This window comes from Thiohalobacter thiocyanaticus (genome assembly GCF_003932505.1).
Lineage (GTDB): Bacteria > Pseudomonadota > Gammaproteobacteria > Thiohalobacterales > Thiohalobacteraceae > Thiohalobacter > Thiohalobacter thiocyanaticus.
This window is the reverse complement of the sequence record NZ_QZMU01000001.1, coordinates 2365001-2421705: the sequence shown is the minus strand read 5'-3', so window position 1 is coordinate 2421705 and position 56705 is coordinate 2365001. Positions and strand designations below refer to the sequence as shown.

Annotated in this window: 52 protein-coding genes, 5 tRNA genes, 2 rRNA genes and 2 pseudogenes (2 of these 61 running past the window's edge); 13 read left to right on the top strand and 48 right to left on the bottom strand. The window is 61.4% G+C overall.

Annotated features, from left to right (window positions below):
- The 29 genes and pseudogenes from rplN to D6C00_RS11270 all read right to left on the bottom strand — a co-directional run.
- A protein-coding gene (gene rplN / locus D6C00_RS11410; RefSeq protein WP_125181826.1) for a 50S ribosomal protein L14 crosses the window boundary here: on the bottom strand, positions 1 to 298 show its 5' portion. Its footprint begins 71 nt before the window's first position; the window shows 298 of its 369 coding nt (coding positions 1–298); its start codon is at positions 296 to 298; its stop codon lies off the left edge, out of view.
- Positions 299 to 337: 39 nt separating this feature from the next.
- Positions 338 to 604, bottom strand: a complete 267-nt coding sequence (gene rpsQ / locus D6C00_RS11405) for a 30S ribosomal protein S17 (RefSeq protein WP_096367093.1) — start codon at positions 602 to 604, stop codon at positions 338 to 340.
- Positions 601 to 804 carry a 50S ribosomal protein L29 gene (gene rpmC, locus D6C00_RS11400; RefSeq protein ID WP_125181825.1) on the bottom strand — a complete coding sequence of 68 codons (204 nt, stop codon included), beginning with the start codon at positions 802 to 804 and terminating at the stop codon, positions 601 to 603. The genes rpsQ and rpmC overlap by 4 nt, the downstream gene beginning before the upstream one ends.
- Positions 804 to 1217, bottom strand: a complete 414-nt coding sequence (gene rplP, locus D6C00_RS11395) for a 50S ribosomal protein L16 (RefSeq protein WP_096367095.1) — start codon at positions 1215 to 1217, stop codon at positions 804 to 806. Before rplP ends, rpmC begins: the two co-directional genes overlap by 1 nt.
- 14 nt (positions 1218 to 1231) lie before the next feature.
- Positions 1232 to 1912: a 30S ribosomal protein S3 gene (gene rpsC, locus D6C00_RS11390; protein ID WP_125181824.1), complete on the bottom strand. Its 681-nt coding sequence runs from the start codon at positions 1910 to 1912 to the stop codon at positions 1232 to 1234.
- Positions 1913 to 1943: 31 nt separating this feature from the next.
- Complete coding sequence (gene rplV, locus D6C00_RS11385; RefSeq protein WP_125181823.1) at positions 1944 to 2273, bottom strand: 50S ribosomal protein L22; 330 nt, start codon at positions 2271 to 2273, stop codon at positions 1944 to 1946.
- Positions 2274 to 2286: 13 nt separating this feature from the next.
- Positions 2287 to 2559, bottom strand: coding sequence for a 30S ribosomal protein S19 (rpsS, locus tag D6C00_RS11380; RefSeq protein WP_125181822.1), 273 nt, complete (start codon positions 2557 to 2559; stop codon positions 2287 to 2289).
- 18 nt (positions 2560 to 2577) lie between these two features.
- On the bottom strand, positions 2578 to 3405 hold the full coding sequence (gene rplB / locus D6C00_RS11375) for a 50S ribosomal protein L2 (protein ID WP_125181821.1): 828 nt from the start codon (positions 3403 to 3405) through the stop codon (positions 2578 to 2580).
- Between the two features lie 41 nt (positions 3406 to 3446).
- Positions 3447 to 3743 carry a 50S ribosomal protein L23 gene (gene rplW / locus D6C00_RS11370; RefSeq protein WP_125181820.1) on the bottom strand — a complete coding sequence of 99 codons (297 nt, stop codon included), beginning with the start codon at positions 3741 to 3743 and terminating at the stop codon, positions 3447 to 3449.
- Complete coding sequence (gene rplD / locus D6C00_RS11365; RefSeq protein WP_125181819.1) at positions 3740 to 4342, bottom strand: 50S ribosomal protein L4; 603 nt, start codon at positions 4340 to 4342, stop codon at positions 3740 to 3742. Before rplD ends, rplW begins: the two co-directional genes overlap by 4 nt.
- A 10-nt stretch (positions 4343 to 4352) precedes the next feature.
- Entirely contained in the window at positions 4353 to 4991 is a 639-nt protein-coding gene (gene rplC / locus D6C00_RS11360; protein ID WP_125181818.1) for a 50S ribosomal protein L3, read from the bottom strand.
- Between the two features lie 49 nt (positions 4992 to 5040).
- A complete protein-coding gene (gene rpsJ / locus D6C00_RS11355) occupies positions 5041 to 5352 on the bottom strand; it encodes a 30S ribosomal protein S10 (protein WP_125181817.1) in 312 nt (103 codons plus the stop codon).
- A gap of 84 nt (positions 5353 to 5436) precedes the next feature.
- Positions 5437 to 6627: an elongation factor Tu gene (gene tuf, locus D6C00_RS11350; protein ID WP_125181816.1), complete on the bottom strand. Its 1191-nt coding sequence runs from the start codon at positions 6625 to 6627 to the stop codon at positions 5437 to 5439.
- A gap of 39 nt (positions 6628 to 6666) precedes the next feature.
- Positions 6667 to 8769, bottom strand: coding sequence for an elongation factor G (gene fusA, locus D6C00_RS11345; protein WP_125181815.1), 2103 nt, complete (start codon positions 8767 to 8769; stop codon positions 6667 to 6669).
- 54 nt (positions 8770 to 8823) lie between these two features.
- On the bottom strand, positions 8824 to 9291 hold the full coding sequence (rpsG, locus tag D6C00_RS11340; RefSeq protein WP_125181814.1) for a 30S ribosomal protein S7: 468 nt from the start codon (positions 9289 to 9291) through the stop codon (positions 8824 to 8826).
- 27 nt (positions 9292 to 9318) lie between these two features.
- Positions 9319 to 9693: a 30S ribosomal protein S12 gene (rpsL, locus tag D6C00_RS11335; protein WP_125181813.1), complete on the bottom strand. Its 375-nt coding sequence runs from the start codon at positions 9691 to 9693 to the stop codon at positions 9319 to 9321.
- Between the two features lie 167 nt (positions 9694 to 9860).
- Positions 9861 to 14072 carry a DNA-directed RNA polymerase subunit beta' gene (rpoC, locus tag D6C00_RS11330; RefSeq protein WP_125181812.1) on the bottom strand — a complete coding sequence of 1404 codons (4212 nt, stop codon included), beginning with the start codon at positions 14070 to 14072 and terminating at the stop codon, positions 9861 to 9863.
- 80 nt (positions 14073 to 14152) lie between these two features.
- Positions 14153 to 18304, bottom strand: a pseudogene (rpoB, locus tag D6C00_RS11325) (DNA-directed RNA polymerase subunit beta).
- Positions 18305 to 18477: 173 nt separating this feature from the next.
- On the bottom strand, positions 18478 to 18858 hold the full coding sequence (gene rplL, locus D6C00_RS11320; protein WP_125181811.1) for a 50S ribosomal protein L7/L12: 381 nt from the start codon (positions 18856 to 18858) through the stop codon (positions 18478 to 18480).
- Positions 18859 to 18919: 61 nt separating this feature from the next.
- Positions 18920 to 19450, bottom strand: a complete 531-nt coding sequence (rplJ, locus tag D6C00_RS11315; RefSeq protein WP_125181810.1) for a 50S ribosomal protein L10 — start codon at positions 19448 to 19450, stop codon at positions 18920 to 18922.
- A gap of 239 nt (positions 19451 to 19689) precedes the next feature.
- Positions 19690 to 20385: a 50S ribosomal protein L1 gene (gene rplA, locus D6C00_RS11310; protein WP_125181809.1), complete on the bottom strand. Its 696-nt coding sequence runs from the start codon at positions 20383 to 20385 to the stop codon at positions 19690 to 19692.
- A gap of 2 nt (positions 20386 to 20387) precedes the next feature.
- Positions 20388 to 20819 carry a 50S ribosomal protein L11 gene (gene rplK, locus D6C00_RS11305; RefSeq protein ID WP_125181808.1) on the bottom strand — a complete coding sequence of 144 codons (432 nt, stop codon included), beginning with the start codon at positions 20817 to 20819 and terminating at the stop codon, positions 20388 to 20390.
- A 105-nt stretch (positions 20820 to 20924) separates the two neighbouring features.
- The gene (gene nusG / locus D6C00_RS11300; protein WP_125181807.1) at positions 20925 to 21458 is read right to left on the bottom strand and encodes a transcription termination/antitermination protein NusG; all 534 of its coding nucleotides are present in this window, start codon (positions 21456 to 21458) and stop codon (positions 20925 to 20927) included.
- 14 nt (positions 21459 to 21472) lie between these two features.
- Positions 21473 to 21841 (bottom strand): preprotein translocase subunit SecE, encoded by a 369-nt coding sequence (gene secE / locus D6C00_RS11295; RefSeq protein WP_125181806.1) that lies wholly within the window; start codon positions 21839 to 21841, stop codon positions 21473 to 21475.
- Positions 21842 to 21919: 78 nt separating this feature from the next.
- Positions 21920 to 21995: transfer RNA gene (locus D6C00_RS11290), tRNA-Trp, on the bottom strand.
- Between the two features lie 82 nt (positions 21996 to 22077).
- A complete protein-coding gene (gene tuf, locus D6C00_RS11285; RefSeq protein ID WP_125181805.1) occupies positions 22078 to 23268 on the bottom strand; it encodes an elongation factor Tu in 1191 nt (396 codons plus the stop codon).
- A gap of 66 nt (positions 23269 to 23334) precedes the next feature.
- A tRNA-Thr gene (locus D6C00_RS11280) sits at positions 23335 to 23410 on the bottom strand.
- Between the two features lie 94 nt (positions 23411 to 23504).
- Positions 23505 to 23578, bottom strand: a tRNA-Gly gene (locus D6C00_RS11275).
- A 153-nt stretch (positions 23579 to 23731) separates the two neighbouring features.
- Positions 23732 to 23816: transfer RNA gene (locus D6C00_RS11270), tRNA-Tyr, on the bottom strand.
- Positions 23817 to 24055: 239 nt separating this feature from the next.
- On the opposite strand from D6C00_RS11270, the gene D6C00_RS11265 reads away from it, so the two are divergent.
- Positions 24056 to 25390, top strand: coding sequence for a UDP-glucose dehydrogenase family protein (locus tag D6C00_RS11265; RefSeq protein WP_125181804.1), 1335 nt, complete (start codon positions 24056 to 24058; stop codon positions 25388 to 25390).
- Positions 25391 to 25414: 24 nt separating this feature from the next.
- Here D6C00_RS11265 and D6C00_RS11260 read toward each other — a convergent pair whose 3' ends face one another.
- Positions 25415 to 25885 (bottom strand): aminoacyl-tRNA deacylase, encoded by a 471-nt coding sequence (locus D6C00_RS11260; RefSeq protein ID WP_158675399.1) that lies wholly within the window; start codon positions 25883 to 25885, stop codon positions 25415 to 25417.
- Positions 25886 to 25979: 94 nt separating this feature from the next.
- A complete protein-coding gene (locus D6C00_RS11255; RefSeq protein WP_125181802.1) occupies positions 25980 to 26549 on the bottom strand; it encodes an NUDIX hydrolase in 570 nt (189 codons plus the stop codon).
- Between the two features lie 23 nt (positions 26550 to 26572).
- On the opposite strand from D6C00_RS11255, the gene D6C00_RS11250 reads away from it, so the two are divergent.
- On the top strand, positions 26573 to 27259 hold the full coding sequence (locus D6C00_RS11250; protein WP_125181801.1) for a zinc metallopeptidase: 687 nt from the start codon (positions 26573 to 26575) through the stop codon (positions 27257 to 27259).
- Here the strand turns inward: D6C00_RS11250 and D6C00_RS11245 are convergent.
- Positions 27256 to 28251 (bottom strand): zinc-dependent alcohol dehydrogenase family protein, encoded by a 996-nt coding sequence (locus D6C00_RS11245; RefSeq protein WP_125181800.1) that lies wholly within the window; start codon positions 28249 to 28251, stop codon positions 27256 to 27258. The two genes, D6C00_RS11250 and D6C00_RS11245, sit on opposite strands and share 4 nt — an antisense overlap.
- Before the next feature lie 366 nt (positions 28252 to 28617).
- Between D6C00_RS11245 and D6C00_RS11240 the strand changes: the two genes are divergently transcribed.
- Positions 28618 to 29181, top strand: a complete 564-nt coding sequence (locus D6C00_RS11240; RefSeq protein ID WP_125181799.1) for a hypothetical protein — start codon at positions 28618 to 28620, stop codon at positions 29179 to 29181.
- 269 nt (positions 29182 to 29450) lie between these two features.
- On the opposite strand, the gene D6C00_RS11235 is transcribed toward D6C00_RS11240, so the two are convergent.
- Positions 29451 to 30362 (bottom strand): DMT family transporter, encoded by a 912-nt coding sequence (locus D6C00_RS11235; RefSeq protein WP_125181798.1) that lies wholly within the window; start codon positions 30360 to 30362, stop codon positions 29451 to 29453.
- A 211-nt stretch (positions 30363 to 30573) separates the two neighbouring features.
- A pseudogene (locus D6C00_RS11230) lies at positions 30574 to 31768 on the bottom strand (ammonium transporter).
- 346 nt (positions 31769 to 32114) lie between these two features.
- Here D6C00_RS11230 and D6C00_RS11225 point away from each other — a divergent pair.
- Positions 32115 to 32741 carry a hypothetical protein gene (locus tag D6C00_RS11225; RefSeq protein WP_125181797.1) on the top strand — a complete coding sequence of 209 codons (627 nt, stop codon included), beginning with the start codon at positions 32115 to 32117 and terminating at the stop codon, positions 32739 to 32741.
- Between the two features lie 36 nt (positions 32742 to 32777).
- Here the strand turns inward: D6C00_RS11225 and D6C00_RS11220 are convergent, their stop codons facing one another.
- Entirely contained in the window at positions 32778 to 33371 is a 594-nt protein-coding gene (locus D6C00_RS11220) for a cell division inhibitor SulA (protein WP_125181796.1), read from the bottom strand.
- A gap of 9 nt (positions 33372 to 33380) precedes the next feature.
- Positions 33381 to 33971: a transcriptional repressor LexA gene (lexA, locus tag D6C00_RS11215; protein WP_125181795.1), complete on the bottom strand. Its 591-nt coding sequence runs from the start codon at positions 33969 to 33971 to the stop codon at positions 33381 to 33383.
- Between the two features lie 177 nt (positions 33972 to 34148).
- On the opposite strand from lexA, the gene D6C00_RS11210 reads away from it, so the two are divergent.
- Together D6C00_RS11210 and D6C00_RS11205 are read left to right on the top strand one after the other, a co-directional pair.
- Positions 34149 to 34934 (top strand): outer membrane lipoprotein-sorting protein, encoded by a 786-nt coding sequence (locus D6C00_RS11210; protein ID WP_125181794.1) that lies wholly within the window; start codon positions 34149 to 34151, stop codon positions 34932 to 34934.
- A 23-nt stretch (positions 34935 to 34957) separates the two neighbouring features.
- The gene (locus D6C00_RS11205; RefSeq protein WP_125181793.1) at positions 34958 to 36544 is read left to right on the top strand and encodes an SPOR domain-containing protein; all 1587 of its coding nucleotides are present in this window, start codon (positions 34958 to 34960) and stop codon (positions 36542 to 36544) included.
- A gap of 139 nt (positions 36545 to 36683) precedes the next feature.
- On the opposite strand, the gene D6C00_RS11200 is transcribed toward D6C00_RS11205, so the two are convergent.
- Positions 36684 to 37397, bottom strand: coding sequence for a VPLPA-CTERM sorting domain-containing protein (locus D6C00_RS11200; RefSeq protein WP_125181792.1), 714 nt, complete (start codon positions 37395 to 37397; stop codon positions 36684 to 36686).
- Positions 37398 to 37624: 227 nt separating this feature from the next.
- Between D6C00_RS11200 and D6C00_RS11195 the strand changes: the two genes are divergently transcribed.
- The 6 genes from D6C00_RS11195 (at position 37625) to D6C00_RS11170 (ending at position 43548) form a co-directional block, all read left to right on the top strand.
- Positions 37625 to 37951 (top strand): hypothetical protein, encoded by a 327-nt coding sequence (locus D6C00_RS11195; RefSeq protein WP_125181791.1) that lies wholly within the window; start codon positions 37625 to 37627, stop codon positions 37949 to 37951.
- A 227-nt stretch (positions 37952 to 38178) separates the two neighbouring features.
- On the top strand, positions 38179 to 38946 hold the full coding sequence (locus D6C00_RS11190; protein ID WP_125181790.1) for a DUF1566 domain-containing protein: 768 nt from the start codon (positions 38179 to 38181) through the stop codon (positions 38944 to 38946).
- Between the two features lie 279 nt (positions 38947 to 39225).
- Positions 39226 to 40500, top strand: coding sequence for a tyrosine-type recombinase/integrase (locus D6C00_RS11185; RefSeq protein WP_125181789.1), 1275 nt, complete (start codon positions 39226 to 39228; stop codon positions 40498 to 40500).
- Entirely contained in the window at positions 40497 to 41138 is a 642-nt protein-coding gene (locus D6C00_RS11180; protein WP_125181788.1) for a hypothetical protein, read from the top strand. Before D6C00_RS11185 ends, D6C00_RS11180 begins: the two co-directional genes overlap by 4 nt.
- A gap of 137 nt (positions 41139 to 41275) precedes the next feature.
- Complete coding sequence (locus tag D6C00_RS11175) at positions 41276 to 41482, top strand: helix-turn-helix transcriptional regulator (RefSeq protein ID WP_125181787.1); 207 nt, start codon at positions 41276 to 41278, stop codon at positions 41480 to 41482.
- 275 nt (positions 41483 to 41757) lie between these two features.
- The gene (locus D6C00_RS11170) at positions 41758 to 43548 is read left to right on the top strand and encodes a DUF927 domain-containing protein (protein ID WP_125181786.1); all 1791 of its coding nucleotides are present in this window, start codon (positions 41758 to 41760) and stop codon (positions 43546 to 43548) included.
- A 367-nt stretch (positions 43549 to 43915) separates the two neighbouring features.
- On the opposite strand, the gene D6C00_RS11165 is transcribed toward D6C00_RS11170, so the two are convergent.
- The 9 genes from D6C00_RS11165 to D6C00_RS15805 form a co-directional block, all read right to left on the bottom strand.
- Complete coding sequence (locus tag D6C00_RS11165; protein ID WP_125181785.1) at positions 43916 to 45484, bottom strand: DUF6883 domain-containing protein; 1569 nt, start codon at positions 45482 to 45484, stop codon at positions 43916 to 43918.
- Positions 45485 to 47341 carry an ATP-binding protein gene (locus D6C00_RS11160; RefSeq protein WP_125181784.1) on the bottom strand — a complete coding sequence of 619 codons (1857 nt, stop codon included), beginning with the start codon at positions 47339 to 47341 and terminating at the stop codon, positions 45485 to 45487. It lies immediately after the preceding gene.
- Positions 47338 to 48375, bottom strand: a complete 1038-nt coding sequence (locus D6C00_RS11155; RefSeq protein ID WP_125181783.1) for an SIR2 family protein — start codon at positions 48373 to 48375, stop codon at positions 47338 to 47340. Before D6C00_RS11155 ends, D6C00_RS11160 begins: the two co-directional genes overlap by 4 nt.
- 317 nt (positions 48376 to 48692) lie before the next feature.
- Positions 48693 to 48769, bottom strand: a tRNA-Thr gene (locus D6C00_RS11150).
- A gap of 51 nt (positions 48770 to 48820) precedes the next feature.
- Positions 48821 to 49633: a hypothetical protein gene (locus D6C00_RS15490; RefSeq protein ID WP_158675398.1), complete on the bottom strand. Its 813-nt coding sequence runs from the start codon at positions 49631 to 49633 to the stop codon at positions 48821 to 48823.
- On the bottom strand, positions 49560 to 50420 hold the full coding sequence (locus tag D6C00_RS11140; RefSeq protein WP_125181781.1) for a type III pantothenate kinase: 861 nt from the start codon (positions 50418 to 50420) through the stop codon (positions 49560 to 49562). The genes D6C00_RS15490 and D6C00_RS11140 overlap by 74 nt, the downstream gene beginning before the upstream one ends.
- Positions 50417 to 51388, bottom strand: coding sequence for a bifunctional biotin--[acetyl-CoA-carboxylase] ligase/biotin operon repressor BirA (gene birA, locus D6C00_RS11135; RefSeq protein WP_125181780.1), 972 nt, complete (start codon positions 51386 to 51388; stop codon positions 50417 to 50419). Before birA ends, D6C00_RS11140 begins: the two co-directional genes overlap by 4 nt.
- Before the next feature lie 169 nt (positions 51389 to 51557).
- Positions 51558 to 52151 carry a CBS domain-containing protein gene (locus tag D6C00_RS11130; RefSeq protein ID WP_125181779.1) on the bottom strand — a complete coding sequence of 198 codons (594 nt, stop codon included), beginning with the start codon at positions 52149 to 52151 and terminating at the stop codon, positions 51558 to 51560.
- Between the two features lie 166 nt (positions 52152 to 52317).
- Positions 52318 to 53046 carry a DUF1194 domain-containing protein gene (locus D6C00_RS15805; protein ID WP_125181778.1) on the bottom strand — a complete coding sequence of 243 codons (729 nt, stop codon included), beginning with the start codon at positions 53044 to 53046 and terminating at the stop codon, positions 52318 to 52320.
- A 571-nt stretch (positions 53047 to 53617) separates the two neighbouring features.
- On the opposite strand from D6C00_RS15805, the gene D6C00_RS11120 reads away from it, so the two are divergent.
- Entirely contained in the window at positions 53618 to 54415 is a 798-nt protein-coding gene (locus D6C00_RS11120; protein WP_125181777.1) for a hypothetical protein, read from the top strand.
- Positions 54416 to 54805: 390 nt separating this feature from the next.
- On the opposite strand, the gene rrf is transcribed toward D6C00_RS11120, so the two are convergent.
- A 5S ribosomal RNA gene (gene rrf, locus D6C00_RS11115) occupies positions 54806 to 54921 on the bottom strand.
- A gap of 119 nt (positions 54922 to 55040) precedes the next feature.
- A 23S ribosomal RNA gene (locus D6C00_RS11110) occupies positions 55041 to 56705 on the bottom strand; it runs 1224 nt beyond the window's last position.

Below are 56705 nucleotides of genomic sequence, written 5' to 3'. Positions count from 1 at the left end.
CGAAAATACGCGTACCGATAGGCTCCAGCTTGTTGTTCAGCAGAACCGCTGCATTGGTGTCGAAACGGATCAGCGAACCGTCAGGACGCCGCACGCCCTTGCGGGTGCGCACCACGACGGCATTGTACACCTCGCCCTTCTTGACCTTGCCGCGCGGGATGGCTTCCTTCACGCTGACCTTGATCACGTCGCCGATCCCGGCATAGCGACGATGCGAGCCGCCCAGCACCTTGATGCACTGGACTTCGCGGGCACCGCTGTTGTCGGCGACATTCAGCATGGTTTGCATCTGAATCATGACGGCTTCCTAAAAACTGTATGAACTCGGCGACTGTCTTCAGACCGCCTCGGCACGCTCGACCACGGACACCAGACGAAAGGTCTTGGTCTTCGACAGCGGGCGGCACTCCTGGATCGTCACCAGATCCCCTTCCTGGCACTCGTTGTTCTCGTCGTGCACATGGTACTTTGTGGACCGGCGGATATACTTACCGTACAGGGGGTGACGCACACGACGCTCGATCATCACGGTCGCGGTCTTATCCATCCTGTTGCTGATCACGCGCCCGGTCAGGGTGCGCTCGACTTTCTGTTCTTCACTCATGCTGCATCACCCGACTTCGCCATTTCATTCAGCACGGTCTTGATACGTGCAATATCCTTGCGCACACGCTTGAACTGGTGCGGGCGCGACAGCTGCCCCGTGGCATTCTGCATGCGCAGATTGAACTGCTCGCGCAGCAGACCCGTAAGTTCCTCGCGCAACTCGGTAGTGGACTTGTTTCGCAATTCGTTCGCTTTCATCACATCACCGTCCGGTTGACAAAGGTGATGCCGACCGGCAGCTTGGCTGCGGCGAGGCGAAAGGCTTCCCGCGCCATCTCCTCGGAGACACCCTCGATTTCATACAGCACGCGGCCGGGCTGGATCTTTGCGACCCAGTACTCGACGTTGCCCTTGCCCTTGCCCATGCGAACCTCGATGGGTTTCTTGGTAACGGGTACATCCGGAAACACGCGGATCCACAGCTTGCCGCCACGCTTGACGTGACGGGTGATGGCGCGGCGCGCGGCCTCGATCTGGCGCGCGGTCACCTGGCCACGGGTCGTGGCCTTGATCGCATATTCACCGAAGCTGACACGGTTGCCCGAGGTGGAGAGCCCGCGGTTACGGCCCTTCTGTTGTTTGCGAAATTTGGTGCGTTTCGGTTGCAGCATGATCCAAAACTCCGTTAGCCTGCCGCTGCCTTCTTACCGGCATCGGTTTCTGCGGACTGCTCGGTCTTGCCGAACACCTCGCCTTTGAATATCCAGACCTTGACGCCAATGATGCCGTAAGTGGTGCGGGCCTCGGCAAAGCCGTAATCGATGTCGGCGCGCAGCGTGTGCAACGGCACCCGGCCCTCGCGATACCACTCGGTACGTGCGATCTCGGCGCCGTTCAGGCGGCCGGCCACGTTGATGCGGATACCCTGGGCACCCAGACGCATCGAGTTGCCCACGGCGCGCTTCATGGCGCGGCGGAACATGATGCGACGCTCGAGCTGCTGGGCCACACTCTCGGCCACCAGCTGGGCGTCGAGTTCGGGCTTGCGCACTTCCTCGATATTGATGTGCACCGGAATGCCCATCATGCGGGAGACGTCCTTGCGCAGGGCCTCGATGTCCTCACCCTTCTTGCCGATCACGATACCCGGACGCGCCGTGTAGATCGTGATCATGGCGTTCTTGGCCGGGCGCTCGATCCTGATCCGGCTCACCGAGGCATGCGACAGGCGCTGCTTGAGATAATCGCGCACCTTGATGTCGTTGTTCAGATACTCGGCGAACTGCCGGGAATCCGCATACCACTTCGAGGTCCAGTCCTTGACTATGCCCAGGCGAATGCCGTTTGGATTGACTTTTTGACCCATTCCGAACTCTCTTTATGCTGTATCCGCAGCGTTAATCGGCGACCGTCACGGTAATGTGGCTGGTCTGCTTTAAAATACGGTTGGCACGCCCCTTGGCGCGTGCACGAAAGCGCTTCAGCGTCGGACCCTCGTTGACCATAATGGTCGAGATCTTCAGCTCGTCGATGTCGGCGCCCTCATTGTGCTCGGCATTGGCAATGGCCGATTCCAGCACCTTGCGCATGATGCCCGCAGCCTTCTTCTGACTGAACATCAGGGTCTGCAGCGCCCGTTCGACCGGCATACCGCGCACCTGATCGGCCACCAGGCGGCACTTCTGGGGCGAGATTCGCGCAAAACGCAATTTGGCACTGACCTGCATGTGACTCACTCCCTTACCTGGACTTCTTGTCGGCCGCGTGCCCCTTGAAGGTGCGCGTGGCGGCAAATTCACCGAGCTTGTGACCGATCATGTGCTCGTTGATCAGCACCGGCACATGCTGACGGCCATTGTGCACGGCGATGGTGAGCCCAACCATGTCCGGCAGGACCATGGAGCGACGCGACCAGGTCTTGATCGGCTTGCGGCTGTTGGCCGCAACGGCTGCGTCGACCTTCTTGCTCAGGTGCTCATCGACAAATGGCCCCTTACGAACTGAACGTGGCACGTTTAGATCCCCTTAAACTTATCTGCTCTTGCGACGGCGCACGATCATGTGATCGGTACGCTTGTTCTTGCGTGTCTTGTAGCCCTTGGTCGGAACACCCCAGGGGGTGACCGGATGCCGGCCGCCCGAGGTACGGCCCTCGCCGCCGCCATGCGGATGATCCACCGGGTTCATGGCCACACCGCGCACGGTCGGGCGTACACCGCGCCAGCGCTTGGCGCCGGCCTTGCCCAGCGAGCGCAGACTGTGCTCGGAGTTGCCGACCTCGCCGATGGTCGCGCGGCAGTCGGCGTGCACCTTGCGCATCTCGCCCGAGCGCAGACGCAGCGTGGCGTATTCACCCTCGCGCGCCACCAGCTGCACACCGGTACCGGCGCTGCGCGCCATCTGCCCGCCCTTGCCCGGCTTCATCTCGATGTTGTGCACCAGGGTACCGACCGGGATGTTACGCAGCGGCATGGCACTGCCCGGTTTGATCGGCGCATGACTGCCGGACTGCACAGGCATGCCCACTCCCAGGCCCTTGGGCGCCAGGATGTAGCGGCGCTCGCCGTCGGCATACAGCACCAGGGCGATGTTGGCGGTACGGTTCGGATCGTACTCGATGCGCTCGACACGACCGGCGATGCCGTCCTTGTTGCGCTTGAAGTCGATCACACGGTAACGCTGCTTGTGACCGCCGCCGCGATGCCGGGTGGTGATACGCCCCAGGTTGTTGCGCCCGCCGTTCTTGCTCTTCTTCTCGACCAGCGGCCCATGGGGCTCGCCCCGGTACAGGTCGCTCGTCGAGAGCTTCACCACAAAGCGGCGGCCCGGAGATGTGGGCTTGGTTTTGACAATAGCCATGACTGAACCTTGCGCTCTTAACTTCCGTCCTCAGGTGCGGATTATTCCGCCCCCATGAAATCGATATCCTGGCCTTCCGCCAGGGTGACATAGGCCTTCTTCCAGTCCGAGCGCCTGCCCAGCGTCTGGCCGAAGCGCTTGGCCTTGCCCTTGACCCTGGACACCTGCACGTTGGTCACCTTGACCTCGAACAGCTTCTCCACGGCCTGGCGGATTTCGGGCTTGCTGGCATCGGGCAGCACCTTGAATGCGTACTGCCGGCTGGTATCTGCCAGCCGCGCGGTCTTTTCCGACACCAGCGGTGCCAGCAGAACCTTCATCAGGCGTTCCTGACTCATGCCAGTCTCTCCTCAAACTTCTTCAGGGTGTCGAGCGTCATCAACACCTTTTCGAATCCGATCAGGCTGACCGGATCAGCGGTTTCGGAATCACACACCCCGACGTTGTAGAGGTTGCGCGCGGCGAGATACAGGTTCTCGTCCGCATCGTCGTTGACGATCAGCACGTCCCGCAGATCCATGTCCCTGAGCTTGCCTACCAGGTCCCTGGTCCTGGGTGCGGCAAGCGTGAAGTCGTCCACGATGACCAGGCGATCCTGACGCAGCAGTTCCGACAGAATCGAGGCCATGGCCCCGCGGTACATCTTCTTGTTCACCTTCTGCGAGTAGTCGCGCGGCCTGGCGGCGAAGGTCTTGCCGCCGCCGGCCCACAGCGGGCTGCGGATTGTACCAGAACGCGCCCGGCCTGTCCCCTTCTGGCGCCAGGGTTTGGCGCCGCCGCCACGCACATCGGAACGGCTCTTCTGCGCCTTGGTGCCGGCGCGGCCACCTGCCATGAAGGCGGTGACGACCTGGTGGATCAACGCCTCGTTGAAATCACGCCCGAAGGCCTTGTCCGAGACGCTGACAGATGCACCACCCTGAACCTGAATATCCATCATTGCCTCCTCAAGCCTTCACTGCCGGCCGCACGATCACGTCGCCGCCCTTGGAACCGGGGACCGCGCCCTTGATCAGGAGCAGATTGCGCTCGGCATCCACGCGCACCACTTCCAGGCTCTGGGTGGTGCGGCGCTTACTGCCCATATGTCCGGCCATCTTCTTGCCCTTGAACACGCGGCCCGGGGTCTGGTTCTGGCCGATCGAACCCGGCGCGCGGTGCGACAGCGAGTTGCCGTGAGTGGCGTCCTGGGTGCGGAAATGGTGACGCTTCACGCCGCCCTGGAACCCCTTGCCGATGCTGGTGCCGCTGACATCGACCTTCTGGCCGGACTCGAAGATGTCGACCTTGATCTCGGCGCCGACCTCGATGCCCTCGCCTTCCTCGCCATCCAGACGGAATTCCCACAGCCCGCGGCCCGCCTCAACCCCGGCCCTGGCGTAATGCCCGGCCAGCGGCTTGGTCACGCGCGATGCGCGCCGGCTGCCGGTGGTCACCTGCAGCGCACGATAACCATCGGTCTCCTGCGACTTCAGCTGAGTCACCCGGTTCGGTTCGACCTCGATTACGGTCACCGGAACAGCCGCCCCGTCTTCGGTGAAGACGCGGGTCATTCCGATCTTGCGGCCTACTACTCCGATCGCCATTGCTCTAACCCTAAAGATCCAGTGTGCCGGCCCAACGCCGGCAGCATCATCAATTCAGTTTAATCTGCACATCCACACCGGCGGCGAGGTCCAGCTTCATCAGCGCGTCGACCGTCTTGTCGGTAGGGTCGACGATATCCATCAGCCGCTTGTGGGTACGGATCTCGTACTGGTCCCGCGCATCCTTGTTGACATGCGGCGAGATCAGAATCGTAAAACTTTCCTTTTTCGTGGGCAGCGGAATCGGCCCGCGCACCTGGGCACCGGTACGCTTGGCTGTCTCCACGATCTCCCGCGCCGACTGATCGATCAGACGATGATCAAAGGCCTTGAGGCGGATACGAATACGTTGATTGGTCATTACAAAACCTCAGTGTTTGGGTGAGGAGTAAAGAGGCAGGAGCGAGGAGAAAACCTCCCCTCCTCACGCCTCACGCCTTACGCCTCACTCAATAATCTTCGACACCACGCCGGCGCCCACGGTACGCCCGCCCTCGCGGATGGCGAAGCGCAGACCCTCTTCCATCGCGATCGGCGCAATCAGCGACACCGTCATCTTCACGTTGTCGCCCGGCATCACCATCTCCACGCCTTCCGGCAGGTCGCACGCACCGGTCACGTCCGTCGTGCGGAAGTAGAACTGCGGACGATAGCCGTTGAAGAACGGCGTGTGACGACCACCCTCGTCCTTGCCCAGCACGTACACCTCGCACTCGAACTTGGTGTGCGGCGTGATCGACTTCGGCACGCACAGCACCTGGCCGCGCTCAACATCGTCACGCTTGGTCCCGCGCAGCAGCACGCCCACGTTGTCGCCCGCCTCGCCCGAATCCAGCAGCTTGCGGAACATCTCCACGCCGGTCACGGTGGTCTTGACCGTGTCGCGAATGCCCACGATCTCGACCTCGTCGCCCACCGTCACCTTGCCGCGCTCGATACGACCGGTCACCACCGTGCCGCGACCCGAAATCGAGAACACGTCCTCGATCGGCATCAGAAACGGCTGGTCCACCGGGCGCTCCGGCACCGGAATATAGGAGTCCAGCGCTTCGAGCAGCTTCTCGATCGACGGCACACCGATGTCCGAGGTGTCACCCTCCAGCGCCTTCAACGCCGAACCGGTGATGATCGGGGTGTCGTCGCCGGGGAAATCGTAGGAGGACAGCAGATCCCGGATCTCCATCTCCACCAGCTCCAGCAGCTCCGGATCGTCGACCTGGTCGGCCTTGTTCATGTACACCACGATCGAGGGCACGCCCACCTGACGCGCCAGCAGGATGTGCTCGCGCGTCTGCGGCATCGGGCCGTCGGCCGCGCTCACCACCAGGATCGCGCCGTCCATCTGCGCCGCACCCGTGATCATGTTCTTCACATAGTCGGCATGCCCGGGGCAGTCCACGTGCGCGTAGTGGCGCGCGTCCGTCTCGTACTCCACGTGGGCGGTGGCAATCGTGATCCCGCGCGCACGCTCTTCCGGGGCATTGTCGATCTGATCATAGGCCCGGAACTCGCCGCCCATCTTCTCGGCACCCACCTTCGTCAGCGCCGCCGTCAGCGTCGTCTTACCATGGTCCACGTGACCTATCGTTCCCACATTCACGTGCGGCTTCGTTCGCTCAAATTTTTCCTTGGACACGACTGCTACCTCGTTACAGTTCTGTTGGTCTCTAGAGAATTACGATGCTTTCTTGATGATCGCGTCGGCAACGTTGGACGGCGCCTCGGCATACTTCTCGAATTGCATGCTGTAAGCGGCGCGGCCCTGGGTGGCGCTGCGCAGATCGGTCGCATAACCGAACATCTCCGACAGCGGCACTTCCGCACGCACCTGCTTGCCGGAGGGGCTGTCGTCCATCTCCTTGATCATGCCGCGGCGACGGTTCAGGTCACCCACAACATCACCCATGTATTCTTCCGGCGTAACCACCTCGACACTCATGATGGGCTCGAGCAGCACCGGGCTTGCCTTCATGGCGCCTTCCTTGAAGCCCATGGAACCGGCGATCTTGAATGCCATTTCCGAGGAGTCCACATCGTGGTAGGAGCCATCGAACAGGGTGACCTTGACGTCCACCATCGGGAAGCCGCCCAGCACGCCATTTTCCATCTGTTCCTTGATACCCTTGTCCACGGCCGGGATGTAATCCTTGGGCACGACGCCGCCGACGATGGCGTTGACGAATTCGTAGCCGGTGCCCGGCTCCTGCGGCTCGAGCTTGAGTACCACATGGCCGTACTGACCGCGGCCGCCGGACTGGCGCACGAACTTGCCTTCGACCTTCTCGACCATCTTGCGGATGGTCTCGCGGTAGGCCACCTGGGGCGCACCCACGTTGGCCTCGACCTTGAATTCACGCTTCATGCGGTCGACGATGATGTCCAGGTGCAGTTCGCCCATACCGGAGATGATAGTCTGGCCGGACTCCTCGTCGGTATGCACGCGGAAGGAGGGATCCTCCTGGGCCAGCTTCTGCAGGGCGATACCCATCTTCTCCTGGTCGGCCTTGGTCTTGGGCTCCACCGCGACCGAGATGACCGGCTCAGGGAATTCCATCCGCTCCAGGATGACGGGCTTACCCATATCGCACAGGGTGTCACCGGTGGTGACGTCCTTCAGGCCCACGGCGGCGGCGATGTCGCCGGCGCGCACTTCCTTGATCTCCTCGCGCGAATTGGAATGCATCTGCAGGATACGGCCGACGCGCTCCTTCTTGCCCTTGACCGAGTTGTAGACGGTGTCGCCGGAATTCAGCACACCGGAATAGACCCGGAAGAAGGTCAGCGAGCCCACATAGGGATCGGTGGCGATCTTGAATGCCAGGGCGGCGAAGGGCTCGTCGTCGGAGGACTTGCGCAGCACCTCGGTCTCGCTCTCGTCGTCCAGCACGCCCTTGATGGCGAGCACGTCGACCGGCGAGGGCATGAAATTGATGACGGCGTCGAGCATGGCCTGCACGCCCTTGTTCTTGAAGGCGGAGCCGCACATCATCGGAATGATCTCCACCGACAGGGTGCGCATGCGCAGCCCCTTGATGATCTCCTCGTGGGACAGATCGCCCTCGTTGAGATACTTATCCATCAGCTCTTCGGTGGCCTCGGCGGCGGCTTCCAGCATGTGCTCGCGCCATTCCTGGCACTGCTCGAGCATGTCCTCGGGGATGTCCCTGGCCTCGTAGGTCATCCCCATGTCCTGCTCGTTCCAGTAGATGGCCTGCATCCGGATCAGGTCGACCACGCCCTTGAAGTTGTCCTCAGCCCCGATCGGCAACTGCACCGGAACCGGGAAGGCGCCCAGCCGGGTCTTGACCTGCTCGACCACGCGCAGGAAGTTCGCGCCGGCGCGGTCCATCTTGTTCACGAAGCCCATGCGCGGGACGTGATACTTGTTGGCCTGGCGCCATACCGTCTCGGACTGGGGCTCGACACCGCCGACAGCGCAGAATACGGCACAGGCGCCATCGAGCACACGCAGGGAACGCTCCACCTCGATGGTGAAGTCCACGTGGCCGGGCGTATCAATGATATTGATGCGATGCTCCGGGAACTGCTGGTCCATGCCGCTCCAGAAACAGGTGGTGGCAGCGGAGGTGATGGTGATACCGCGCTCCTGCTCCTGTTCCATCCAGTCCATGGTCGCGGCGCCATCATGCACCTCGCCGATCTTGTGCGACACGCCGGTATAGAACAGAACGCGTTCGGTGGTCGTCGTCTTGCCGGCGTCAATGTGCGCCATGATGCCGACATTGCGATAACGTTCAATTGGAGTTTTGCGTGCCACGGACTGAATTCCTATCTAATGTTGCTTGAATATTGCCTGGATATATCTGGACGCTTACCAGCGGTAGTGCGCGAAGGCCTTGTTGGCCTCGGCCATGCGGTGCGTATCCTCGCGCTTCTTCACGGCGGCGCCGCGACTCTCGGCTGCATCCAGGATTTCGCCGGCAAGGCGCTGGGCCATGGTCTTCTCGCTGCGTTTGCTGGCGGCGTCGATCACCCAGCGCATGGCCAGGGTCTGGCGGCGCACCGGACGCACCTCGATGGGCACCTGGTAGGTCGCACCGCCGACGCGCCGGGACTTGACCTCAACCATCGGGCTGACGTTGTCCAGGGCCTGGTCCATGACCTCCATCGGATCGCCGCTCTTCTGGCCGATATGATCCAGGGCGCCATAGACAATGCGCTCGGCGACCGATTTCTTGCCGCTTTTCATGACCATATTCATGAACTTGGCCAGTTTCTCACTGCCGAACTTGGGGTCCGGAAGGATCTGACGACGCTCTGCTGACTTTCTTCTCGACATGAATGTTTTCCTGCAACCGGATTGCGTTTAGGACTTGGGCCGCTTGGCGCCGTACTTCGACCGCCCCTGACGGCGCGCCTGCACCCCGGAGGTGTCCAGACTGCCGCGCACGGTGTGGTAGCGCACGCCCGGCAGGTCCTTGACACGGCCGCCGCGAATCAGCACCACCGAGTGTTCCTGCAGGTTATGGCCCTCACCGCCGATGTAGCTGCTGACCTCATAACCGTTGGTTAGACGAACGCGTGCGACCTTGCGCAGCGCCGAGTTCGGCTTCTTCGGCGTAGTGGTGTAGACACGGGTGCACACACCGCGCTTCTGCGGCGAGGCCTCGAGCGCAGGGACATTACTCTTCTCGACCCTGCGCTTACGCGGTTTGCGTACTAACTGATTGATTGTAGACATGAAAAACTCACTCTAATCCGTCTAGCTGCCAGCATGGGGGCGACCGGAAAATAAACGACAGGCCGGCATGGTTGCCCGGCCTGTCGGGAAAGACGCGCAATTTTAGAGAGCTGCCCCCACCCTGTCAAGCACTTGTGGCGCCTGATCCGGGGACGGAGGCAGTAGGGTCAGGAATCCGACTCGCTGGGGGTCTCGGCGGCGGATTCCGCCTCGGTCGAGTCGACGAAGGCGGCCGCGGCGGCCTCTCCGGCCAGGTCGGCGTGACGCAGGCGGCGACGCTCCTCGTGGTGCGCCAGCCCGGTCCCGGCCGGGATCAGCCGGCCCACGATCACGTTCTCCTTCAGCCCGCGCAGCTCGTCGCGCCCGCCACGGGTGGCGGCCTCGGTCAGCACCCGGGTGGTCTCCTGGAAGGAGGCCGCCGAGATGAAGGATTCGGTCGCCAGCGAGGCCTTGGTGATCCCCAGCAGGAGGATGATGTAGGACGCCGGGACCTTGTCCTCGGCCAGCATCTTCTCATTCTCCTCCAGCAGTACGGCCTTCTCGACCTGCTCGCCCTTGAGGAAGCGGGTGTCGCCGGGCTCGATGATCTCGACCTTGCGCATCATCTGGCGGATGATGACCTCGATGTGCTTGTCGTTGATCTTCACGCCCTGCAGCCGATAGACGTCCTGGATCTCCTTGACCACGTAGTTGGCCATCTCCGTCACGCCCAGCAGGCGCAGGATGTCATGCGGATTGGGCTCGCCGTCGACAATGGTCTCGCCCTTCTCCACGTGCTCACCTTCGAACACGGTGACGTGGCGCCACTTGGGAATCAGTTCCTCGTGCGGATCGCCGTCGGCCGGCGTGATGACCAGACGCTGCTTGCCCTTGGTCTCCTTGCCGAAGGTGGCGGTACCGGAGATCTCGGCCAAGATGGCCGGCTCCTTGGGCTTGCGGGCCTCGAACAGGTCGGCCACGCGCGGCAGACCGCCGGTGATGTCGCGGGTCTTGGAGGACTCCTGCGGGATGCGTGCCACCACGTCGCCGACCTCCACCGGGGAGCCGTCCTCCAGCCCCACGATCGCGCCGGCGGGCAGGAAGTAGTGGGCCGGCATGTCGGTACCGGCGATCTTGAGCTCGTCGCCCTTCTCGTCGACCAGCTTGACCATCGGCCGCAGGTCCTTACCGGCCGAGCCACGCTGCTTGGGATCGGAGACGATCAGACTGGACAGGCCGGTGATCTCGTCGGTCTCGCGGTTGACCGTCACGCCCTCGATGAAGTCCGAGAAGCGCACCCGGCCGGCCACCTCGGTGACGATCGGGTGGGTGTGCGGATCCCAGTTGGCCACGATCTGACCGGCCTCGACGGCATCACCGTCATTGACCGACAGCACCGCGCCGTAAGGCAACTTGTAGCGCTCGCGCTCGCGCCCGTTGGCATCGACCACGCCGATCTCGCCGGAGCGGGAGACCGCGACCAGGTTGCTTTCCTTGTTGGTAACCGTCTTGATGTTGTGCAGACGGATGGTACCGGCGGCCTTCACATCGACGTTGTTCACGGTCGCCGAGCGGCTGGCCGCACCGCCGATGTGGAAGGTACGCATGGTCAGCTGGGTGCCCGGCTCGCCGATGGACTGGGCGGCGATCACGCCGACTGCCTCGCCGCTGTTCACGCGGTGACCGCGCGCCAGGTCGCGCCCGTAGCACTGCGAGCACACGCCGTAACGGGATTCGCAGGTGATGGCGGAGCGGACCTTGACCTGGTCCACGCCCATGGCCTCGAGCTTCTCGACCCAGTGCTCGTCGATCAGGGTGCCGGCGGCGATGGCCAGCTCGTCCCTGCCCGGCAGGTAGGCATCCTCGGACACCACCCGGCCCAGCACGCGCTCGCCCAGGGACTCGACCACGTCGCCGCCCTCGACGATCGGCGACATGAGCAGACCGTTGTCGGTCCCGCAGTCGTCCTCGACCACCACCAGATCCTGCGAGACGTCCACCAGACGCCGGGTCAGATAACCGGAGTTGGCGGTCTTGAGCGCGGTATCGGCCAGACCCTTGCGCGCGCCGTGGGTGGAGATGAAGTACTGGATGACGTTCAGACCCTCACGGAAATTGGCCGTGATCGGGGTCTCGATGATGGAACCGTCCGGCTTGGCCATCAGGCCGCGCATGCCTGCCAGCTGGCGGATCTGGGCGGCCGAACCACGGGCGCCGGAATCGGCCATCATGTAGACTGAATTGAACGAGTCCTGGGTCGCCGGGTTGCCGTCGGGGTCGGTGACCGTCTCCTTGCCCAGCTTGCCCATCATGGCCTTGGCGACCTGGTCGTTGGTACGCGACCAGATATCCACCACCTTGTTGTAGCGCTCGCCGTTGGTCACCAGACCCGAGGTGTACTGGGCCTCGATCTCCTTGACCTCTTCCTCGGCCCGGCCAAGGATGTCGTACTTCTCTTCCGGGATGACCATGTCGTCGGCCCCGAAGGACACGCCGGAACGGGTGGCGTAGCGGAAGCCGAGGTACATCAGCTGGTCGGCGAAGATCACCGTCTCCTTCAGACCCACCCGGCGATAGCAGGAGTTGATCAGCTTGGAGATGATCTTCTTGGTCATGTTCTGGTCGACCAGTTCGAACGGCAGACTGCGCGGCACGATCTCGTAGATCAGGGCGCGGCCGACAACGGTGTCGACACGCTTCATCTCGGTCACGATCTCGCCGGCGTCATTGATCCAGCTGTCCTCGATGCGGACCTGGACCCGCGCATGCAGGTCAACCGCGCCGTTGTCATAGGCACGGCGCAGCTCATTGAGATCCGAGAAGGCCATGCCGCGGCCCTTCGCATCCATGCGCTCGCGCGACATGTAGTACAGGCCCAGCACCACGTCCTGCGAGGGCACGATGATGGGTTCGCCGTTGGCCGGCGAGAGGATGTTGTTGGTGGACATCATCAGGGTGCGCGCTTCCAGCTGCGCCTCCAGCGACAGCGGCACGTGCACCGCCATCTGGTCGCCGTCGAAGTCGGCGTTGAAGGCGGCGCAGACCAGCGGATGCAACTGGATCGCCTTGCCCTCGATCAGCACCGGCTCGAAGGCCTGGATGCCCAGGCGGTGCAGGGTCGGGGCGCGGTTGAGCATCACCGGATGTTCGCGGATAACCTCTTCCAGGATGTCCCAGACCTCGGAGCTCTCGCGCTCGACCAGCTTCTTGGCCGCCTTGATGGTGGTGGCCACGCCCTGACGGATCAGCTTGGAGAAGATGAAGGGCTTGAACAGCTCCAGCGCCATGCGCTTGGGCAGGCCGCACTGGTGCAGGCGCAGGGTCGGACCGACCACGATCACGGAACGCCCGGAGTAGTCCACGCGCTTGCCCAGCAGGTTCTGACGGAAGCGGCCCTGCTTGCCCTTGATCATGTCGGCCAGGGATTTCAGCGGGCGCTTGTTGGTGCCGGTGATGGCACGGCCGCGGCGGCCGTTGTCCAGCAGCGCGTCGACCGATTCCTGCAGCATGCGCTTCTCGTTGCGCACGATGATGTCCGGCGCATTGAGCTCCAGCAGCCGGCGCAGGCGGTTGTTGCGGTTGATCACCCGGCGATACAGGTCGTTCAGGTCCGAGGTGGCGAAGCGGCCGCCGTCCAGCGGCACCAGCGGACGCAGCTCCGGCGGCAACACCGGCAGCACCTCCATGACCATCCATTCCTGCTTGTTGCCGGAATCCAGGAATGACTCGATCAGCTTCAGCCGTTTGGCCAGGCGCTTGAGCTTGGTCTCGGAGTTGGTGGCGGCGATCTCATCGCGCAGCCTGGCGGCCTCGGCCTGCATGTCGATGGATTTGAGCAGCTCAAAGACGGCCTCGGCACCCATGCGGGCGTCGAACTCGTCGCCGAATTCCTCGATGGTATCCAGGTAGGCCTCGTCGGACAGCAGCTGGCCGCGTTCCAGCGTGGTCATGCCGGGATCGATCACCACGAAGGCTTCGAAGTACAGCACCCGCTCGATGTCGCGCAGGGTCATGTCCAGCAGCAGGCCGATGCGCGAGGGCAGCGACTTGAGGAACCAGATGTGGGCCACAGGGCTGGCCAGCTCGATATGGCCCATGCGCTCGCGGCGCACCTTGGCCAGGGTGACCTCCACCCCGCACTTCTCGCACACCACACCGCGGTGCTTGAGGCGCTTGTACTTGCCGCACAGGCACTCGTAGTCCTTGACCGGGCCGAAGATCTTGGCGCAGAACAGGCCGTCGCGCTCCGGCTTGAAGGTGCGGTAGTTGATGGTCTCGGGCTTTTTGACCTCACCGTAGGACCAGGACCGGATCATGTCCGGCGACGCCAGGCCGATGCGGATGGCATCAAAGTCGTCCAGATGTCCCTGCGGTTTAACCAGATTCAGTAAGTCTTTCATGGTCTGTTTTGCCTCGTGTCCGGGAACGGCGCCTGCCGTCTCCCAAATAACTTGAGTCCGTTATGCGATCGCGCTTGCGCTCAGTCCTGCTCCAGCTCGAGGTTGATGCCCAGCGAGCGGATCTCCTTGACCAGCACGTTGAAGGATTCGGGCATGCCCGCCTCCATGTGGTGATCGCCGTCCACGATGCTCTTGTACATCTTGGTGCGGCCGTTGACGTCGTCGGACTTGACGGTCAGCATCTCCTGCAGGGTGTAGGCGGCACCGTAGGCCTCCAGGGCCCACACCTCCATCTCGCCGAAGCGCTGGCCGCCGAACTGGGCCTTACGCCCAGCGGCTGCTGGGTTGACCAGGCGTAGGGACCGGGTGGAACGGGCATGCATCTTGTCATCCACCAGGTGGTTGAGCTTGAGCATGTACATATAACCCACGGTCACCGGCCGGTCGAAGGCCTCGCCGGTGCGGCCGTCGTAGGGGGAAGGTCTGACCCGATTCCGGCAGCTCCGCCAGCTTCAGCATGCCCTTGATCTCCTCCTCGTTGGCACGCCTTCGCAACTACGGGGTGGCACATGGGCACGCCGCCGCGCAGGTTGTTGCCGAGCGCGCGACGATCTCGTCGTCGCTGAACTCGTCCAGGTTCTCCTGCTTGCCGCTGGTGTTGTAGATCTTGTCCAGGAAACCGCGCAGCTCCGTGGGCTTGGCCTGCTCATCGAGCATGCTGCCGATCTTCATGCCGAGCCCCTTGGCGGCCCAGCCAAGATGGGTCTCCAAGCACCTGCCCGACGTTCATGCGCGAGGGCACGCCCAGCGGGTTCAGCACGACATCGACCGGGGTGCCGTCGGCGGAATAGGGCATATCCTCCATCGGCACGATGGTGGAGATGACACCCTTGTTACCGTGGCGCCCGGCGACCTTGTCGCCCGGCTGGATGCGGCGCTTGACGGCCAGGTAGACCTTGACCATCTTGAGCACGCCCGGGGCCAGGTCGTCACCGGCCTTGATCTTCATGCGCTTCTCTTCGAGCTTCTGATCGAATTCCTCGCGGATCTGCTTCAGACGCTCGGCAGCCTTCTCCAGCTGCTCGTTGGCCTCGTCGTTCTTGAGCCGGACCTCGAACCACCTGGACTTATCCAGTTCCTCGAGATAGGACTTGGTGATCTTGGTGCCGGGGCTTGAGCTTGTTCGGTCCGCCCTCGGCGGTCTTGCCGACCAGCAGGGCCTCGACCCGGCGGTAGACGTCCTCGTCCATGATGCGCATCTGGTCGGCCAGGTCCTTCTTGACCTGGGCCAGCTGGTCATCCTCGATCTCCAGCGCGCGCTTGTCCTTCTCCACGCCGTCGCGGGTGAAGACCTGCACATCGACCACGGTGCCGTCCATGCCGGAGGGCACGCGCAGCGAGGTATCCTTCACATCGGAGGCCTTCTCGCCGAAGATGGCGCGCAGCAGCTTCTCCTCCGGGGTCAGCTGGGTCTCACCCTTGGGCGTGACCTTGCCGACCAGGATGTCGCCCGGCTTGACCTCGGCGCCGATGTAGACGATGCCGGACTCGTCCAGCTTGGACAGCGCCCCCTCGCCGACATTGGGGATGTCGCCGGAGATCTCCTCCGGCCCCAGCTTGGTGTCGCGGGCGACACAATTGAGTTCCTCGATATGGATGGTGGTGAAGCGGTCTTCCTGCACCACCCGCTCGGAGATGAGGATGGAATCCTCGAAGTTGTAGCCGTTCCAGGGCATGAAGGCGACCAGCAGGTTCTGGCCCAGCGCCAGTTCGCCCATGTCGGTGCTTGGGCCGTCGGCCAGCACGTCGCCTTTCGCGATCACGTCACCCGGATTGACCAGCGGACGCTGGTTGATGCAGGTGTTCTGGTTGGAACGGGTGTACTTGGTCAGGTTGTAGATGTCCACGCCCGGTTCGCCGGCGACGGTCTCGTCGTCGTTGACGCGCACCACCACGCGGGCGGCGTCGACCGAATCGACCACGCCGCCGCGACGGGCGGTCACGGCCACGCCGGAGTCGATGGCCACGGTGCGCTCGATGCCGGTGCCGACCAGCGGCTTCTCGCTGCGCAGGGTCGGAACGGCCTGGCGCTGCATGTTCGATCCCATCAGCGCGCGGTTGGCGTCGTCATGCTCCAGGAACGGCAGCAGGGCGGCGGCAACCGAGACGATCTGGCGCGGCGAGACGTCGATGTAGTCGACCTTGTCCGGGGTGGACAGGGTGAACTCGTTCTGGTGCCGGCAGGAGATCAGGTCGTCGGTGAGCATGCCCTTGTCGTCCATGGCCGCATTGGCCTGGGCGATGACGTACTGCCCTTCCTCGATCGCCGACAGGTATTCGACGTCGTCGGTGACGCGGCCGTCGACCACCTTGCGGTAGGGGGTTTCCAGGAAGCCGTACTTGTTGGTACGGGCGAACACGGCCAGTGAGTTGATCAGGCCGATGTTCGGACCTTCCGGGGTCTCGATCGGGCAGACGCGGCCGTAGTGGGTCGGGTGCACGTCGCGCACCTCGAAGCCGGCACGCTCGCGGGTCAGACCGCCCGGGCCGAGTGCGGACACGCGGCGCTTGTGAGTGACCTCGGACAGCGGGTTGTTCTGGTCCATGAACTGGGACAGCTGGCTGGAACCGAAGAACTCCTTGATCGCGGCGGCCACCGGCTTGGCGTTGATCAGCTCCTGCGGCATCAGGCCCTCGCTCTCGGCCAGCGACAGGCGCTCCTTGACCGCGCGCTCGACCCGCACCAGACCGATGCGGAAGACGTTCTCGGCCATCTCGCCCACGCAGCGGATGCGGCGGTTGCCCAGGTGGTCGATGTCATCGACGAAGCCGTTGCCGTTGCGGATGTCGACCAGGGCCCGCATCACGGCAATGATGTCGGAACTGTCGCCGTGCTGCTCGGCCAGCTTCTTGGACGCCTCATCGGTACGGGTCTTGAAGTAGACGCCGTCGTAGAGCACGCCCGGGCCCTCGACCTCGTCGCGGCCGACCCGGCGGTTGAACTTCATGCGGCCCACCGCGGACAGGTCGTAGCGGTCCTCGGTGAAGAACAGGTTGTTGAACAGGTTCTGGGCCGCTTCCTTGGTCGGCGGCTCGCCCGGACGCATCATGCGGTAGATCTCGACCTGGGCCTCCAGCTCACTGCTGGTCGGGTCGATACGCAGGGTCTCGGAGATGTAGGGACCGCGGTCCAGGTCATTGGTGTACAGGGTCTTGACCTGCTTGATGCCGGCCTCGCGCAGCTTCGCGACCAGCTCCTCGGTGAGCTCGTCGTTGGCATTGGCGATGATCTCGCCGCTGGCCTTGTCCACCACATTGTGTGACAGCACCTTGCCGACCAGGTAGGACTCGGGCACCACCAGGCTCTTCACCCCGGCCTTGTCCAGCTCGCGGATGTGGCGGGCCGTGATGCGGCGCCCTTCCTCGACCAGCACCTCGTTGCCGATCCTGATGTCGAAGATGGCGGTTTCGCCGCGCAGGCGCTCCGGCACCAGATCCAGCTTGATCTCGTTCTTGCCGATGTGGAAGGTGTTGGTATCGAAGAAGATATCCAGGATCTGCTCGACCTCGTAGCCCAGGGCGCGCAGCAGGATGGTCGCCGGCAGCTTGCGGCGGCGGTCGATGCGCACGAACAGGCAGTCCTTGGGGTCGAACTCGAAGTCCAGCCAGGAGCCGCGGTAGGGAATGACCCGCGCGGAATACAGCAGCTTGCCCGAGGAATGGGTCTTGCCCTTGTCGTGATCGAAGAACACGCCCGGCGAGCGGTGCAGCTGGGAGACGATGACGCGCTCGGTGCCGTTGATGACGAAGGTGCCGTTCTCGGTCATCAGGGGCATTTCGCCGAAATAGACTTCCTGCTCCTTGATGTCCTTGATCGGCTTGTTCTCGGCCGAGGACTCCTTGTCATAGATGATCAGGCGCACCAGCGCGCGCAGGGGCGCGGCGTAGGTCATGCCGCGCAGCTGGCACTCCTTGACGTCGAAGGTCGGGGTGCCGAGACGGTAACTGACGTACTCGAGCGCCGCGTTACCGGAGTAGCTCTGGATCGGAAACACCGAGGAGAAGGCCGCGTGCAGACCGCAGTCCTCACGCTGTTCCGAGCCCTGACCGGTCTGCAGAAAGCGGTCGTAGGACTCGATCTGGGTCGCCAGCAGGTACGGAACCTGAAGAATACTGGGTCGCTTGCCGAAATCCTTGCGAATACGTTTCTTATCGGTGAAGCTGTAGCCCATCGGTGTTCCTCTCAATTGCGAAACCGGGTTGCCGGGGCGGGACGCTGCTCAGTCGCGCGGCCGGACAACAGGAAAAGGCCGGCGGCTCGGTGCCACCAGCCCGATTGAATCTTTAACTTCCCTCAGGGCGCGGACCGCACCCTGAGGGTTGTTGTGCCGAACTGCTCGAAATCTTACTTGACCTCGACGCTTGCACCAGCCTCTTCAAGCTGCTTCTTGATGTCTTCAGCCTCATCCTTGGAAGCGCCTTCCTTGATGGTGGAGGGCACGCCCTCGACCATGTCCTTGGCTTCCTTCAGGCCCAGACCGGTGATGCCGCGCACGACCTTGATCACGCCCACCTTGTTGGAACCGAAGCTGCTCATCACCACGTCGAACTCGGTCTGCTCCTCGGCGGCGGCGGCTTCACCCCCACCGGCGGCAGCCGGAGCGGCAGCCACGGCGGCGGCGGCGGAAACACCGAATTTCTCTTCCATCGCCTCGACGAGTTCAACGACTTCCATCACGCTCATGCTGGCGATGGTTTCCAGGATATCTTCTTTCGAAACTGCCATGGTAATCACTCCTGATACTTGTCCACAAGCCCACTGAGGGGCGTCAAAATTTTGAACCGGGTTAGGCCGCCTGTTCCTTCTGATCGCGGATGGCCGCCACCGTACGCACCAGCTTGCCCGGCACCTCGTTGAGGGTGCGGGCCAGCTTCTCGGCCGGGGCCTTCATCAGCATCATCAGGATGGACAGGGCTTCATCGCGAGTCGGCAGCTTGGCCAGACGTTCCAGATCATTGGCCGGCAGCAGCTCGCCGCTGACCGAAACGAACCTGACCTGGAGCTGGTCGTGCTCCTTGGCGAAGTCCTTGATCACGCGGGCGGCAGAGCCGGGATCCTCCTGGGAGAAGGCCAGCATCAGCGGGCCGACCAGGCTGTCTGAGATGCATTCGAACTCGGTGCCCTGAACGGCACGGCGGGCCAGGGTGTTCTTCACGACCCGGACATAGACGCCGCTTTCCCGCGCCTTGCGGCGCAGAGCGGTCATCTGGTCCACGGTCAGGCCGCGGTATTCCGCCGCCACGGCGGAATAGGCGCTTGCGGCCACTTCAGACACCTCGGCAACCACAGTCTTCTTCTGTTCAAGACTCAGTGCCATCAGTTACCTCCTGCGATACAGAGCGAATCTGTATCCGGTTTTGCCAACAGAACAACCCCCTTGGGGGCGTTCCCCGTTACGGTGGCCGAGGACAAGTTCACGAAAAACCGTCTTGGCGACACCGTCTGCGCAGGCTTTCAGAGATTAAGCTCGGGGCTGACCCCTCGCGCCTGCGGTCTTTGACGACAGACCGTTGCCGGACGGGCCAACGGCGTGCCACAAAGTCTGTACCACCCCGCTCAGGATGCGAGCGAGGCCTGATCGACAGCGATGCCCGGGCCCATGGTGGTGGACACGGTCACCTTCTTCATATAAATACCCTTGGCCGCGGCGGGCTTGACCTTGCGCAGGTCGGCCAGCAGTGCCTCCAGGTTGCCCTTCAGGGCGTCGACATCGAAATCCACCTTGCCGATAGTGCAATGGATGATGCCCGCCTTGTCGGTGCGGTAGCGCACCTGTCCGGCCTTGGCGTTCCTGACCGCGGCGGCCACGTCGGTGGCAACGGTGCCGACCTTCGGGTTGGGCATCAGGCCGCGCGGACCCAGGATCTGGCCCAGCTGGCCGACCACACGCATGGCGTCCGGCGTGGCGATGACCACATCGAAATCCAGGTTGCCGCCCTTGATGCTCTCGGCCAGGTCCTCGAAACCGACCACGTCGGCACCGGCTTCCTTCGCGGCATCGACATTGGCGCCCTGGGCGAACACGGCCACGCGCACGCTCTGGCCGGTGCCGTTGGGCAGCACGGTCGAGCCGCGCACCACCTGATCGGACTTGCGCGGGTCGACGCCGAGATTGACCGCGACGTCGACGGATTCCTTGAATTTGGCCCCGGTCAGATCCTTCAGCAGGCCGAAGGCGTCATCGATCGGGTACAGCTTGCCCGGTTCGACCTTCTCACGGATGGCCTTCATACGTTTGGATAGTTTCGCCATGATCAAGCCTCCTCGACGTCCAGACCCATGCTGCGCGCACTGCCGGCGATGATGCGCACGGCAGCGTCCATGTCGGCGGCATTGAGATCCGCCATCTTGGTCTGGGCGATCTCCTCGAGCTGCGCCCGGGTCACCGTGCCCACCTTCTGGGTGTTCGGGGTGGGACTGCCCTTGCCGATACCGGCAGCCTTCTTCAGCAGGATCGCGGCCGGCGGGGTCTTCATGACGAAGGTGAAGCTGCGATCGTTGTAGACGGTGATCACCACCGGGATCGGCAGCCCTTTCTCGACATCCTGGGTCTGGGCGTTGAAGGCCTTGCAGAATTCCATGATGTTCACGCCGTGCTGGCCCAGCGCGGGACCGACCGGCGGCGACGGATTCGCCTCCTGGGCTGCAACCTGCAGCTTGATGTAGGCTTCGACTTTCTTTGCCATTTCGCTTCTCCTGTGGGTGCAAGCGCCTCGTTACGATCGGGACTGTCCCGATATCTCCGGAGGCTCCCCGTTAACCTCGGGCGCCGGAAAACCCGGCGTCCGTACTCAAGCCTTTTCGACCTGGCTGAACTCCAGTTCGACCGGCGTGGAACGGCCGAAGATGAGCACGGCCACACGCAGCCGGCTCTTCTCGTAGTTGACCTCTTCGACCACGCCATTGAAATCGTTGAAGGGGCCGTCGGTGACACGTACCACTTCGCCCACCTCGAACAGCACCTTGGGCCGCGGCTTCTCCACGCCCTCCTGGATCCGGTTCAGGATCTGGTCGGCCTCGCGGTCCGAGATCGGGGCCGGGCGGTCGCTGGTGCCACCGATGAAACCCATCACCTTGGGCACGTCCTTGACCAGGTGCCAGGTCTCGTCGTCCATTTCCATCTGCACCAGCACGTAGCCGGGGAAGAACTTGCGCTCGCTCTTGCGCTTCTGGCCCTCGCGCATCTCCACGACCTCCTCGGTCGGGACCAGGATCTCGCCGAACCTGTCCTGCATGCCGCTACGGGCAACGCGCTCCTGAAGAGAACGCTTGACCTGGTTCTCGAACCCCGAATAGGCGTGTACGACGTACCAACGCTTAGCCATCCTTAAACCGCCCTTTATCCGGTTACCTGACCGATCGCCCAGAACAGGAACTTGTCCAGCAGCCACAGGATCAGGCCCACGATGATGACCATCGCGAACACGATCAGCGCCGTCTGTATGGTCTCCTGCCGGCTCGGCCAGACCACCTTGCGCACTTCCATACGGGCACTGCCGATGAAACCGATCGCCTGGGCGCCTTTGGCGGTCTGCGCGAAAATGAACAGCACCACGCCCACTACCGCCAGCAGTCCCAGCACTCGGAACAGCAGGTTGTAGTCGGCAAAATGGTAAAAGCCGACCACGCCCCCCATCAGGAGTGCGACGGCCAGCCCCATTTTCACGGTATCCAGTTTCGAGCCTTCGGTGTCTACCTTAGCATTCATACCCAGCGGCCAGGTGTACCTGTTTGGGAGCCCGGCATTGTTGCCCGGCCTGAACGGCCGGCGCCTGCCCCAGTTAAGTGGCAGGGCAGGAGGGAATCGAACCCCCAACCTGCGGTTTTGGAGACCGCCGCTCTGCCAATTGAGCTACTGCCCTATAAAAATCAGTTGCCAGGTTCCGGGTGCCAGGTTCCAGGAAGGTCTCTTCCTCGGCCCTGGCACCTCGGCACTGGTCCCTATCATTCAATAACCTTCGACACCACGCCGGCGCCCACGGTACGCCCGCCCTCGCGGATGGCGAAGCGCAGACCCTCTTCCATCGCGATCGGCGCAATCAGCGACACCGTCATCTTCACGTTGTCGCCCGGCATCACCATCTCCACGCCTTCCGGCAGGTCGCACGCACCGGTCACGTCCGTCGTGCGGAAGTAGAACTGCGGACGATAGCCGTTGAAGAACGGCGTGTGACGACCACCCTCGTCCTTGCCCAGCACGTACACCTCGCACTCGAACTTGGTGTGCGGCGTGATCGACTTCGGCACGCACAGCACCTGGCCGCGCTCAACATCGTCACGCTTGGTCCCGCGCAGCAGCACGCCCACGTTGTCGCCCGCCTCGCCCGAATCCAGCAGCTTGCGGAACATCTCCACGCCGGTCACGGTGGTCTTGACCGTGTCGCGAATGCCCACGATCTCGACCTCGTCGCCCACCGTCACCTTGCCGCGCTCGATACGACCGGTCACCACCGTGCCGCGACCCGAAATCGAGAACACGTCCTCGATCGGCATCAGAAACGGCTGGTCCACCGGGCGCTCCGGCACCGGAATATAGGAGTCCAGCGCTTCGAGCAGCTTCTCGATCGACGGCACACCGATGTCCGAGGTGTCACCCTCCAGCGCCTTCAACGCCGAACCGGTGATGATCGGGGTGTCGTCGCCGGGGAAATCGTAGGAGGACAGCAGATCCCGGATCTCCATCTCCACCAGCTCCAGCAGCTCCGGATCGTCGACCTGGTCGGCCTTGTTCATGTACACCACGATCGAGGGCACGCCCACCTGACGCGCCAGCAGGATGTGCTCGCGCGTCTGCGGCATCGGGCCGTCGGCCGCGCTCACCACCAGGATCGCGCCGTCCATCTGCGCCGCACCCGTGATCATGTTCTTCACATAGTCGGCATGCCCGGGGCAGTCCACGTGCGCGTAGTGGCGCGCGTCCGTCTCGTACTCCACGTGGGCGGTGGCAATCGTGATCCCGCGCGCACGCTCTTCCGGGGCATTGTCGATCTGATCATAGGCCCGGAACTCGCCGCCCATCTTCTCGGCACCCACCTTCGTCAGCGCCGCCGTCAGCGTCGTCTTACCATGGTCCACGTGACCTATCGTTCCCACATTCACGTGCGGCTTCGTTCGCTCAAATTTTTCCTTGGACATGGAAGATCTCCCACTTGTTTTCTGCTCGACAAGACGGCCAGGCGTCTACGGGTTACTAATTTAATATGGAGCCCATAACCAGATTTGAACTGGTGACCTCTTCCTTACCAAGGAAGTGCTCTACCGACTGAGCTATATGGGCGTAAAACCAGGCTCTAGTCACTAGGTTCTAGGGCCGAGGCAGGGCGACACCAGTCACCTCTTGCCCGCATCGAAAATCTCTACCGCTACCAACTTGGAGCGGGTGATGGGAATCGAACCCACGTCATCAGCTTGGAAGGCTGAGGTTCTACCGTTGAACTACACCCGCCGAACAAGGGCCGAGGGGCCAGGTTCTAGGGACGAGGCGAGCCCCTGTAAAGCTTTCCCTCCGACCACTGATACGCGGGCGATGCTGTGCGCCTGCGACCGGGGACAGACCAAAAATCTCTCAACCTCGGCCCTAGAGCCTAGCCCCTGCATCTGGTGGAGGGGGGAGGATTCGAACCTCCGAAGGCTGAGCCAGCAGATTTACAGTCTGCCCCCTTTGGCCGCTCGGGAACCCCTCCAAAACGAAGCAGCGTATTTTGGTTAAGTCCCCCGCCAGTGTCAACTCCCGTGCACAATCAAGCGAATAATTTGCCCGGAAAAATCCGTGACCGGCGTCCGGGGCTTTGCTAGCATGCCGCACGCGGCCCGGCGACAGCCGTGCCCCAGCGCGGCCCAGCGCCGGGCGCCCCTGACAAGCGGGGCCGATTTTCCATAAAAATCAAACGCATATTAATCAACACACCAATCTGGGGACAGCATGAAGGTCACGATTTACGGTTCCGGCTATGTCGGCCTGGTCACCGGCGCCTGTCTGGCGGAAGTGGGCAACGAGGTTCTGTGCGTCGATATCGACCCGGGCAAGATCGAACGGCTGCAACGGGGCGAGATCCCCATCTACGAGCCCGGCCTGGACCGGATGGTGACGGAAAACAGCAAGGCCGGGCGGCTGCGCTTCACCCTGGACCCGGCCGAGGGCGTCGCCCACGGCCTGTTCCAGTTCATCGCCGTCGGCACCCCGCCCGACGAGGACGGCTCCGCCGATCTGCAGCACGTGCTGGCGGTGGCCGGGGCCATCGGCGAGCAGCTGCAGGAATACCGCATCGTGATCAACAAGTCGACGGTGCCGGTCGGCACCGCCGACCGGGTGCGCGAGCGCATCGAGCAGGCACTGGCCGAACGGGCGGCCCAGATCGAATTCGACGTGGTCTCCAATCCGGAATTTCTCAAGGAAGGCGCGGCGATCAGCGATTTCATGCGCCCGGACCGGATCGTGGTCGGCACCGACAATCCGCGCACCGCGGAACTGCTGCGGGCCCTCTACGCCCCCTTCAACCGCAACCATGACCGGTTGCTGGCCATGGACATCCGCTCCGCCGAGCTGACCAAATACGCCGCTAACGCCATTCTGGCCACCAAGATCAGTTTCATGAACGAGCTGTCCAACCTGGCCGAGCGGCTGGGAGCGGACATCGAGCAGGTGCGCGTGGGCATCGGCTCGGATCCCCGCATCGGCTATCAGTTCATCTACCCCGGCGCCGGCTATGGCGGCTCCTGTTTTCCCAAGGATGTCAAGGCACTGGAGCGCACGGCGCGCGACTGCGGCTACCAGGCCGAGCTGCTCACCGCGGTGGAGAATGTCAACGAGCGTCAGAAGGCGATCCCGCTCCGCAAGCTCGAACAGCACTTCGGCGAGCTGAAGGGACGCACCATTGCCCTCTGGGGGCTGGCCTTCAAGCCCAACACCGACGACATGCGCGAGGCCTCCAGCCGGGTGCTGATGGAGGCCCTGTGGGCGGCCGGGGCCAGGGTCCGGGCCTACGACCCGGTGGCCATGGAGGAATGCAACCGCATCTACGGCAAGCGCGGGGACCTGATCCTGTGTGAATCGGCCATGGAGGCCGTGCAGGGCGCCGACGCCCTGGTGGTGATCACCGAATGGAAGGAATTCCGCAGCCCGGATTTCTTCGAGATCCGCGAAACCCTGCGCCAGCCGGTGATCGTCGACGGGCGCAACATCTACGACCCGGCCCAGATGGCCGCCCTGGGCTACACCTACTACTCCATCGGCCGGGGGCCGCGCCAGCCGGGCTGAAACTGCCCACGGGTACACCCGCCGTCACATGTGATGGCTGAACTCCCCGAGCTCGATGCCGTCCATCTGCTCGAACAGGGCCTCGCCATCAACGTGCACCAGGCATTCGTGGTCGCCGGCATCGAAGTAGATGTCCGGCTGCTCGGCCAGGTGACTGTCGACCAGGGTACGCAATCCGTAGGCCGGCCCCAGCGCCGGCATGGCGCCCAGTTCGCAGTCCTCGAACAGCGCGGCCAGCTCCGGCTCCTCCGCCATTTCCACGTGGCTGTGCAGATGCGAATCCAGCGCCTGCAGGTCCAGCCGGTGGGTGGCGGGGATGAGCGCCATGATATAGCCCTGATCGTCCTGCAGGATCACCGGCTTGGCCAGACAGTCCCCGGGGATGTGAGCGCTGGCGGCCGTCTCCAGGCTGCTCATGGTGGGCGGATGGGTAAGCACCTCGTAGGGGATCTCGTGCTCGGTCAGGTAACGGCTGACGTGCTGGGCCATGGCCATGGGATGTATCCTCCCTGCAGATCGCTTCCACCTGTAATTATAGTCCGTCGGAGCGCAGGGGGTCGGCCCGCGAGTGAGGCACGATAAGCCCGGCTTATAGATATCGGGTGCGGTAGCGCAGCGGCTCCCGGGACAGACGTTCGATGTCACCCACATACAGCCCATAGCGTCCGCCGGGCTGCTCGCCGAAATACAGCTTCAGCGTCTCGGCCACCACCTGAAAGGCCAATGCGTCCCAGGGCACGCTGTCCCGGTCGAACAGCGCCACCTCCAGGCTTTCCTCCCCGGCACTGAAATCCGGACCCAGCAGCCGGCCGCGGAACAGCATGTAGACCTGGTTGATGTGCGGCAGATTGAACACGGCATAGAGGGCGTCGAGCTCGACCCGGGCCCTGGCCTCCTCCAGGGTCTCGCGCGTGGCCGCCTGCTGGGTGGTCTCGCCCAGCTCCATGAAGCCGGCCGGCAGGGTCCACAGGCCGTGGCGCGGCTCGATGGCGCGCCGACACAGCAGGATGCGGCCCTCCCACTCGGCAATGCAGCCGGCAACGATGTTCGGGTTCTGGTAATGTATGGTGCAGCAGCTGTCGCACACATACCGCGGCCGGTCGTCGCCCTCCGGCACCCGCAGGCTGACCGGGCCGGCGCATTCGCTGCAGAATTTCATTCAGGCCCCCGTGTCAACACATCATGCATCTCGTCATCCTGCTCATCATTGTGCTTGCACTGCTGTTCGGCCCGCAGCTCTGGGTCCAGTGGGTGATGCGCCGCCACAGCGCCGAACGCGACGACTTCCCCGGCACCGGCGGCGAGTTCGCCCAACACCTGCTGCAGCGACTGCAGCTGGATGATGTCGAGGTCGAGTCCACTGAGCGCGGTGATCACTATGATCCGACCAGCCGCACCGTGCGTCTGAGCCCGGACAACTTCAACGGCCGCTCGCTGACCGCCGTGGTGGTCGCCGCGCACGAGGTCGGCCATGCCATCCAGCACGCCGGCAACTATCGCTGGCTCAACCTGCGCCACCGGCTGGTGCCGCTGGCCAACTCCGCCCAGCAGCTGGGCAATGTGCTGTTCCTCGGCATCCCGGTCATCGCGGTGCTGACCCGCGCGCCCACCAGCGGCCTGCTGCTTCTCCTCGGCGCCCTGCTCAGCTTCGGCGCCGCAGCCCTGGTGCACCTGGTTACCCTGCCGGTGGAGTTCGATGCCAGCTTCAACCGTGCCCTGCCACTGCTCAAGGCCGGGCGCTACATCCCCGAGCCCGACCAGCGGGCCGCGCACAACATCCTGCGGGCGGCGGCCATGACCTATGTCGCCGCCTCCTTCGCCAGCCTGCTCAACCTGTGGCGCTGGCTGCGGGTTCTCAGACGCGCCTAGGCCCAGTCCGCCACCAGGCTGATCTTGCCCATGGCCCGCCCCGATTCCAGCAGGGCATGGGCCTGCGCGACCTCGGAGAAGCCGAAACGCTGTTCATGGATCAGCGGCCTGAGTGTACCGGCATCGATCAGTCCGCCGACTTCGCGCAGGATGTTGCCGTGAGCGGCCTTGTCGTAATCGTGCAGCATGTTGATCAGCATGAACACAGTGTGCAGGCTCAGGCTCTTCTGGAAGGCCGGCTTGATGTCCAGAGTGGAGCGCCCGGCGATGGTCACCACCCGGCCCTTCAATGCGGCGGCCTCGATGGACTGGTCCAGCGCCGGCTGGCCCACGGTGTCGAACACCAGGTCGAAGCCGCGTCCGCCGGTGCAGCGCTGGACATACTGACTCACAGTCTCCTGGCGGTAATCGATCACGCACTCCGCGCCCAGCTGCTGCGCCTGTTCGCGCTTGGCCGCCTCGCTGGCGGTGGCCGCCACCCCGCCCCCGCGCCAGCGCGCCAGCTGCACGGCCATATGGCCGACGCCGCCGGTGCCGCCATGCACCAGCACGGCCTCATCCGCCTGCGCCCGCCCCTTCTCGATGATGGCCTCCCAGGCCGTGATGGCTACCAGCGGCACCACCGCGGCCTCCTCCAGCGACAGGCTGGCCGGCTTCGGTGCCAGCAGCTCGGCATCGGCCAGCATGTATTCGGCCAGCGCCCCGGGCCGGCCCTGCAGGCCGCCGGCGCAACCGTAGACCTCGGCCCCGGGGCGGAAGGCGGTCACGCCCGCGCCGACCGCCTCCACCACGCCGGCGACATCGCCGTGCAGCACGGCCGGAAACTCCGGCCCGACCGGCACGTCGCCGCGGCGGATCTTGCAGTCGACCGGATTCACACTGCTCGCCGCCACCCGGATCAGCACCTGACCCGGGCCGGGTTCGGGGCGCGGCAGGTCGGCAGCTTCGAACACCTCGGGACCGCCGAAACGGTTGATGACATAGGCGCGCATCCTCACCTCCATTGTTGCCGCTTAGTAATCGGAATCCAATGCACTAAGCTTAGGGCCTGTTAACACTAATCCAATCGTCTCTGCTGGGGCTGATTTTTCGTCCAGCAAGGCAGAATGAGCGATGTGTAGTTATTCTACATGAGCGAATGATAACGCCGCTGGGCGGAAAATCAGCCCCAGCCCGGCGGGTTGTGCCTGAAAAAGCGCCACTCGTCGTTGCTCGTCGCTTATTTGGAATAACCAAACTACGCTCCTCGCGCCTCGATTGGCGCTTTTTCAGGCACAACAGAGACGATTGGATTAGTGTTAACAGGCCCTAGCCTATAAACCCCGTCAAGCCACCGCTGCAAGCCTGAGGAGGTCATTATGATCGGCAGGAAGAACATCATTTTCGGTTTTCTCTACCTGGTCCTGACCGCCGCCCTGGGCCCCTACATGGTCAGCGAGGTCATCCCCGACGTGGGCGAGGCGGGCGCGACCAAGCAGCAGAGCATGTCCGAGCTGCAACTGATGGCCAGCAGCGGCTTCGAGCAGGATCTGGAACCCATGGACGCCGCTGCCATCGCCCGCAGCAACACCCAGGCGCTGCTGGACCTGAACCGGATGCTGCAGAGCGAGGCGCGGCTCGACGAGATCAAGGGCGGCCCGCACACCCACGGCAACCTCGAGTCCGTGCTCAATATCCTGGCCGGCCTGACCCTGCTGTTTCTCACCGTGCCGGCCTGGTGGAAGCAGGCCATCAGCTGGGCCTTCATCCTGGGCGCGCTGCTGCACTCGGGCATGCTCTACCTGGGCGTGATCTTCGGCCAGGGCTGGGCCCTGCAGGTGCTGAATACCGGCGTCGGCCCGCTGCTGGTGCTGCTCGGACTGCTGCTGGCCGGCGTGGCCGCCGCGGTCGGCCTGCGTCCCGAACCGATCCGCGACGACTGAGGCCCTAGTGGTCCATGCGGGAAGTTCGGTAACGCTCAGAGTCTCGCAAATGGGCCAGGACAAGGCGCACTTCGCAGGGAATGGCGCGCCCTTTCCAAGAAGTGCAACGCTGGATTGGCCCATTTGCGAGGCTCCCTTCGGGCCGGCCCACAAGCCGGTTTGGCTGTGTTGCGCTCACTTGAATTGGCTACGGCCAGTCCTGCGCTCGCGCGCCTTGCCAAACCGGCTTGTGGGCCGGCTGAGCATTACCGAACTTCCCGCATGGACCACTAGAGACCGCTGGCCTCGTCCTCGGCCAGCGCCTGCCGGCGGACCGGACGCAGGCGGTCGCCCCACTGGTAGGCCATCAGCCCGGCCAGGACCACGGCTACGCCCAGCAGCATGCGCGGCTGCAGCGTCTCGCCGTTGAACAGGGCCCCGAGCAGCAGGGCCAGCACCGGTGTGATCAGCGGGATCAGGGCCAGCCGGGTCGCCGGCAGGTGCTTGAGCGCATAGTAGTAGAGCATGAAGCCGAGCACCGAGCCCATCAGCGCCAGATAGCCGATCGACATCAGGGCACGCTCACTCACCCCCATCGGCAGGCCGCCGTCGGCCAGCCCCCAGGTCAGGGCATACAGCGGCGCGGCCACCAGCAGCCCGCCGCCGGTCTGGGACAGGGGATGCAGGCCGGCATCGATGCGCTTGACCCAGACGGCGCTGGCCGAATGCAGCACCACGGCCAGGGTCACGCCGGCGATGCCGTAGACGGCCTGATCGCCGAGGCTGCCGCCGACCTCGAAGATGACTGCCAGTCCGCTCACGCCCAGCAGCATGCCCAGTACCCGCCCGGGGGTGAAGGCACTCTCCTCCAGCCACAGTGCGGCCATCAGCCCGGTGACGATGGGCGCCAGCCCGAACACCACCGAGATCAGGCCCGAGGGGATGAACTGCGCCGCCCAGTACACCGACAGCATGGCGGCATAGATCCCGACTCCGGCGGCCAGGTAGGCAGTCCAGGCCCGGCGGTGGCGCGGCAGGGGGATGCTGAGCGCACCCATCAGCGCCAGGCACAGCAGCGCGCCCAGCAGCATGCGCGCGGTCACGCCGAACAGGAAACCACCGCCCTCGCCGCTCCACTGGATGGCGAGCGGCGTGGTCGACCAGATCAGTATCACCCCGAGATAGGCCGCGGGCACGGACATTTTTCTTCTCCCCAAACGAAAAAGGCCACAGTGTGAGCTGTGGCCTTCGGAACAGTGTTGCTGATATTCAGTACAGATCTAGTACCGGTTCCTCCAGCCAATAGACGCCATGCAGCGCAGCCAGACCGCGTTGCCATGGGCGTTCAGCAGGAAGAAGCGATTCAAAGTCATGCTGGGAAGTCTGCCAGCATTACTGCGCTGGCGTCAACGTTCATTCGTATGGCGGGGTGGCACTGATGCGATGGATGCTGAGATCCGCGCCGGCGTATTCCTCCTCCTGGGTCAGACGCAGCCCGAACATCATGCGAATCAGGCCATAGACCAGAAAGCCGCCGACCAGGGCGATGCCCACGCCTGCCAGGGTGCCGAGCACCTGCACCGCCAGGCTGACCCCGCCCAGACCACCCAGGGCGGTGCTGCCGAAGATGCCGGCGGCGATGCCGCCCCAGGCGCCGCACAGGCCGTGCAGCGGCCAGACCCCGAGCACGTCATCGATCTTCCAGCGGTTCTGGGTCAGGGTGAAGGTCCAGACGAACAGGCCGCCGGCCACCGCACCGGTGGCAAGCGCACCCAGCGGATGCATCAGGTCGGAGCCGGCGCAGATCGCCACCAGCCCGGCCAGCGGCCCGTTATGCACGAAGCCCGGGTCGTTGCGGCCCACGAACAGGGCCGCCAGCACGCCGCCGACCATGGCCATGAGCGAGTTCACCGCCACCAGACCGCTGACCGCTTCGACCGTCTGGGCCGACATCACGTTGAAGCCGAACCAGCCCACCGGTCAGGATCCAGGCCCCCAGGGCCAGGAAGGGGATGCTGGACGGCGGGTGGGCATAGATCTGGCCGTCCCTGCCGTAGCGACCGTGGCGCGGCCCCAGCAGCAGCACCGCGGTCAGCGCCAGCCAGCCCCCCATGGCATGTACCACCACCGAGCCGGCGAAGTCGTGGAAGGTGACGCCGAAGGTCTGCTCCAGCCGGGCCTGCAGGCCGAAGTTGCCGTTCCAGACCATGCCCTCGAACAAGGGATAGATCAACGCCACCAGGGCGAAGGTCGCCGCGAGCTGCGGATAGAAACGGGCCCGCTCGGCGATGCCGCCGGAGATGATGGCGGGAATGGCCGCGGCGAAGGTGAGCAGGAAAAAGAACTTGACCAACTCATAGCCGTTATTGAAGGTCAGCGCCTCGGCGGGATCGAAGAAGCCCATGCCGTAGGCAATGCCGTAACCGAGGAAGAAGTAGGCAATGGTCGACATTGCGAAGTCACTGATGATCTTGACCAGGGCGTTGACCTGGTTCTTCTCCCGCACCGTGCCGACCTCGAGAAAGGCAAAGCCCGCGTGCATGGCCAGCACCATGATGGCGCCCAGCAGAATGAAAAGTACGTCGGTTCCGGCCTGAGATGCTTCCATTGTGTCCTCGCGTGCACTGTCGTTGTTCGAATTGCGCCACAAGGAAGCAGTAATCGTGCCCGTGGAAAAACATCATTGAAAACAGTCTGATGAAAAACACAGAGTGAATGGAGCAGCCATAAATGCACATACCTGGTGCATAATCGCCCCGAATCGCACCTGAATGAGGCGGATTCACAGGGCGGTTGCATACCCACTCAGGGTCGACAAACCCCGCGAAGACCCGGAGACGAACAAACAGGGCAGAGTACGTCCCATTGCGGTGCAGGCTGCGGGCCCTGGGATCTGACAGTAGAATGCCGGGAACAGAACGTACAACACACCGCCGGGCGGAGAAACGCGCCTGATGTCATTCCCCGATCTGCTGTTCCAGCCCCGTCTGCTGCTGGCCCTGCTGGTCTTCGTCCTGGTCAGCACTCTGTTCGCGCTGGCCCAGCTGCGGCTGGAACCCCATTACCGCCAGCACCCGGCCACGGCCTGGATCGCCGGCCATATCTTCATTCCACTGGCCGAGGTGCTGGCGCTGCTGATATTCCTGCTCGTTGCCTACCCCGTGCCCTACGGCCTGGTCGAAGCACCGGGCGTTCTCGAACTCCTGAGCGTGGATGGCCGCACCGCCGACCTGATCAATCTGCTGTTTCTGCTCAGTCTGCTGCTGCCGCTGCTGCCGGGGCTGGGCCGGCTGCCGGGCCTGGTGCTGCTGGGCCAGGCCCTGGCGGCCACGACGCTGCTGTTTCACTGGCTGGCGCAGCGGCTGCAGGTCGAGGTGAGCCTCGTGCCGGGCTGGCTGGCGCTGGCGTTGATCCTGGTGTGGGCCTGGGTCGGTCAGCGGCTGGTACGTCGGCTGGTACCGATAACCGGGGAGGATCTCATCTCGGGCAGGATACTGCACTGGCACCTGACCGGTGCAGTGCAGCTGCCGGCGATCCTGATCTATGGCCAGTCGCTGGGACGGCAACTGGGTTGGGAATAATGGCCCTCGTCCCTGAGGGTAAGGGGAACAGGTTGGCTACTGACGCAGCAGCACCGACGCCACCTGACCGCGCCCGGCGCGGGGCGACAGCCGCTCGATACTCAGGCCTTCAGGATGGCTGCGCACCCGCAGGCTGAGATCGACATCGGCGGGGACCTGCTCGTCGCGCAGGGTGCTGAACAGGAAGGCCTGGCACTGGCCGCGCTGGGCAGCGGCGCGTAGCCGCTGCATCAGGTCGGTCTCCTGGGCCAGCGGCCAGGCGAACACCGAGACAAAATTGCCCAGTGCCAGGGCGCGCTCCAGCACCTCCAGACCGTTCTGGTGGCTGCGCGGGCGGATCAGCAGCAGATGGTCTGCCGCCACCCCGGCACGCTCCAGCGCCGGCAGGTAGGGCGCGAAGGGCGGTGACAGCCAGGCCTGCCAGCGCGAGGCCTGGCTGAGCCGGGCCATGTGCGGCAACAGCAGCGGCAGCATCCCTGCGCCGGCATCCTCCACCCGCAGTTCGATCAGTCCAACCCGGGGCCAGCCGCCGTGCGGCAGGCAGGCATCCAGGGCGGGAATGCCGCTGGTGACGACGCGCCCGTCATCGCTCGCGGGCGCGGGGTTCAATTGATGGATAGTGGATTTCATGTGCGCTCCTCAATCCCGGCGGATGACACCCACGCCCAGGCCCTCGATGGTCAGCTCCTGTTCGCGCAGGTTCACTTCAATGGGTTTGAAATCGGGGTTTTCCGGCAGCAGGGTGACCCGGTTGCCGCGCCGGTGGAAGCGCTTGACCGTGACATCGCCCTCGATGCGCGCGACCACGATCTGCTGGTTGCGCACCTGGTCGGTGCGGTGCACCGCCAGAAGATCGCCGTCCAGGATGCCGGCGTCGCGCATGCTGTCGCCGACCACGCGCAGCAGGTAATCCGCGCGCGGGTAGAAGAACTCGGGGTCGAGGCGCACATGCTCCTCGACATGCTCCGCGGCCAGCAGCGGCGAGCCGGCCGCCACCTCGCCGACCAGCGGCAGGCCGTCCTCGATCAGGCGGATGCCGCGCGAATAGCCCGGCATCAGCTCGATCACACCCTTGCGCGCCAACGCCTTGAGGTGCTCCTCGGCAGCGTTGGCGGAGCGGAAGCCGAAGGCCTCGGCGATCTCGGCCCGGGTGGGCGGGGCGCCGTACTCGGCCACGCACTCGCGGATATAGTCGAGGATCTCGGTCTGGCGATCGGTCAATGCGGTCATGGCGCTGCCTACTGATGATTTGTACAGGTATCTGGGATTATATACAGGCCTGCGCGAATGGCAAGAGGACGGCGTGACGGCCGCCGTTTCACCGCGCCGGCGCGGGCGGTATAGTAGATGGCGGCGACAGACCCGGCTCGGGGGTCCGTTGCCCTCATTCCGAATGGAGTTAAGTTTATGATTTCACGCTGGATGCTTCTCATCCTGCTGGCAGTGACGGGGCTCCCGGCCCAGGCCCAGCAGAGCCCGGAGGAACGCGGCCTGGCGATCGCGCAGGAGATGGACCGCCGCGACAGCGGCTGGGGCGACTACACCGCCGGGATGCGCATGATCCTGCGCAACCGCCAGGGCGAGGAGAGCATCCGCGAGCTGCGTACCCGGTTTCTGGAGGTGCAGGACGACGGCGACAAGAGTCTGATCATCTTCGACCAGCCGCGCGACGTGCAGGGCACCGCCCTGCTCAGTCACACCCATGCCCTGCAGCCGGACGACCAGTGGCTGTACCTGCCCGCGCTCAGGCGGGTGAAGCGCATCGCCTCCAACAACAAGTCCGGCCCCTTCATGGGCAGCGAATTCGCCTACGAGGACCTCACCTCGCAGGAAGTGGAAAAATACAGCTACAAATTCCTGCGCGAAGAGGAGCACAACGGCCGGCCGGTGTTCGTGATCGAGCGCTATCCGGAATATGAACACTCCGGCTATACTCGGCAGGTGGTCTGGATCGACCAGCAGATCCACCAGCCGCTGCAGACGGTCTACCACGACCGCAGGGACGCCAAACTGAAAACCCTGACCCTGCACGGCTACCAGCAGTATGCAGATCAGTACTGGCGCCCGGACGAGATGTATATGGAGAACCACCAGACCGGCAAAACCACCCGCCTGGTGTGGAGCGACTATCAATTCGGCACCGGACTGACCGATAGAGACTTTGACAAGAACAGCCTGAAGCGCGCCCGCTGAGACAACCAATAAGAGCAAAGGACATGCAGATTCCGCCACGCACCCGCACCCTGCCCGGCCTGATACTGGCCGCCTGCCTGGCCGGCGTCGCACTGCCCGCGACGGCAGCCGATTACGGGGTGCAGGTCGCCGCCTTCATCAATCCGGACAACGCCGAGCGGCTGCGCATCCGGCTGCTGAACCAGGGCTATGAACCGGTGCAGGTATTGCCGCTGATTTCCGGCAACCGCGACTACAGCGCCGTGGTGGTCGGCCGCCTGCCCAACCAGTCCGAGGCCGCCGGCCTGCTCAACCGCCTGCGCGGCAGCTTCCAGAGCGGCTTCATCCGTCCGCTGCCCGAGCCGGAAGCACCGGTGACCACCGCCCCGACCGCGCCCGCGACCGAAGAACCCGCCGCCGATAGCCCGGCCGTGATCGCCCCGGCCCCGTCACGGCCCGCCGCACCCGCGCCGGAAAATACGGCCGAGTCCGGCGTCTATCAGGACTGGAGCGGCTACATCGCCCTGGAGACCCGCCTTTTCCCCCGCGACGGCCGCCACCCGGATCAGCACGACGGTCCGAACTTCTCGCTCGCCTTCGAGCCCGAGTACTACCGGGAATGGGACAACGGCGACCAGAGCTTCGTGTTCAAGCCCTTCCTGCGCCTGGACCAGCAGGATGACGAGCGCACCCATTTCGATATCCGCGAACTGGCCTGGACCCGGGCCGCCCGCGACTGGGAACTGCGTGTCGGCGTGCGCCGCGTCTTCTGGGGCGTGACCGAGACGGTGCACCTGGTGGACATCATCAACCAGGTGGACCTGGTCGAAAACACCGACACCGAGGACCGGCTCGGCCAGCCCATGATCAACCTGGCCCTGATCCGCGACTGGGGCACCCTGGACCTGTTCGTGCTGCCGGGCTTCCGCCCGCGCACCTTCCCCGGCCCCGACGGCCGCCTGCGCACCCAGCCCTACGTGGACACCGAACAGGTGGAATACGAATCCGGTGCCCGCCACCTGCACACGGATGCCGCCGTGCGCTGGTCGCACTACTTCGGCCCCATCGATATCGGCCTGGCGCACTTCCGGGGCACCAGCCGCGACCCCGATCTGCTGCCCGGCACCGACGGCGCCGGCAATCCGGTGCTGACCCCCTTCTACCCCATCATCAACCAGACCAGCCTGGACCTGCAGGCCACCCTGGGCGGCTGGCTGTGGAAACTGGAATGGCTGACCCGCGGCGGCCAGGATGAACGTTTCACCGCCGCCGCCGGCGGCTTCGAGTACACCCTCTACGGCATCCTCGACAGCCGCGCCGACCTGGGCCTGCTGGCTGAATACCTCTACGACTCCCGCGACGACACCGCCCCCACCCTGTTCCAGGACGACCTGATGCTGGGCCTGCGCTGGACTCCCAACGACGTGCACTCCACCGAACTGCTGTTCGGCGTGGTATTCGACGAGGACGGCAGCCAGCGCTTCTATAACCTGGAAGCCAGCCGCCGCTTCGGCAGCCAGTGGAAGCTCAGCCTGGAAGCGCGCGCGACCTCGAACCTGGAGGCTGGGGATACGTTCGGGAGTATTCGGGATGATGATTATCTGCAGGTGGAGTTTGCGTATTACTACTGAAACCAGCACACCTGAAAATTAGTAATGCCTCAGACAGCTTCAGGAAATCCACTCAGTAGCGTGACTGAATCTCCCATATCACTGCATGCAAAGAGGCCGCAACAAACGCGGCCTCTTATTCATTCGTGCAGCTATCTGGTTATAGAACTGCCGTGCGGCGCCTGGCCACGGCCACCAACCCGACAACGCCGGAACCAAAAAGCCACAATGCAGCGGGGATAGGCACAGGCTTCACGAGATTAAAGTTGGCGCTGAAGCCCACGAAGGGGCCATCGACCATGCCGGCACCATTGATGCCGTCGCCATCCCAGTCGGTCGACATCAGGCTCCAGACAGTGGCATCATCGCCGGAATAGCTGTCGGTGGTGGTCTGGGTACCGGTGAACATCGGCGATGGCCCGAACTGGCCAGACTCCCAGACATTGATTACATCGATATTCGTATTGCCTGACCAATCAAAAAGCAGATGTCCCATGATCTGCCCCTGATTAACCGTGACTGTATACGAGGCGCCTGAGCCGCAACTGGGTTGACCACTCGGACAATCGGTGTAGATGGTATAGACGCCCGGACCATATAGCATGACATCATGGGCATCCCAATGAGCACCAAAGAAAGGCTGATCTGAGCTGATAGTAACATTGGAAGTTGCAGAAGACACATCGGTATTCAGGCTTCCATCCCAGGTGAATTCGACGTCATTGGTTCCACCAACAATCGCCCCCGTTCCGTCTAGCATGGTGAAATTGTTGCCCGTTGTTGTCGGTACCGGGTTTACAGTATGCGCACTCGCAATACCTGCATTCACACCAAAAGCAAGTACAGCGAAATAAGAAAGGATTTCCTTGTTCATGATTAACAGCTCCTATCATCATTCTTGATTCCAGGCCAAAATACCGAATTGTTTTTATGGACTGGAGCGGACTTCATTTTGACGCTTTCAGAAAAATGCAAATCATATGCCAGTAAATCAGACGAGCCGCCTGCTTGACTAAGCATTGGATCTATACACTGGCCGAGGTTTTCACCGAATTCAAACAGGTGCGCAAGACCCCAAGCCGCGCACTCCTATGACTATGAGTGTTTTCTGGAACGTGGTTCCCCGACTGGACGCACAAACCCATCACCGAGATCACCAAGGATATGGTCGCACGCCAGCAGACCAAGCTGACCGAGACCTCCGGGCCGGCCAATGCCAACCTCGCCCTGCGATTCCTGCAGGCCCTGTTGAACTGCGCCATTGCCCAATATGAAAAGACCAAAGGCGAACATCTGATCGCCGAGAACCCGATCCATCGCCTGAGCCGCACCCGGGTCTGGAACCGGGACGAACGCCGTCGCACGGTCATCAAGCGCCATCAGTTGTCCGCTTGGTATGTCATCCGTGCAACGTCTCAGGGAACATGACCAATCCACCTACGACGACGGCAAGCGCCTGCCCGGCCACTCAACCTCAACCTGCCTGGCGCCGTGGAAAACCGTGTGACTCTGTGTCGGCAATGTTTACGGTTTGGCTCTCCCTTGAAAACTGAGAAACCAAACAAGTCAATGTTATCTCTATTATTTTGTTATGTGGCCTTGATTTTGCTAGAGTTTGGCTGATATATAATTCACTACTCAATACAGGGGTCCAAATGACAAAACCGCACACAACCATGACCTTTTGCGTCGGACTGCTGACACTCCTCGCTCTCTCAAGCGCTCAGGGCGCACTGGTATCACGCCTGGGCGGCCAAGCCTATTACGATACGGATCTGAACATCACCTGGTTAGCAGACGCCAACTACGCTTATACGTCCGGCTACGTTGATACCATCAGCACGACACACGGGGACGGGCGCATGAATTGGCAGCAGGCCTACGACTGGGCTTCCAAACTGGAGTTCGGTGGCTCCACGGACTGGCGTCTGCCGCAGGCTCTTCCGGTCAATGATGTCGAATATATTCGAGATCTCAGTTTCGATGGTTCCACCGACGTGGGTTACAACATCACCAGCCCCAATAACGAGTTATCGTATATGTTCCTGGCGAATCTGCAAAATAGCAGTTTCTACGACACGGACGGCAATATCCGCAATGAAGGCGATTATGGGCTGCAGAACATAGGCGTGTTTACCAATCTTTACGAGTACTATTACTGGACGAACAATACTGTGCCCGACTTGGCCTATTACAGTTGGGGATTCAGCAATATTGTGGGCGGCCAGCGCATGTATTACGAGCCCAGCGAACACTATGCCTGGGCAGTAATGGACGGCGATATCGCAACAGTACCTGTGCCTGCTGGTATTTACCTTATAGTTTCGGGAGGACTGGGCTTGCTTGCTATTGGTCGAGGAGTAAGTTCCCCCTTTCGTCGTCGCCCCAATCTAGCTACACCAGTCAAAGCGAAGACTGCGTAAAACACGCGATCCGTAGAAGGCAGATACCTCTAACCTGCATTGTGGTCCGGCAAATGCCGGTTTTGCCCCCCAGCCAGGTGGCGGGGTTCTTCTCTTGCTTTTTTTTGGTGCCGGCAGAGAGACTCGAACTCCCAACCTACTGATTACAAAGCGACGCACCAGGCGCATGCAGGAACTTGAAGAAGCCTTATTTTCCCATCATAGACAGCAAGTTATATTGACGCCTGTTTGAAGGCCGGGTAGGCTCTGCGCAGTGACTTGAAGCTAGGTGTCTACACTGTGTCTACAAATAAGCCCAATCAGTCGGTCGGCAAACGCCTCACCAAACGCATCGTCGACAGCCTCCCCGCCCCGGAAACCGGTCAGGTCTTCGTCCGCGATACCGAACTCAAAGGTTTCGCCATCCGGCTCACCCCCGGCGGCACCAAAACATTTGTCGTGGAGAAGCGCGTCAACGGCAAGGTGCGGCGGATCAAGGTCGCGCGCTATCCCGAAATGACCGTGGAGCAGGCCCGTCGGGCGGCGCAGACCCTCTTAGGAGAAATTGCCGGCGGCGATGACCCCATTAAGAAGAAGCGCCAAGCCCAATTCGACGGCATTACCCTGCATGAGGCGTTCAAGGCCTTTCGACAGGCCCGCTCCCATCTCAAACCCAAAACCCTGTATGACTATCAAAGGGTCATGGAAATCGCCTTCTCAGACTGGCAGAGCCGCCCCATTCGTGTCATCTCCAAGGACATGGTCGCCAAACGCTTTCAACAGCTCACGGAGAACAATGGGCCCGGCTACGCCAATTTGGCCATGCGCACCCTGCGCGCGGTGCTCAACTTCGCCCGGGACAATTATGAGGACGACGACGGTCAGCCCATTTTGGCCGATAATCCGGTCAACCGATTGACCCGCACCCGCGTCTGGCACCCTTCCAAGCGGCGCCAGACGATCATCCGACCCCACCAGCTGGCGGCTTGGTATCAGGCTGTGCAACGGCTGAAAAACGAACAGCACACCCGCCAGGGTGACACCGTGGCCGATTATCTCATGACCATCCTTTTCACCGGTCTGCGGCGCAGCGAAGCAGCCAACCTACGCTGGTCCGATGTGGACCTTGAGCACCGGACCCTGACCATCCGCGACACCAAGAACCGCCACCCGCTCACCCTGCCGCTTACCAACCAGCTGCACGAGCTTCTGAGTGACCGCAAGGCTGAGGCACAAACGGACTATGTCTTTCCCGGCCAGGGTCACCCTGGGGCCATCGTGGAGCCGCGCGTCGGGGTGCGCTGGGTCGCTCAGGAATCTGGGGTACAATTCACCCTCCATGACCTGCGGCGCACCTTCATCACCTGCGCGACAGGGCTCGGCATCCATATTTATCTCATTAAACGGCTGGTTAATCACAAGCTAAGCAACGATGTCACTGAGGGCTATACCATTCATGACACGGAGCATCTACGGGAACCCGCCCAAACGATTGCCGATTATCTTGCAAAGGCCTGCGGCATGCTCCCGTCAGCCGAGATCATTCCCCTGGACGCAAAAGAGATCGCCCAATGACCAAATATGATCCTTCGGAAGCCCTCCAACAGCTCCAGGAAAAATTGGTGCAACAGCAGGCCGCTCATGAACGTAACCCGAACTTCCGCTGCCAGGGCCCCCAGTATGCAAACCGTTGCGAAACCTGGGCCCGACGCGATCTCTGGACCCTCCTGGAAGCAGCCAACTTGCTGTGCGGAACTGACCCGGAGCGGCCCGTTAACCCTAATGGCGAGGAACACCAAGCACTCAATCGGCGCATCCAGGAGGTGCGAATCCTCCTGGAGCGGGCGGATATCCCAAAACAGGGGATGCTGAAAAAGCAGCTTCCGGCCAAAACGGTGATGCACTGGGCAAAGAAGAAAGGCCTGGACCTCCCGTCTGACCTGCTTAGCGCCATGGGCCACAAACCTGTCGAAGATAAACCGGTGCATGGCAACGCTCTCAAGAACGCCGAGAAACGCCAGGCTGTCCTCGGCGCGGCGGTCGCCGCCCTGGTCAAGTACCCGGCGCAGTGCAAGGATCGCGGGGGGAAACCCACCGGCCGGCAGATCGCCACCGTCTTGGAGCAGCACCAGGCCAACCTTTTCCCAGAGGGCCTTGCCCCTTTCAGCGTCCGTACCATGGCTGACTTGATCAACACCTACCTCCCCAAGTAATCCCGCCGCCCGGCAACCCTCACTGACCTGAAAATTACTCCGCACGGAGTAATTATTTGCTTGCGCCTACCCGTGCGGGCTTTATCAGACCCTTGTCCCTGTCTTCCAACATCAACCGACAAAGACAGGAGCACACCATGAACCACAAACTGTTAACCACCGAGCAAGCCGCCACCTATCTGGGTGTCTCAAAGGCCTTCCTGGAGCGGGACCGTTGGGCCGGTGCCCGTATCCCCTTCATCAAGGTGGGCACACGTGCCGTCCGGTATCGGCTGGCCGACCTGGAGGGCTATCTCACTGCACGGCTGCGCCACTCCACCAGCGAAGGGGGAAAGGGAGCATGAAGCAGCCAACGTTCAGATACAAAGAACACCCTGGCCGGGGCCACGTCCTGCCGGTATGCCTGTCTGGCGAGCCTCACAGCCTGGGCAGGTCTGAAGGGTTGTCTGGCCGAGCCTGCGTTAACGGGTAATCCGCTCCCCTGCCCCATTAACGGGGCACCGGCGCACCGGGATTGCCCACTCCCCGTTAACGGGGTTCCGAAACCTCGAATTCCCGTTAATGAAATTCCGAGCCACCAATGTGAGCTGGATTTCCGGCTCCAGGGAGGGCGCACCGCATGAGCATGCAAAATCCGCTACCCGATAGAATCGAGCATACGGAAGGACACCCGCACCTCACTACCGTCTTGCCACCCTGGGCCGGGCTCGCAGTGCCAGACGGTTTCACCTTAACCGAGACTGGCGTCTATCAAAGTACGACCAAAGGGGACTATCTGATTTCCGGGCCTATCTGGGTCGACGCCCTCACCCGTGATAATCACAATGGCAGCTGGGGTCTCTCGATCCGCTGGTGGGATTGTGACAAGCAAATGCACTGCCGCGCGATTTCGAGACCGCGTTTACATGAACCCGGCTCCGCCCTGGCCCAGGAACTAGCCTGCGAAGGTCTGCATATCGTGCCGGGGAAGGAGCGGGAGCTGAACCGGTACCTCTCCGCCTTCGTACCCGAGGCCCGCTTACGCTCTGTCACCCGGCTGGGCTGGGTCGATCACCCCGAGGATGCCCTGGTTTACCTCCTGCCCGGGGACGTCGTGACCGTACAGGGCAAGGAAACCCTCGTGTATCAGCCGGAGCGGCATAGCCCCTCAACCCATACCCTGCACCCGAAAGGGAGCCTGGAGGCCTGGCAAGACCAGGTGGCGGCACCCTGCGAGGGGAATCCCTTGCTCACCTTCGCCATCACGGTGGCCCTGGCCGCTCCACTGCTGAAGGCGGCCCACCAGGATGGCGGCGGGTTCCACCTTTATGGCGGGAGCAGCCGCGGCAAGACGACGGCCCTCCAGGTGGCCGCCAGCGTGTGGGGCTGCGGGGCGGATCCGGCCGAGGCGGCCAGCCAAACGTCCATCCACCGCTGGAACGCAACCCGTAACGGTCTGGAAGGACTTGCAGCCGCCCATAACGACGGGCTTCTCGCACTGGATGAATTGGGCTCACTGGATGCCGAGGACTTTGGTCGGGTCATCTACGACTTGGCCGGTGGACAAGGCAAGGCGGCCATGAACGCCAACCGCACGCTCAAGGAACAACATACCTGGCGCAACCTGATCCTCTCCACCGGTGAGATATCCGGCCAACAGAAGATCCAGGAAAACCGCCGCCAGACAAAGGCAGGTCAACAGCTTCGCTTCATGGATATCCCTATCACAGGCGGAATTATCGAAGAGACCCGGGGCCTGGAGCCAGCGGAGTTCGCCAACCGGCTGAAGCGGGCCTGTGGGCAATATTACGGCACTGCCGGCCCTGCCTTTCTGCATGCAATCGTCCAACGGTTCCACACCTCCGCCCACCTTCAGCAGGCAATTACCGAGCAGGTCGATCGGGAAACCGGGCGCCTCGCGGAAGGCGTTTCTGCCCCCGAACACCGGCGCGCGATTCACAAGCTGGCGCTGGTACTGGACGCGGGTGAAATGGCCCAAAAATATGGTGTCCTGCCACACTTACTCGATATCAGGCAGTCCATAGAGACCGTCCGGGACGCCTGGCTGGCCGACTCCAATAATCGCCCCTCTACCATTCTCGGGGCTCGTGCCGTGAAGGGGTTTATCCAGAAGCACAGAGAGCGCTTCAGGGACGCCCTCACATACGGGGGACCCCCGAGCCCTCACCGCGACATCTGCGGGTACTACAACGGCCAGGCGGACCTCTACATCTTCACCGATGAGGGATTCGCCGAGGCATGCGGGGGCCACAATGCCCAGGTCGTGGCGAGTGAATTGTCATCCAGGGGCCTGCTGCATATGAACGATGGTCGGTATAAGAGCAAGCACGTTATAATGCAAGATGGCCAGAAACGCCGGTCACGCTACTATGCCGTTAAGGGCCACATATATGATGAGGAGTTTGACTGAAGCGATGGCGCAAGTGCTGGGGATTGCGGGACAGTGGGACATTACCTGCGACGGCAGCTCCTTAGCACAACCATCATGCGCCATATCCAGGGACCCGCCGGGGCGAAAGCCCCAGGCTGCCCTAATCGGACATAATGCTGCGACCGATTAACCCCTTGAATGTACCTGATTTGCCCCCCTGTCCCGCTCGCCCCACTCAAACTGCCCGAACCGTAGACGGTCATTTCCCCGTGGAGGGAAGCGGCCCTTCCTGGACCCGGACTCGAATTCGTAACGGACCTGGTAGTCGCGGAAACGGGGCCGGCCCATCAACCACCATAAAAGCCCCATCAATTTGATAGGAGAAGACAATTATTCGTTAAATTATCTACGTAAGGTGCGTCTCGGCATAACACTCAATACCGTTTCGGCGAAGCACCCTAACGAACGCGTCTGCGTATGCCTTTGCACTTCCTGCAGACTGCCCATTTCTTGGAGCCGAGATTGACCAGCCCGAAGGCCAATGTCTATCACCATAATTCATCTTCTTCAGCCAACGCACAAAAGAACGTCGCCCGTCTTTAATGACGATGAATGCCAATCCGCATTCACCATCCATATATACATTACCTTCGACAATCATAGGGCGGGGAACACACACTGCAATCGCGCGTCGCCCTGCCTCATCAGCCAGATCATATATGGCCTGCCACCTTGCTTCCCCTTGTATCTCGCTTGGAACTATATATAGTTCTGTTAATTGCGATTCTACAATATCTCTCCTTTTCCCCGGAAAGGCTGTAACAAGCGATGCACGCTCGCGGGAACGCACGATCCAAGCGGTTTTGATCGTAGCACACACGTCGTTTAGGCCCTTCACAGATAATTCTGCAGAAAAGCGTATACCGTACTGCGACAACCTGATCTCCTCGTACGCGACATGTGCGAGACCATCAACGAGCTGGGCATGCAGAAATCTCCAATTATCACGAGTGATGCCAAGCTCAACTTCGAAAAATCGGGCCTTACTATTGCCATTTTCGTGCTCGGGATTGAGCAAATATTCGGTGAGCTTGCGCGCCTGCACGTTCACCTCCTCGGGCGCGTCTGGAAGTTGGCTAAGGTCCCATTCAAAGGGTACCGAAATCTGCCTCAGGGTGACGCCCCGTTTCATAGCTGACAAGAGTTTCTGGTGGGTACTCAACGCCATGCGGGTTCTCAGCCGCATATCAGTGACGAGACCGCGTGCGCTTAGCGCATCCGGGAAGCGAGGAGCAGGAGCACTATTCTCGAAATGCTCGTATGGTAGGACTACCTCGCCTCCTGGTGAAAAAGCATCGGCCCCAAAGAATGAGCCATTATATTCACCATCAAAATCCGCACGCACGAAGACGCGGCCATCACGGATGAACGCGTCCTTAAACATCGACTCAACAAACAAGTCGAGATGCAATGGATTACCCAGGTCTGGCTCGACCGCTCCGATATAGCGCGGGTGTTTGCGCAGCAAGCCGTCGATAGACATCGCAACCTGCTCGGAAATCGAAGACACAACTGTGGCGTCAAGGGAATTATATGCAACCTGCTCCCAGAAACGCGGGGCGTCGATGGTATTCCATTGCTCAAGACATGTTTCAACAAAGTCACCGACGAGAATAGCATAGAGGTCTTTATCAGCCACCTCCGTTGTGCCTATCTGCAAATATCCCGGGTTAGCGGATTTTTTCTGAGTACGTTGCTTAGCCGTAATCACCTCAGGCTTATAGGCGAGGCGGGCTAGGAGGATACCACCGCGATAAACACGAGTTTCCGTGAGCCCTTGGGGATCCGCAACCTTTAGTGCCGAGAGAAACGCCTCATCGAGAGTTGGTACAACGCTGTCGCCATCCGCCTTTTCCATAAAAATAAACGCGCAAGGCGGCGATTCAACAGAATTATTGCCAGGCTGCTTTAGCATTTAAATAGCTTCGGGTGCCGGTGGCACTATGTCTCCAAATTTCCTGGTGGCGCTTCTTGGTTGCGCATTCTCCGCAAGCGGCTTCACATTAATCTTAAGCGGAACCTGGGAAGCCACACCGCTGAATACGCAAGTTCCGGTCGGCAACGTAGGGATCGATTCTTCGGTAACGCGATCGATATAGGAAACTGCGCTTGCAATCGTACGCAAATCCCGCTCATTAATCAGCCGATGAATGAAGTAATTATGCGCCTGCGATGTAATCGTTGGCGATATGTCGTTAGGTCTCTGGCTCGCAATCGTTATGAATACGCCAAACTTCCGACCTTCTTTGATTATCTCTTCAAATGTCTCAAGCCGGTAGTCCTTCCAGTTCTCCGCTTCGCGGAAGGATTCTGTCGAGAGAATATTGTGCGCCTCGTCGATGATGATGTTGAGAGACTGGTTCGGGCCTTTGTTTTTATGCTCAGAATACAGCTTCTTGGATAGAAGCAGCGGTAGCGTCTTCTTCATATCCAGGTTGACATCACTGAGATTTAACACTACAAAATTGCTTTGCCAGAAATTATCGTCTCCGAGGTTGAAGATCTTATCAATATCGTGCCTCTTGCTTTTGAGGCGATTTATGACTGGCACGATATGTTCATTCTGCGCGCGATTAACAATGACATCGTATATAAGTTGCAGGTATAGAAAAATAATCAGCTGCGAGAGGAGGCTGTCTGGCAGATCGAAATTATCGACATGGTTATAGAGGCGAGTCGAATCGATCTGGTCGGCGTGTTGCCGCAAGTAAATATTCGTAGCCTTGATATAAAATTCCTGTGATTGATTGTGCCAATCAAGGTCTCCGACGAGATCAACCGGCTCACCGGCGGTATCCTCGGATGGCAAAATCTCGCGGAAATAATCAATGAGCAAGAAGGCACGGAGCTTGTCGCTCATTTGCAGGGCATCAGACACACGCTTCCGGATAATAGCTTTCAAGTAGCCTTCAGGATTATCCACGTCCTCGCTGTGAACACGGTTAAAAAACCTTAGCATGCGCCTGAGAAACGGCTTTTGAGTCTTATCCGTCGCATCGGCTAGGATGGAGAGCGCCTCAATATCAAGCAACCCATCAGCGGGCATCGGCAGCCTGTCACCGTCGTTATTCCGGGTTGATAGATTGTAGACAGTCTTATTGTCAGCAATACACGCGGCATTCGTGTACTCACCATTAAAATCAAATAGCACAAAGCGAGCGTTGCTTTCGAATGCCCTCTCATTCCGAGCCGAGAGCACGCGCACAAGCTCTTGGTAGAGACGGGCCACCGTATTAGATTTGCCACTGCCTGTGTTGCCGAAAATTGCAATATGCGAGTTAAATAGACCGTCCACAGGAAAGTCGATATCGAAATCTTCGCCAAATATAGTGGCTATGTTCACGGAGGGTGAGCCGGGGCGCACAAGATTGTGCACAAGATGTATCTTATCGCGCGTAACGATGTATGCTTCGTTGCCAATAAGAGGAAGCTCTCTCGTACCACCAATGAAGACGCCAGTTTCGTCAATATAACCCGATAAAGAAACGGTGAGTATCCGCTTGTCACGGTATACAGTCTCGCGGTCTGGGCCGGCAACTTTGCGGGATTCCTCTTGAATCATTTCGCCTTCGACCCGCCCAATTATGCTTAAAAAGCCCTTCCGAATCTCAATGTAACTATTAACAGAAATATTCTTAAGGATATCACCATCCAGAAACATGTCGGAGAGGTTCTTATTCTTGTCGACCATGACATAAATGCGACGCCCATCAACGCCGCTGACTTCCCCAACCCGCAAAACCGCATCACGCGTGAGCTTATGAACACTCATATGGCGGCCCCGCCATGAGGGAGTAGGTTGCGCAACATTGTGTTGAACTGTGAAAACTCTATGTTATCTCCATCGGTAGGCGCGATGACATCAACATTGTTATGCCCTGCAAATATTTCTGCGAATGCGTCCTTATCGGCTTCGCTGTAGGCGAAGGCGATAAGGCGAAGCGTAGGGTTCTTAAGAGCCCTGCGCGTAATGTCCCGGATATGTTCGTCGCCGAAGGAAAACCCGAATGTCACGAGCAGGGTATTTTCACGGTCAAGTTCGTTCGCATATATGCGCAGCAACTCATAATATGTTCGGTCCATCAATGTGGTCCTGAACTTTGCAGTTTGCGGTAGCACCACTGCAAACGTTTCGATAAATTCAGCTATTTCGTCAGCTGTTTTACTTTCGGGAAGCAGGTCTTTTGCTGCGACGTTGAACACGATCTCATCGCCGTCCTTCTGCCAAGATAAGGAACCATGGAGTTTAATAAGATTGATGCAAGGAATCTCGACCTTGTAGTTGTAGAGATTTCCGGTGTTATAGGTTGTATTGAAAAAATTTCGCGAAGAATATTCAATGCGGTTATCGAGTCTCGGCACCCGCGTAAACCCATCATTGAGCTTGATGGCTGGACAGCCGATAGAGGCTTTTTCAATCAGCAGATCGTAATTCGTGGTAAAGATAGTGGCCTGTTTGGGCAGCAACGTAGTACGCCGCTCTGAGAGGATAGTCTCTATCAGAGTAATACATTCGGTATACTGGGCGAGGGTTGCAGCAATCTGATCATTTTCATCTTCATTGATCAGCGCATTCATGGGTTCCTGAATTCCAGCTAAGAACTCGTACATGCGCAAACGAGCTGTTTCTTCATTGCCCGCCCCAAAAAGGGTAGCGATCTCTTGTTCGACCGGCCCAGCAGCTGGGATTGCCGGCATTGACGCCCCAGATCCGATCAAAAAATTGATATTGCCGGACTGAAAGGACCGCCCAAGTGCTTTTTGAATATCTTCAGTGACTTCTCCAAGTGATAGAACTTGCGCCATAATTAAATATCGCTTCCTGGCTATCCGCTAGAGTATATATTGCAAAGCTGACGTAGGAGGACGGTATCCACCGTCCGAGCGCTTACTTCATGTAGGCGTACTTGCCTTGGTTGGTGATCGATCTTTGCCGTCAAGAAAATCGCGTCTATTTGATGATAGGTTGTGGACGCGCGCCGATCTTTGTTTGCCCCGCGTTGCCTACATGGCAACCACAGCTCGGCAGGATTTGAGTCTGCTTAAAAACAATTATATCTGTCTACATTACGCCTACATTTGGAATACTTATATTCTGAATCCTATTTAAGTTATTGATTTTATGGTGCCGGCAGAGAGACTCGAACTCCCAACCTACTGATTACAAATCAGTTGCACTACCAATTGTGCTATGCCCGGCAGGATATTGATTTGACGTGGCTATTCTAGGGGATGGCGGTTGCCCGGGCAATCAGGGACAGGGTTTCACCTCGCGCCGCACGTCCGGGTACTGGCTGAGCCAGTCGTTCCACTGGGCCTCGGTGGGTAGGTCGGGTTCAGGGGCCTTGAGGTCGAGCCAGTACAGGCTGGTGGTACGGAAGCGCTGCTCCAGCTCGGGGGTGTAGCCATAGGCCTCGATTTGCTCGCGTCGGCGCTCGGCGGTTGCGCGGTCGGAGAAGACACCGAGCGAGATGATGTTCTGCCTGCCGACGAAATAATCCTCCACCCCTCTGGCGGACAGTTCCTCGACAATGGCATTGGCGCGGGCGCGCGGCATGGCGGGCAGGTAGACCCAGTAGCCCGCGGGTACCCGGGCCTGGACGCTGCGGATACCGGTTTCGATGTTCCCGGTGGACAGGCGGCGCTCGCCGAGATCCTGCGCGGCTGACTGCTCCGAAAAGGGGCCGACGCTCAGGCAGGCAATGACCGGTTCGGGCTCAGGCTCAGGCTCAGGCTCAGGCTCAGGCTCGGGTTCGGGTTGTGGCGCCGGTTCGGGCGGGGCCTGAACCAGGTCCGGCAGAAGCTCCCGTGGTGCGGGCTCAGACGGAGCAGCGGTGGCCGGCCTGTCTTTCCCGGGCACGGGTTCGCTGCGCTGTTCCGGTGCCGGCGCGGCAGGAATCTCCGCCGACTGGTTCGTCGCACGCTCCGAGAGCAGCACCAGGGGTTCGGTGCCGCGCGGCAACGGCGGCGGGGCCGGGGCCCCGGGCCCCTCACCCGTGGGCGGATACCACCAGGCGAGCAACAGCAGGTTGGCCAGGATCAGCAGATAGATACTCCATTTCATGCCCGTCTTTTTCCCTGCCCCGGGCGGCGGGCTGGGCCGCGCCGCTCTGGCGGGCGATCACGGCCATGCCGGTGAAGATCAGATCGGGACAGTGCTCGGCCTTCACGCTGAGCAGGGGCAGTATCTGTTCGGCGTCACCGCCGGTGACCAGGCACTGGACGGGCTCCTTCCACTCCAGGCTCAGATCGCCCACCACGCGCTCGATCAGGGCCACCAGGCTGTAGAGGCTGCCCGCGATGATGGCGTTGCCGGTGTCGGTGGCGAGCAGGCCGGTGCGGGCCTCGGGGTTGAGACTGATGGCATCGATGCCGCTGGCGCGCTCCTTCAGGCTGTCCCGCATGAGGGCGAGGCCGGGCACGATCAGGCCGCCCTCGTGGCTGCCGTCGCCGCGCAGGGCATCCAGGGTGACGGCGGTGCCGCAATCGACGATGCACACAGGGCCGTCCCAGGCGTCATGGGCACCGATCAGCGCCAGCCAGCGGTCCGCCCCCAGGCGTTCGGGCTCGCGGTAGGCGTTGGTCACCCCGAAGCCTTTGGCGCGGGTGGCGAGAAACTCGGGCTCCCGCTTCCATTTGCGCTTGATCCAGTTGGCCAGGGTCTTGTCGAACTTCTCCCCGGCCACGCTGGTGACGAAGACGGCCTCGGGGGCCTCGAGTGCATCCCAGGCCGAGGCGAAGTCCCGGGTGGGGGCCGCACTGCGGGCGACGGCGCCGCCGGGCTGGAGTTTCTTGACTTGCAGGCAGGCCCACTTGAGTCGCGAGTTGCCCGCGTCGATCAGTAATATCATTCTGTATTCAACCGTAAACTGATTTCGCCGGAACTGAACCGGCGTTCACGGCCCTCGATCTCCACGATCAGGGCCCCGGATTCGTCAATGCCCCGGGCCTGACCGGCCACTTCCCCCTGAGGAAGGTGCACGGTCACGGCCCGGTTGTGCGCCAGGTCATGGCGCTGCCAGGCCGGCTGGAAGCCGGCCAGGCCTGTCTGTTCGTATTCCCGCACGGCCGTAACCAGGTGATTGAGCACCCCGGCGGCGAGCCGGTTGCGGGAGACGGTTTCATCGAGCTGGGTGCGCAGGTCGGTCCAGGCCTGCCCGATCCCGCTGCCGGCATCCGCCGGCATAGCCACGTTGATGCCCACGCCGATCACCGCGGCGGTGGGCCCGCCCGCCTCGCCGGACATGTCGATCAGGATGCCGGCGAGCTTGCTGCCATCAACCAGGATGTCATTGGGCCACTTGAGCCCTGCGCCCTGCAGCCCGATCTGTTCCAGGGCGGCGATCAGGGCGGTGCCGACCGCCAGGCTCAGCCCCTGCATGGCGGCCGGACCGCAGGGAAAGCGCCATAGTAGCGATAAATAGAGGTTGCGCCCAAACGGCGAACGCCATTCCCGCCCGCGCCGGCCCCGGCCCCGGTGCTGGTACTCGGCCAGGCAGACCGCGCCCTGGGCGGCGGGATCCGCCAGGCGGGCGGCGAGAAAGTCGTTGGTGGAGTCGATCTGCGCCAGGATGTGCAGTGGGCCAAGCCGGTCGGCGACCTGCGGCTCCAGCGCTTCGGTGATGGCCTGGCTTGAGAGCAGCTCCAGCGGCTGGCTGAGGCGGTAACCGCGCCCGCGCACCGACTGGACCTGCAGGCCGAGTTCGGCGAGACGGCGGGTCTGTTTCCAGATCGCAGTACGACTCACGCCCAGGGTTTCGGCCAGTCGCTGGCCTGAATGGAAGCGGCCGTCGGCCAGCAGGGCCGCAAGCTCAAGCACCGGACACGCTCACGCGGGTTACGGAAAGGAATGGCCGGCGGGTCCCGTTCGGAGCGGGACAGGGGGACAGAGGGAAGGGCAAGCGGAAAGCGTCAGTCATTATCCAGGCTGCAGCCGGTTCGTTTCCGTCATTTTAACACACGGAACGGCACCGGATGGGCTGCGCCCACTAGTGATTCAGGGCCACCTCGAGTTCGGCGAAGCTGCCTGCCTGATGGGTCGGCTGGATCTGCCAGCCAAGCTGACGGCTGATGGTGGTGGTGGAGAAGATCCCCCGGATGGCCTCCTGGCCAGTGGGCAGGGCATCCGTCACCAGGGCATGGTGGCGGCCGCTCTGGCGCAGCGTGCTCACCACCTGCCCCACGGTGGCGTTGAGCACGTCCTGGACAGGGATGACATCCAGCAGCTCCAGCGGCGTCATCACGTCCCGCACCCGGATCTCGGCATACCTCACCCCCAGTTCATGCTCCAGGCGCAGCGGTTTCTCGCCCTGGATATCGTGGGACGTGATCAGTCCCAGAATCTGGTTGTCGGCATTGATCACCAGCAGCAGCCTGACCCCGGCATCGATCATTCTGCCCAGCGCCCACTCGATCGAGACCTGGGGTTCGATGGTCAGGGCCGGCACCACCCGCAGATCGGTCATGCAGAAGATGGCCGGGCTCTCCAGACTGACCTCCTCCGGCAAGGCCTGACTGGGTGTGAAGAAGGTGACGGGACCGCTCAGCCGCCGCGCTTCAAGGGGTGGATAAGGTGTCTGCATGGGGCCCTCCTGCAGGAATATTGCCCTTACCCGTGTCTATAGCCCATCACCACCCGGATAACAATCCGCCGGCGGTGCCGCCTGATCGAATTTCCTGATGACCGGCCATAAAAAAAAGCGGCGGCCCGAAGGCCGCCGCTTCTGCGCGAAGCAGGTACCTGAATGATCAGGCCTTGCGACGCCGGGTGGTAGCACCGATACCGGCCAGGGCGATGCCCATCAGGGCCAGGGTCATCGGCTCCGGCACGCCGGTGATTTCGCGGCGCAGCTTACGCTCCAGGGCGCTCTGCACATCGGCGAAGGTATCGGCGATCACGGAGAAGGCGCCAGCACCGGCAATGAAGCCACAGTTGGCGTTGGTGCCGATACCCAGACAGTTGATGGCGTCGATGCCCGCCGCGATGGCGTTGTTGGCGGAAGTAACGGGATTCCCGCTCACTGTCTGAGAGCCATCGGTGGAGACGTCGATCACCTGGCGATTCGAATCGATGGCATTTCCGAGCAGATTGGCTGACGCCGCATCGATCGAACCCGAGATGTTGGTCAAACCGCCGGTGTAGGCCATATTCTGAATAGCAGTAGTCAATGTGGCCAGATCAGCGGCATCATTGATCATCATGGTGTCCTGGATCAGATCGACACTACTATCAAAACGCCACACACCGATGGCGATGTTCCCGTAGAAGCTCGGGATGACATTGTTCAGGGCAGTCACATAGGCGTCGCGCTGAACACCGAAGTTGAAGGATCCGACGGAACCGGACGAGTCGATGGTCAGGCCCAGTTCGACTTCCACATCCGGCTCGACAACGATAGCTGAGGCGACAGAGGCACCGAACAGTAGCGGCAGGGCTCCGGCGACTCCGATGATGGTCTTGCGGAAATTGAATTTCATGGCGTTACTCCAGGTTATTTTTCGTGATTAAAGGCAGTTAAAGCGCACTGAGGTGCCTTTGCCAAATGACAAAGCATGAGCCATGCCAATTATGATTTTTGTTTATTTTCAGATTATTACGAAGGCCATGACCGACCATACCGAAATTGGTGTAAAAAAAGCCAACAGAACCGGGGCCGTATACAGCGACATGGAATGCGGACCAGAGCGCGAACGCGAAATGTGATGTGTTTCACACTTTTAATCAGGGAGTTATATCCCCTGACGCTTTGCCGGGACTGTCAATTTCATTGACACAGGCCTCGCCACGGACCGGCCATGAGGCTGAAAGGACCTGTACCACCGAGTAATATCACTCGCAGCACAAATAGGGCCGGCATAAGAACACTCCCCCGGCGATGCAGGCATTCCGACTTGTTCACCTTTTTTACATAACCCCACACAGCATCGCCACTAGAAGCCTCAAGCATTTGATATATATTGTCTATCTATCAATGGCACCTATTTTGCAAAACGTCTCTCAGCAACACCCGTGCTTCAGACTCTCAAATCTTGCAGAGGGACAATACCAATGAAAAAACTGCTTCTATCCATCGTACTGGCATCCGCCAGCATCGGTGCACAGGCCGCTGAAATCCTGGTTACCCAATTTGACAGTTCCCCCGGATACAGCAATATCAGCAACGCATTGAACTCCTTGGGCCACAGTGTGGATATAGTCGATGTCCGCACTGGCGGGACACTGGCCAGTACGCTGGCGGGAAAAAGCTATGATCAGGTTTTTCTGTTTGACCTGACCAGCACCCAGTACCTTAACAGTACGGATACACAGGCACTTGGTAACTTCTGGAATTCGCATCGCGGCCTGGTGGTTGATACCCGCTCCTACGGTTACCACTACCAGGGCACAGACCCGTCCGAGGTGGCACTGATCCAGAACGTTTCCGACAATTTCCTGCTGACCAGCGGGGGCGTGTGGGTCGGTACCGATCATGACCCGGCCTGGACTCGCAACGCCAACCCCTTCCTGGCTGAAATCGGCGTCGATCTCGTAACCGGCAGTTTTTCTGACCCGGTGAATTTCGCCGATCCGAGTTCGGTACTGCTGAGTGGTGTCACCCCGACCGATCTGTGGGGCGGCGGCCAATCCGTGGGCCAGGCACCGATCGGCATTCAGCCGAACGGGATCGAGATGTTCATCCATTTCGGTCATACCCGGACGGACGGCTCCATTCTGCCCTACATCAGCGCGAGCTTCCCGCTGCAGGGCCCGCCACCGACGGAACCACCGCCCCAGCCCGTGCCGGCACCGATGCCGCTGCTACTGATCGGTATTGGTCTCCTCGCCATGCGACTGGCACGCCGCTGAGACAACGCAGCGTTGAAACCAGAAAAGGGCACCCTGTGGGTGCCCTTTTTCATTGGCCTGCTTTCAGTACATTCAAAAAAGCAGGCTACCGCTCCATGATTTACAGCCAGGCCAAAAAAAAAACCCCCGATACCTGCGTACCGGGGGTTTGGGATTAAAGCCTGGCAGTGACCTGCTTTCACATGGGGGTGAACCATGACCGTTCGTCCAGTGGACGAACGCAGCATGGTGAACGCGAAGCCGCATAGCGGCGGAGCTGATGAACCGCGTAGCGGTCTCCCCATTGCCCAGACATGGGACATGTGGGGTACTCGCAATGAACCCGAAGAGTTCTGCGAGCGGAATAGAAAAACCCCGTGCCTGGATTACAGACACGGGGTCGGAATTAAAGCCTGGCGGTGACCTACTTTCACATGGGGAGACCCCACACTATCATCGGCGCTGAAGGGTTTCACTTCCGAGTTCGGGATGGGTTCGGGTGGTTCCCCTTCGCTATGGCCGCCAGGCAAACTGGTTCGATCACAGGCATGTGCCTGCAACCGCAATTCAGGAAACTGATTGATGCCTTTGGGTAAGTTGCGTTCGAGGTGGCCCAACCCACACACTCAAACCGCTTGAGTGTTATATGGTCAAGCCTCACGGGCAATTAGTACTGGTTAGCTTCACACGTTGCCGCGCTTCCACACCCAGCCTATCAACGTCCTCGTCTCGAACGGCCCTTCAGGGGACTCAAGGTCCCAGTGAGATCTTATCTCGGGAGGGGCTTCCCGCTTAGATGCTTTCAGCGGTTATCCCTTCCGCACATAGCTACCCGGCAGTGCCACTGGCGTGACAACCGGAACACCAGAGGTGCGTCCACTCCGGTCCTCTCGTACTAGGAGCAGCTTCCCACAAATCTCAAACGCCCACGGCAGATAGGGACCGAACTGTCTCACGACGTTCTAAACCCAGCTCGCGTACCACTTTAAATGGCGAACAGCCATACCCTTGGGACCGGCTACAGCCCCAGGATGTGATGAGCCGACATCGAGGTGCCAAACTCCTCCGTCGATATGGACTCTTGGGAGGAATCAGCCTGTTATCCCCGGAGTACCTTTTATCCGATGAGCGATGGCCCTTCCATACAGAACCACCGGATCACTAAGACCGACTTTCGTCCCTGCTCGACTTGTATGTCTCGCAGTCAAGCACCCTTGTGCCTTTACACTCAATGCGCGATGTCCGACCGCGCTGAGGGTACCTTCGTGCTCCTCCGTTACTCTTTGGGAGGAGACCGCCCCAGTCAAACTACCCACCATACACTGTCCCCGACCCGGATAACGGGCCTGGGTTAGAACCTCAAATATACCAGGCTGGTATTTCAAGGGCGGCTCCACCAGGACTGGCGTCCTGGCTTCAAAGCCTCCCAGCTATCCTACACAAGCATATTCAAAGTTCAGTGCAAAGCTGTAGTAAAGGTTCACGGGGTCTTTCCGTCTAGCCGCGGGTACGCTGCATCTTCACAGCGAGTTCAATTTCACTGAGTCTCGGGTAGAGACAGTGTGGCCATCGTTACGCCATTCGTGCAGGTCGGAACTTACCCGACAAGGAATTTCGCTACCTTAGGACCGTTATAGTTACGGCCGCCGTTTACCGGGGCTTCGATCAAGAGCTTCGTCCGAAGACTAACCCCATCAATTAACCTTCCGGCACCGGGCAGGCGTCACACCCTATACGTCCTCTTTCGAGTTTGCAGAGTGCTGTGTTTTTAATAAACAGTCGCAGCCACCTGGTCACTGCAACCCCCTTCGGCTCCACGAGCAAGTCGCTTCACCTAACAGGGGCGTACCTTCTCCCGAAGTTACGGTACCATTTTGCCTAGTTCCTTTACCCGAGTTCTCTCAAGCGCCTTAGGATTCTCTCCTCGCCCACCTGTGTCGGTTTGGGGTACGGTCGAACAATACCTGAAGCTTAGAGGCTTTTCCTGGAAGCATGGCATCAACCACTTCGCTTCATATAGAAGCTCGTCATCACATCTCAGGATTGAGGACCCGGATTTTCCTAAGTCCCCTCCCTACATGCTTAAACCGGGACATCCAACACCCGGCTGGCCTAGCCTTCTCCGTCCCCCCATCGCAGTATTGTTCGGTTCCGGAATATTAACCGGATTCCCATCGGCTACGCATTTCTGCCTCACCTTAGGGGCCGACTCACCCTGCGCCGATTAGCGTTGCGCAGGAAACCTTGGGCTTTCGGCGTGCGGGTTTTTCACCCGCATTATCGTTACTCATGTCAGCATTCGCACTTCTGA

What these genes read in the sequence shown, in the direction of transcription:
- rpsQ (WP_096367093.1), bottom strand. Translation starts at nt 604, where the DNA reads ATGAGTGAAGAACAGAAAGTCGAGCGCACCCTGACCGGGCGCGTGATC.
- rpmC (WP_125181825.1), bottom strand. Translation starts at nt 804, where the DNA reads ATGAAAGCGAACGAATTGCGAAACAAGTCCACTACCGAGTTGCGCGAG.
- rplP (WP_096367095.1), bottom strand. Translation starts at nt 1,217, where the DNA reads ATGCTGCAACCGAAACGCACCAAATTTCGCAAACAACAGAAGGGCCGT.
- rpsC (WP_125181824.1), bottom strand. Translation starts at nt 1,912, where the DNA reads ATGGGTCAAAAAGTCAATCCAAACGGCATTCGCCTGGGCATAGTCAAG.
- rplV (WP_125181823.1), bottom strand. Translation starts at nt 2,273, where the DNA reads ATGCAGGTCAGTGCCAAATTGCGTTTTGCGCGAATCTCGCCCCAGAAG.
- rplB (WP_125181821.1), bottom strand. Translation starts at nt 3,405, where the DNA reads ATGGCTATTGTCAAAACCAAGCCCACATCTCCGGGCCGCCGCTTTGTG.
- rplW (WP_125181820.1), bottom strand. Translation starts at nt 3,743, where the DNA reads ATGAGTCAGGAACGCCTGATGAAGGTTCTGCTGGCACCGCTGGTGTCG.
- rplD (WP_125181819.1), bottom strand. Translation starts at nt 4,342, where the DNA reads ATGGATATTCAGGTTCAGGGTGGTGCATCTGTCAGCGTCTCGGACAAG.
- rplC (WP_125181818.1), bottom strand. Translation starts at nt 4,991, where the DNA reads ATGGCGATCGGAGTAGTAGGCCGCAAGATCGGAATGACCCGCGTCTTC.
- rpsJ (WP_125181817.1), bottom strand. Translation starts at nt 5,352, where the DNA reads ATGACCAATCAACGTATTCGTATCCGCCTCAAGGCCTTTGATCATCGT.
- rpsG (WP_125181814.1), bottom strand. Translation starts at nt 9,291, where the DNA reads ATGTCGAGAAGAAAGTCAGCAGAGCGTCGTCAGATCCTTCCGGACCCC.
- rpsL (WP_125181813.1), bottom strand. Translation starts at nt 9,693, where the DNA reads ATGTCTACAATCAATCAGTTAGTACGCAAACCGCGTAAGCGCAGGGTC.
- rpoC (WP_125181812.1), bottom strand. Translation starts at nt 14,072, where the DNA reads ATGAAAGACTTACTGAATCTGGTTAAACCGCAGGGACATCTGGACGAC.
- rplL (WP_125181811.1), bottom strand. Translation starts at nt 18,858, where the DNA reads ATGGCAGTTTCGAAAGAAGATATCCTGGAAACCATCGCCAGCATGAGC.
- rplJ (WP_125181810.1), bottom strand. Translation starts at nt 19,450, where the DNA reads ATGGCACTGAGTCTTGAACAGAAGAAGACTGTGGTTGCCGAGGTGTCT.
- rplA (WP_125181809.1), bottom strand. Translation starts at nt 20,385, where the DNA reads ATGGCGAAACTATCCAAACGTATGAAGGCCATCCGTGAGAAGGTCGAA.
- rplK (WP_125181808.1), bottom strand. Translation starts at nt 20,819, where the DNA reads ATGGCAAAGAAAGTCGAAGCCTACATCAAGCTGCAGGTTGCAGCCCAG.
- nusG (WP_125181807.1), bottom strand. Translation starts at nt 21,458, where the DNA reads ATGGCTAAGCGTTGGTACGTCGTACACGCCTATTCGGGGTTCGAGAAC.
- secE (WP_125181806.1), bottom strand. Translation starts at nt 21,841, where the DNA reads ATGAATGCTAAGGTAGACACCGAAGGCTCGAAACTGGATACCGTGAAA.
- tuf (WP_125181805.1), bottom strand. Translation starts at nt 23,268, where the DNA reads ATGTCCAAGGAAAAATTTGAGCGAACGAAGCCGCACGTGAATGTGGGA.
- D6C00_RS11265 (WP_125181804.1), top strand. Translation starts at nt 24,056, where the DNA reads ATGAAGGTCACGATTTACGGTTCCGGCTATGTCGGCCTGGTCACCGGC.
- D6C00_RS11260 (WP_158675399.1), bottom strand. Translation starts at nt 25,885, where the DNA reads ATGGCCATGGCCCAGCACGTCAGCCGTTACCTGACCGAGCACGAGATC.
- D6C00_RS11255 (WP_125181802.1), bottom strand. Translation starts at nt 26,549, where the DNA reads ATGAAATTCTGCAGCGAATGCGCCGGCCCGGTCAGCCTGCGGGTGCCG.
- D6C00_RS11250 (WP_125181801.1), top strand. Translation starts at nt 26,573, where the DNA reads ATGCATCTCGTCATCCTGCTCATCATTGTGCTTGCACTGCTGTTCGGC.
- D6C00_RS11245 (WP_125181800.1), bottom strand. Translation starts at nt 28,251, where the DNA reads ATGCGCGCCTATGTCATCAACCGTTTCGGCGGTCCCGAGGTGTTCGAA.
- D6C00_RS11240 (WP_125181799.1), top strand. Translation starts at nt 28,618, where the DNA reads ATGATCGGCAGGAAGAACATCATTTTCGGTTTTCTCTACCTGGTCCTG.
- D6C00_RS11235 (WP_125181798.1), bottom strand. Translation starts at nt 30,362, where the DNA reads ATGTCCGTGCCCGCGGCCTATCTCGGGGTGATACTGATCTGGTCGACC.
- D6C00_RS11225 (WP_125181797.1), top strand. Translation starts at nt 32,115, where the DNA reads ATGTCATTCCCCGATCTGCTGTTCCAGCCCCGTCTGCTGCTGGCCCTG.
- D6C00_RS11220 (WP_125181796.1), bottom strand. Translation starts at nt 33,371, where the DNA reads ATGAAATCCACTATCCATCAATTGAACCCCGCGCCCGCGAGCGATGAC.
- lexA (WP_125181795.1), bottom strand. Translation starts at nt 33,971, where the DNA reads ATGACCGCATTGACCGATCGCCAGACCGAGATCCTCGACTATATCCGC.
- D6C00_RS11210 (WP_125181794.1), top strand. Translation starts at nt 34,149, where the DNA reads ATGATTTCACGCTGGATGCTTCTCATCCTGCTGGCAGTGACGGGGCTC.
- D6C00_RS11205 (WP_125181793.1), top strand. Translation starts at nt 34,958, where the DNA reads ATGCAGATTCCGCCACGCACCCGCACCCTGCCCGGCCTGATACTGGCC.
- D6C00_RS11200 (WP_125181792.1), bottom strand. Translation starts at nt 37,397, where the DNA reads ATGAACAAGGAAATCCTTTCTTATTTCGCTGTACTTGCTTTTGGTGTG.
- D6C00_RS11190 (WP_125181790.1), top strand. Translation starts at nt 38,179, where the DNA reads ATGACAAAACCGCACACAACCATGACCTTTTGCGTCGGACTGCTGACA.
- D6C00_RS11180 (WP_125181788.1), top strand. Translation starts at nt 40,497, where the DNA reads ATGACCAAATATGATCCTTCGGAAGCCCTCCAACAGCTCCAGGAAAAA.
- D6C00_RS11175 (WP_125181787.1), top strand. Translation starts at nt 41,276, where the DNA reads ATGAACCACAAACTGTTAACCACCGAGCAAGCCGCCACCTATCTGGGT.
- D6C00_RS11170 (WP_125181786.1), top strand. Translation starts at nt 41,758, where the DNA reads ATGAGCATGCAAAATCCGCTACCCGATAGAATCGAGCATACGGAAGGA.
- D6C00_RS11165 (WP_125181785.1), bottom strand. Translation starts at nt 45,484, where the DNA reads ATGCTAAAGCAGCCTGGCAATAATTCTGTTGAATCGCCGCCTTGCGCG.
- D6C00_RS11160 (WP_125181784.1), bottom strand. Translation starts at nt 47,341, where the DNA reads ATGAGTGTTCATAAGCTCACGCGTGATGCGGTTTTGCGGGTTGGGGAA.
- D6C00_RS11155 (WP_125181783.1), bottom strand. Translation starts at nt 48,375, where the DNA reads ATGGCGCAAGTTCTATCACTTGGAGAAGTCACTGAAGATATTCAAAAA.
- D6C00_RS15490 (WP_158675398.1), bottom strand. Translation starts at nt 49,633, where the DNA reads ATGAAATGGAGTATCTATCTGCTGATCCTGGCCAACCTGCTGTTGCTC.
- D6C00_RS11140 (WP_125181781.1), bottom strand. Translation starts at nt 50,420, where the DNA reads ATGATATTACTGATCGACGCGGGCAACTCGCGACTCAAGTGGGCCTGC.
- D6C00_RS11130 (WP_125181779.1), bottom strand. Translation starts at nt 52,151, where the DNA reads ATGCAGACACCTTATCCACCCCTTGAAGCGCGGCGGCTGAGCGGTCCC.
- D6C00_RS15805 (WP_125181778.1), bottom strand. Translation starts at nt 53,046, where the DNA reads ATGAAATTCAATTTCCGCAAGACCATCATCGGAGTCGCCGGAGCCCTG.
- D6C00_RS11120 (WP_125181777.1), top strand. Translation starts at nt 53,618, where the DNA reads ATGAAAAAACTGCTTCTATCCATCGTACTGGCATCCGCCAGCATCGGT.